This window comes from Nonomuraea sp. NPDC050643, from assembly GCF_040654715.1.
GTDB lineage: Bacteria > Actinomycetota > Actinomycetes > Streptosporangiales > Streptosporangiaceae > Nonomuraea.
The window spans coordinates 223,698-269,661 of sequence record NZ_JBFAIM010000011.1 but is presented as its reverse complement, the minus strand read 5'-3'; the positions used below and the strand labels follow the sequence as shown (position 1 = coordinate 269,661).

Here is a 45,964-nt window from a genome sequence, read left to right as displayed (position 1 = left end):
GTGCGGTTGCGAGGGTGTCCAGTTCGGTCGTCACAACCCGAGGATGGACATCCTCGCCCTATCTCCGCAGCTACGCCTTGGACTCAATCATCTAGAGGGTGTCGAGGAACGCGAGCAGGGTGTCGGGCGGGCGGTAGCGTCCGGGGCTGGTGCCCGGTTGCTGGACGCGGGCGAGGGCCTGTTCCTTGATGCTCATGTCGGCGTGGAGATAGACCTGGGTGGTTTGGGCGTCCTCGTGGCCGAGCCAGAGGGCGATGACCGAGGTATCGACTCCGGCCCGCAGGAGTGACATGGCGGCGGTGTGCCTGAGCGTGTGCGGGGTGACGTTCTTCTCCTTGATCGACGGGCACCTGTTCGCGGCTGCGGTTGCGTGCTTGGTGACGAGCCGCTCGACGGCGTCACGGGAGAGCTGTCCGCCTGCCCGGGTCGGGAAGAGCGGCATGCCGGGTCCTGGGCGGGGGCTGGGGCCGAGTTCGGCGAGCCAGGTTTTCAGCACCCTGACAACCTGGCTGGTCAGCGGGGTCGCCCTGTCTTTGCGTCCCTTGCCGTGGCAGCGGACGTGCGGGCCGACGCCCAGATGCGCGTCCTGGCAGGTGAGTGCGGTGAGCTCCGATACCCGTAGGCCGGTCTGGACGGCGAGCAGGAGCAGGGCGTGGTCGCGGCGGCCGTGCCAGGTCGTGCGGTCGGGGGCAGCGAGCAGGGCGTCGGTTTCCCCGGGGATGAGGTAGCTGACGATGGCGCGCTCGCGCCGGCGGGGCGGGATGGCCAGGACCTGGCTGATCACGGCGGCGTGCTCGGGTGCCCGCGGGGCCGCATAGCTGAACAGCGAGTGGATCGCGGCCAGCCGGGCGTTCCGGGTGGCACTGCCGTTGCCTCGGTCATCCTCCAAGTGCTGCAGGAACGCGCCGATCATCGTGGCGTCCAGGTCCGCGAGACTGAGCCTGCTGGGCGCCTTCCCGGTCTTGGCCTGCGCGAAGGACAGCAGGAGCCGGCACGTGTCGCGGTAGGCCGCGACCGTGTTCGGGCTGGCCTTCTTCTGCCGGGCCAGCCGGTCGATGAAGAACCCCTGCAGGATGGGGGCAAGGTCGGTCATCGGACCACCTGCCCGTCCGCCTGCTCGAGTCTTCCTGCTGTCAGCGCGAGGAGCTCGGGGACGGCCTGGAGATACCAGTAGGTCGATTTGGGGTCGACATGGCCAAGCCAGGTGGACAACAGCGGGAGCCGGGCCTGCACGTTCCCGCCATCGCGATACCAGTCCAGCATCGTCGCGACGGTGAACGTATGCCTCAAGTCATGCAGCCGGGGAGCACGCAGGCCGGGCGGCGCCTGGATACCCGCCGCCGCGATCAGCACGGCGAATGTGTGCTGGATGTTGTGCCCGTCTAGCGGCCCGCCGCGGCTGTTGACCAGGAAGGTGTCACCTTTCGGTTCCGGGAACAGCCGGTCGCGGGCCCGCTCATAGGCGCGCAGCGCGGCGACCGCGGTCGGGTGGAGGAACACCAGCCGGGACTTGCCGAACTTGGAGTCGGCGATCGCGAGCATCCCGGACTCCAGGTTCACCTCGTCCCGTTCGAGACGGCACGCCTCACCTTGGCGCATGCCGGTCACGGCCAGCAGCCCGATCAGCGTCCGCCAGGTTGCCGCCCGCAGCGCCGCCGCGAGCCCGCCGGCTGCGCCCATGAGCGCGGCGACCTCCTGCGGGGAGTAGAGATAAGGCGGGATCCGCCGGTAACGGCGTGACAGCACGTCCTCGGGCGGGACCTCGGTGGCCGGGTCCAGCGCCTGCAGGTGCCGGGCGAAGATCCGCACGACGTCGAGCCGCCGGGCCTGGTAGACCTCGTCGCCGCTGCCCCGCGTGGTCCGGGTCGCCCACTCGATCGCCAGGTCCGCTGTCACGTGATCGGCGGAGTGCTCCTCGCAGAAGTGGACGAAGCTCATCAGGTGCCGGCCCTGGGTCGTCAGCCTGAAGCCGAGCGCGCGGCGCATCGCCAGGTACTCCTCGGCCCTGGCCCGCAGCGCGCTCACCGGCCGACCCCGGGCCACGGACGCGCCAGCGGGCGCAAGGCGTCCTGGTCGACCTTGGCATAGAGCGACGTGGACAGATGGCTGCGGTGCCGCAGCACCTGCCCGACCTCGGGCAGCGACGCGCCGGCGCGCAGCATCTCGGTCGCCAGCGCGTGACGGAGCCGGTGCGCACCGCGGCGCTCGAGCCCGGCCCGGTCGCAGGCCCGGCCCATGACCGCGCGGACCGCCTCCGGCGTCAGCTGCCGGTAAGGCCGCCGCACCGTCACGAACACCGCCCGCGACTCGCAGGCGGGACGGCCGCCGCAGAGCCAGGCGGCCAGCGCCTCCCCGGCCGGGGCCGGCAGGGGAAGCCGCTCGATGCGGCTGCCCTTACCCGTGACCGCGATCTCGCCAGCCCGCCAGTCGATGTCGCGGAGCTGCAGGCCAGCGGCCTCGGCGCCGCGCAGCCCGAGCCGGGCCAGCAGCGATAGAACTGCGTAATCGCGCAGGCCGGCCGCCGTGTCCCGGTCGCAGCCCGCCAGCAGCAGCTCGATCTCGGCCGCCGGCACCCCGCGCGGCAGCGCGGACAGTCGCCATGACGCGACCGCCGGAACCGCCCCATCAAGCGGAACGGCGGTCCGCCCCGTCGCGTGCGCGAACCGCAGGAACGTCCGCAGCGACGTCACCATCGCCTTCGCCGACCAGGTGTTGCGGTCCCGGGAGTGGTCCACCATGAACGCGGTGACCTTGGCCGCGTCCAGGCCGCTCACCGCTTCCGGCCCGCCTATCGCGGCCAGGAAGGCCTTCGCCTGCTTGGAATAGCAGCGCACCGACACCGGCGCCAGGCCCCGCTCCCGATCCAGCCACGTGCAGAACTCCGCCAGCAGCCCCGCGCTGTCCCCACCTGTCGGCGCGCAGCTGGCATCCACGTCCGTCTCCATGATCATCTCCCATCCGGAGAAACCACTGACACGAACCAGACAGGCAGATCACCAGCGAACGTGCAGGATTATGCCGACAACGAGACCCCGCCCACCGCCCTGACCAGGCGTCCTTCGGGCCAGGTCGGCATAACCCGGGCCTCGGCATAAGCCGATGACTTCGTTGTCTTGGTCAATGGTGACCACGACGACGTCCTGGCGTTGCGCGAAGACATCGCCGCCGTGCTCGCCCCGATGGGATTACGCCTCTCGGAGGCCAAAACCCAGGTGGTGCACATGGCGGACGGGTTCGACTTCGTCGGGTTCCACATCCAGTGGCGCCGCAAACGAGGCACTGACAAGTGGTACGTCTACACCTTCATCGCTGATCGCCCGATCCGGTCGCCGAAGGCCAAAATCCGTGCTCTGACCCGCAGGACGTCGCAACTACCCCTGGGATACGTGCTGAAAAGACTCAACCTGATCATGCACGGCTGGGCCAACGACCCTGTTGCCGAATTCTGATCAGGCGGTCAGCGCGAGTTCGAGGCGGGCGAGATGGCTGGTGCGGGTCCGATCGAGCACGTGGCCGTTCCACCAGGCGTCCAGGCGGATGAGGTTGAGCGCGACGGCGGAGTAGACGTGTTCGAGGTGGACCTTCTTGATGCCGCGGTAGCGGGCCTGGCGGATGCCGGTGACCGCGACCCCTGGTGGATGGTGCCCTCGACTCCGGCGCGGATGGCGTACCTGGCCTGCCAATCGGTGCTGTGTTGCTCGCGGCGGCCCTGGTCCAGGACCTCCTGCAGCGCGCGGGTGCGCAAGGTGAGCTGACCCCCGCCCTTCTTCGCCGAGGTGCATGCCGAGCGTGCGGGGCAGGCATGGCAGACCTCGCCGCCGAACGTGACCACGATCGCCTCCTGCCCGCGCTGGATGCAGGGGCTCCATGAGCTGCTGGTCTGTCCTTGCGGGCAGGTGACCTGCTGGTTGTCCCAGTCGACGGTGAACGCGCTGCGGTCGAAGCCCGTCTTGGCACGGGCTTGCGGGGAGTGGTCGCCCAGGACGGGGGTGACCAGTGCCAGTCCGTAGCGGCGGCGGGCGGCGACGATGAGATCCGCCGCGGCGTAGCCGGAATCGACGTAGTGCTCGGCGGGTACCAGAGCGCGGCGGCCCAGCGCGGCGTGGATCGGCTCGACCTGTTTGACGTCGGGGACGGTGGCGTCCGTGGTGGCCACATTCGTGATCACGTTGGGCGGGGTGGCGGGCGCGTTGTTGCCCGGCTGCGTACCGGGCGCGGTCTCCTCTGGCGCGGGAAGGTCGTGGCAGGTCTCGCTGATGTGCACCTTGAAGCCTGAAGGGTGTCAAAACTAGGCCCAAGGTGCTGACCTGCGCATTCTTGACAGCGCCTCGTTGGTCAGCCAGCCCGCTGGTATTCGTTGATCAGCCCGCCGAGGACTTGGCGGCGTTCGATCCGGCCGGTCGGCAGCGGGATCACGTCGGAGTCGTCCGTGGGAGCTCGAAGGCCGAGGGAGCGGTGCGGCCTGTGCCGATTGTAATGATCGCTATATTCGTCCAGCACGGTGCGAAGGTGCCGTTCGCCGAAGATCAGCAGCCTGTCGGTGCATTCCGTGCGTGCGGTGCGGACCCATCGCTCGGCGAACGCGTTCGCGCGAGGCGCCCGCGGCGGGATCTTCAGCACGTGGATGCCGTCGCTTGTGAACACCTCATCGAAGCTGCTGGTGAACTTCGTGTCCCGATCCCGAATCAGGAACCGGAACGTCCTGGCCCGGTCCGTCAGATCGGCGAGAAGATTACGGGCTTGCTGGGCAACCCAAGCGCCATCAGGGTGCGCGGTCACGTCGAGCACGTGCACGAACCGGGTGCCGACCTCCACCACGAAGAAGACGTACAACCGGCGCAGCGTGACGGTGTCCACCGTGAAGAAATCACACGCCGGCGTGCTCGCGGCGTGGGCGCGGAGGAAATCACGCCAGCGGTCATCGGCCCGTCGCGGCGCCGGACCCAAGCGCTCCCGTTTCAGGACCCGACGGATGGTCGCACCGCTCACCTGATGGCCCAGATGCCGCAGTTCGCCACGGATACGCTCGTAACCCCAGCGAGGATTCTCCCGCGCCAGCCTCTGGATCAACGCCACGACCGCCGGATCGGTTGCGGGCCGTCCGATTCTCCGGTGCAGGTAGGTCCAGTGGCGTGCGATCAGACGCCGGTGCCAGCGCAGCAGCGTTCCTGGTGTCACTAGTCGGTGGGCGCGCAGCACCGCCGGCAGCCCTCTGGCCAGCGCGGACAGCACTGCTCGATCCGCCCATGACAGCCTTGGACGGCGAACCTGACGGCGCAGCACGGTGACCTCGTGCCGCAGGACGAGGATCTCCAGGTTCTTGGACGCGTCGCTACGGGGCAGCAGCGTCAGCCAACCCACGATGCGGCAGAAGATCATATAGAAGAGACGGAGCGTCACGAGCCTCGAGCATGCCTGACCCAGGCCACTGCTTAGGCCAGGAAGCCGAGACAAACCCGCAGCTCACGACCGTGAACGGAGTATTGACACCCTTCACGGCTTCAATCCAGTTCCCCGGCGCGGTGGTCCGACCTGGGCTCAGTTCCTCAAGGCTCAGGCGTCCGGGATTCTTGCCTGTGACTTCTTTCGCCGCGAGTTATTCGACCGGATCCTCATCACGAACGAACGCCACCTGAGCAAAGTCCTCGCCGAGTACGAGACCCACTTCAATGGGCATCGTCCGCACCGGGCCCTGCAGCAGGCCAGCCCGCTGCAGGCGCTACGCGATCCGGTTGACGCCGACATCGAGGTCTCTCGACGAGATCGGCTCGGCGGTCTCCTGCATGAGTACGCCCAGGTCGCATGAGGAGACACAGTATTCGGCACCCACATGGTTCGTGGCGCACCCGCGGGACCTGACGGCGTAGGACCGCGTTCTGATGCCGAAGCGCCAGCAGTTCCGCCTCCTTGGAGACGCTCCTCCGTAGCAGCAGCGCGGGCAAAGACAATAAACGCCGGGTGACGGCGTACACCGTACACAAGATCACGCAACATGATCCCAGCGATTCGGACCAGCCATTCGGCGCCCCTGAGCCCTTGAGCCCCACAGGCAGGTACGGGCATGACGCCGTCGCATCAGATCGCGATTCCAGCGCAGCACGGTATCCGGTTGGATGAGCGGCCGCAGCCGATGCAGGACCTCCCGGGGCAGTGAGGTCAGGAGCGCGGCCAGGAAGGCTCGGTCCTCGGGTGCGAATCTCACTCGGGTGTCGACGCCGAGTTGGCGTTCCAGGACGGTGATCTGGTGACGCAGGGCGAGGATCTCCACGTTTTGTCTCGGTCGCCCATGGGGAGCAATCGCAGCGCGGCGAATGCGTTCGTGACGGTCAGATAGGCCAGGCGCAGGAGCACAGCCGATCATCCCGCCGTACGCGCTCTCGTCTCCCGAAAGAGCGGAGCTCGCGTATTCCACACCAAGCTCTTGCAGGGCCACGACCTGGGCGGATGTAATTATCGGCAGGCGCATATCTCACCCTGCAGCCGCATGCCCGCAGTTGCAGCGCCACCGATCATGGCCACCCGGGCCCCATCACATGGGCTGACGACAATCGATATGAGCCGCGGGCGATCATGCGGACGCTAATCGCGGATCCGGGTCGGAGCGGTCGCTGAGTCACGGATCACCAGTTCGGGTTCGGGGTCGGTGATGACACCGCCTGCGCTTGGCCGCCCCGCGATCAGGTCGTAAAGCGCCTCGACGCCGGCCCTGCCAAGTTGGTACATGGGCATCCGGACTGCGGTGACGGCCGGACGCAGGTGTTGCATCAGGTCGACGTCGTGGATGCCGACGACTGACAGTTGGTCGGGGATGGCGATGCCGAGGTCGCGTGCGGCGGCCAGGACCCCGACCGCGCTCATGATGTTGTTGACGACGATGGCGGTCGGCGCGGTTGCCGCCTGCATGGCCTGCCGGAGCCCGTCGGCGCCCGCCTGCTCACCGAACCCCGTGGCCAGGTGCGGAGCCGGTGTCAGGCCGGCGGCGTCCATCGCCTGCTGGTAGCCCAGGTAGCGCTGCTGGGAAAGGTATCCCGAACCCCCGACGAAGACGATGTGGCGGTGGCTGAGGTTGACCAGGAACCGCGTCGCGATCTCGCCCGCGCGGCGATCGTCTACGTCGATCCAAGGATGGTCCAGTGCATGTTCCAGGATGAGGATCGGCTTGGGGTGGGAGCGGAGTTCAGCCATCACGTCGTCGTCCAGCAGCCCTTCGCCGCGGATCAAGATACCGTCGACCGTGCCCTGGCTGAGCAGCCGGGTCAGGAACTGGCTGCCGGAGCGCATTGTCTCGGCATCGCCCAGCAGGACCGTCGCGCCGTGCTCCGCCGCCGCCTCGTAGACCCCATGCCGCAGCGGTCCGTAGACCGGGTTGTCGAGCTTGTTGAGGATCATCGCGATCATGTCGGTTTGGTTGAGCCGCAGCGAGCGCGCCGTCTGGTTCGGCTGGTAACCCAATTCCTGCATCGCCCGGAGCACCCGGGTGCGGGTGGATTCCTTCATCCGGGTGTGGCTCGTGCCGTTGACCACCGCCGAAACCACGGCGAGTGACACTCCGGCGGCCCGTGCGACGTCACGTTGCGTTGCCATGGTGCAAGCCTACTCCGTTCTTGACGTAACGTCTCACCATCTCTATTTTGAATTAACGTTACGTCAACAAGGAGTACATATGACATCGACACGTCGCACCGTCCTCCTGCGGTCCTCCTGGGCGACGGTGAACATCGGCGACGTGGCTCACTCCCCTGGCGTGGTGCGGGCGTTTCAGCGGTTCGCCCCCGAGGTCGAGGTCATCCTCTGGCCGGTGCGGCTGGAGGAGCGCGAACGATCCATGCTGCGGCACGCGTTTCCCGACGTGCGCGTCGTCGATGGCACTCTCGGCGGGGACGGGCCGAGCGCCCCGGAGTTGGCCGCCGCCATCGACGGCGCGGACGTCCTGATGCACGGATCGGGCGCCGACGCCTTCCAGAGCACCGAGATCGATTGGTGGCGCGAGCACGTGGGCCGCCCATATGGGTACTTCGGGGTCACCGTGGATCCGCTGTGCCCACCGACCATGGCGACGCTGCCGGAGCTGGCACAGATGGTCGATCTGCTCCCACCGTCCTATCTCGAGGACGACGTCAAGGAGCGTTTCGACAGCGCCGACTTCGTGTACTGCCGCGAAACGCTGACCCTGGCCACCCTGCGCGGCCAGAAGATAACCGGGCCCGACCTCGCCTTCGGGCCGGATGGCACGTTCGCGTTCGACCACACTGACGCCGTCGCTGCCGCTCGCCTGCTGGAGGGTTTCGGCCTGCAGCCCGGTCGGTTCGCCTGCTTCGTTCCGCGGCTGCGCTACGCCCCCTATGCGAAGATCTACGGCACGGAACCGACCCGCGAGCAGATGCGGCGCGACGCGGTCAACCGGGCCACCGTGACGCACGACCTGGCGGTGCTGGCGGCGGCAATCGAGACGTGGGTACGCGTCAGCGGCCTGCCGGCCGTCGTGGTGCCCGAGATGAGCTATGCCGTCGAGCTCGCTCACGAGCAGCTTCCCAGCCTGCTCAGTCCGCAGACGCTCGGTCAGGTCCGGCTCCTGGACCGGTACTGGCCGCTGGAGGAGGCGACCGGGGTCTACGCCGCCTCGTCGCTGGTGGTCAGCATGGAGTGTCATTCGCCGATCCTGGCCGCACGACATGCGATCCCGACCGTCTACCTTCGGCAGCCGACCGAGACCACGAAATCTCAGATGTTCGCCGACCTCGGCGCCCCAGACCTGGTGATCGAGCTCGACCATCGTGCCGCGGCGACGGTCGTCGCGGCGGTCACCGACATCGCCACCGACCCGGCGCCCGCGGTCGCCCGGAGCAGGAGGGTCGCGGCCAATGCCGACGACCGGCTGCGGGCGGCGGTGCAAGCCTGCGTCGCGGGCCGGCCCATCGGCCTGCCTGCACCAGGGGAGACCGGCGATGCGTAACCTGCGCGACCGCTGGCGGCGCGACCGGGTCCTGCTGCTGCTGGCGCTTCCCGGGGTCACGGCGCTGCTGCTGTTCCACTATCTGCCGCTCGGCGGGAACATCATCGCGTTCCAGGACTTCCAGCCGTTCCTCGGAATCTGGCACAGCCCGTACGTCGGGCTGGACAACTTCGAGCCGGTGCTCACCGGCGACCCGGTGTTCCTCAACGCACTCGTCAACACACTGATCATCACGCTGATCCAGGTGGTCTTGGTGTTCCCGCTGCCGATCTGCCTCGCGTTGATCCTGAACGCGACCATCAGCGAACGGCTCAAGCGCCTCACCCAGTCGATCCTCTACATGCCGCACTTCCTGTCCTGGGTCATCGTGGTCGCCCTGTTCCAGCAGATGTTCGGCAACGGCGGGATGCTCAACGCCTGGCTGCGCTCGGCCGACCTGTCCACGTTCCACATCGTCGGCGTACCCGAGTTGTTCAAACTCATGATCACATCACAGGTGATCTGGAAGGACACCGGCTGGTCGACGATCATCTTCCTCGCCGCACTGTCCAGAGTGGATCCGGCGCAGATGGAGGCCGCGGTGGTGGACGGCGCCTCGGCGGCTCGCCGCCTGTGGCACGTGACCCTGCCCTACATCCGCCCGGTGATCGTCCTGCTGCTGATTCTGCGGCTCGGTGACACGCTGTCCGTCGGGTTCGAGCAGATCATCCTGCAGCAGGCACAGGTCGGCGCCGGTGCCAGCGAAGTACTCGACACCTACGTCTACAACCACGGGATCGTCGGCGGCGACTGGGGCACCGCGGCCGCGGTTGGGCTGATCAAAGGCATGGTCGGTGTCGCGCTCGTGCTCGGCGCCAACCGGTTGGCCCACGCCCTGGGCGAGCAGGGGGTGTACGCCAAGTGACGAGCCGACCTGTGCCGACGGCGGTGTCCGTGGCGCGCCCCGCCGCGGGCACAGGGCCGCGGCGGCCACGCTCGGGCCGCAGCCGGCGTCCGGTCTGGATGGGCGAGCCCAGCAAGCTGGGGTTCGGTGCGCGGGGACTCGTGCTCGGCCTGGGCTGCCTGGCGGTTTTGGTTCCGTTCTGGGCGGTGCTCATGACCAGCATCGCCTCCCCGGAGGAGATCAACAGGGCGGGCGGCTTCGTGCTGTGGACGAACGAACCGACGCTGGACTCCTACCGGGCCGTCCTGTCCGGAGGAATCGTCACCCGAGCGCTGCTGGTGAGCGCCGGCATCACCGCGGTCGGCACGGCACTCAGCCTCGTCAGCACGATCGCTCTGGCGTACGCGCTGTCGCGGCCAGGTTCGTTGCTGCAAAAGCCGATCCTGCTGATGACGGTGTTCACCCTGCTGTTCAACCCGGGCATCATCCCGATGTACCTGACGGTCAAACAGCTTGGCCTGCTGGACAGTTACCTGGCACTGATCCTTCCGGTGCTGGTGAACGCGTTCAACGTCATCGTCATGCGCGCGTTCTTCCAGGAAATCCCACGCGAGCTGCGGGAAAGCGCCTATATGGACGGTGCCGGGGAGATGCGCATCCTGCTGCGGATCGTCCTGCCACTGTCGAAGGCGGTCGTCTCCGTGATCGGGCTGTTCTACGCAGTGGCGTACTGGAACGCCTTCTTCTCCGCGATGTTGTACCTCCAGTCGTCGGAAAAGTGGCCGCTGCAACTGGTGCTGCGCACCTACGTCGTCAACAACACCCCGATCGGGTCCGACCAGCTCAGCTCGAACCTGGAGAACCTGCCACCACAAATCTCCGTCCAGATGGCGATTCTTGTCATCTCCGTCCTGCCCATCCTGTTCATCTACCCCTTCATCCAAAAGCACTTCGCCAAGGGACTCATGGTCGGCGCCGTCAAGGGCTGACCGGTCGTCCACGCAATGTGGCAAGGAGACGTCATGGCACCCACCTTCAGCCGCCGCCACGTCCTGGCACTCGGCGCGGCGACGGGGCTGGCACCGCTGCTCGGGGCCTGCGGCGACGGCAGCCCGAGTTCGCCGAACAGCTCGACCGGGTCGGTCAAGCTGCCCACCTACAAGCCCGTCACCGCGGCCACGCCCGACCTGGCCGCCAAGCCGGCCGGGGTGTCGCCGGGATACTTCACCTACCCGACCGCCTCCAGCGCCGCATCACAACCGGTGCAGGGCGAAGCCGTCACGGCACTGACGTACACCTACGACCCGATCGCCCCCGCGCTCGGCTCGAACCTCTACTGGCAGAACCTCAACAGCAAACTCGGCACCGAACTGAAGATCACGTACGTCCCCTCGACTGACTACAAGAGCAAGGTCGCCACGACCATTGCCGGTGGCGATCTGCCCGACATGGTGGCCATCCAGGGCGTTGTCCAGCAGATGCCGGCCATGCTGAAGGCGACATTCACCGACCTCACCGAGTACCTGTCCGGGGACGCGGTCCTCGCCTACCCGAACCTCGCCGCCCTGCCCACCGATGCCTGGCGCAGCACCGTCTACGACCAGCGGATCTGGGGCATCCCCGTGCCGCGGGCCCGGATCGGCACCGTGCTGTACACCCGGGCCGACCTGCTGGCCAGGGCAGGGCTCAGCCTCCAGCCCCATTCGTGGGCCGAGTTCAAGGAGATGGCGGCCGCGCTGACCGACGAGCGGGCTGGTCGGTGGGCGTTCGGACAGATCCCGTTCAACACGGTCCTTGAGATGAGCGGGATCACCGGCAACTGGCCCGGCGGCGCCGGCGCCTGGCAGGCCGAAGGTGGCGTCTTCACCCACTCCGGGACGACACCGCAGTTCATGCAGGCCCTCGAGGACACCGTCGAGCTGGTGAAGTCGGGGGTGATACATCCCGACCACGCGGGCGCGCCCAACACGAAGCGCAACGCGTGGATGCTGGCTGGCACGATCGCGTTCACCATCGGCGGGTACGCCGGGTGGGGCAAGTTCTACGGTCAGGCGGAAGACGTGCCCGGCTTCCGCCTGACCGGCATGCTCTCGCCCACCCGCGACGGCACAGGGACGCAGCTACGCACGCCCGGCCCGACCCTGTCCAGCTTCACCGCTGTAGCCAAGACCGACAACGCCAACCGGATCAAGCAGATCCTCAAGGTCCTCGACTGGTTGTGCTCACCCTTCGGCAGCAGCGAGTACCTGGCCCTCCGGTACGGCGTCGAGGGCCAGACGTTCAACCGCAACGGCTCCGACCCGACCCTCACCGAGGGCGGGCGCAGCCAGATATTCCTGCCGGTGCGGTACCTCGCCGAAGCATCACCCGTCATCTACGAGCCGGGCAACCGCCAGGCCGTACAGGACCAGCACGACCACCAGGTCGCCGGCGTCCCGCTCGCCGTCGCGGACCCGACCCTCGGGCTGTACTCGGAGACCGCCGCCAGCAAGGCCGCCAGCGAGCAGCAGGAACTGGACTCGGTGCTGCTGGAGATCCAGCTGGGGAACAAGCCCGTCTCGGCGTGGCAGCCGGCCATCACGAACTTCATGAACCGGGTGGGCAACAAGATCAAGGCCGAGTACGAGGAGCAGGCGGGTGGTTGACGCGCTGGACTCAGCCAACACTTTCACGGGGTTAGGGAGGAGACAGTGGTGAGACGGAGCAAGTTACGTTGGTACACGCGTGGTCGGGCCCGTGCGGCGGTCGTGCTGGTTCTGGTGGCGGCGGTTCTGTCGCCGGGCAGTGCCGCCGCCGCCGACATGTCGGATCTCGGCGGGCTGATCGACCTGACGCGCCCGGGGCTCGGCGCGGTGGCGGCCAAGCTGGCCGCCGGTGATGAAGTGGGCGCCGCGAGCGAGCTCAAGGTTTACTACGCGGGCCGCGCCGACGTCCAGTACCCGGCTCCGGCCGAGGGCCTGGGCGGTGGCGACTCGGGCCCCGACGAGCTCGCGGCGGGGATCTTCCGGTTCGGCGCCGAGACCCGCAACTTCTACAACAGCGCCGAGCAGCGGATCGACATCGACTGGCAGGACCTGTGGGGTGGGACGAAGACCACCCCGGGCAGCGCGCAGACTTTGATGAGCGACTTCACGTTCATGCCCAAACTGGCATTCGCTTACGTGTCCGAGAGTGACCCGGCAAAGCGTGCGGCGTACGCGGCGGCGTGGATGGACATCTCGCTGGACTTCTTCGCCGACAATCAGAGCTGGCCGCAGGGCCGCAACCTGTCGGCGGCCAAGCGGCTCGCCCAGCTGGTCAGCGCGTTTTCGGTGTTCCGGACCGATCCTGGCATCGACGCGAGCGATCTCGTGGCGTACCTGTCCGGCCTGCACGCCACGACGGACTTCCTCGCCGGCGTGATGCAGATACATGTCGGAAACAACTGGTACGTGTCGATGGCCCGCTCCGTCCACGCGGCAGCCGTGTTCCTGCCCGAGTTCTCGTCATCGCCTGGCTGGGAGTGGTTCGCGGTGCGCTCGGTCGAGCGGTTCCTGCGCGCGTACTTGAAGGGCGACGGTGTGTACCGCGAGCCGGCGTTCAACTATCAGGCATATGTGGCGGATATGCTCAACTCCGTCATAGCAGTCGCGAATGCCAACGGGCGAACCGCTCCTGATTCCCTCGTCCAGGGGGCGGACTGGATCGCGGATTCGCTGTTCGCGACCCGTCAGCCGAATCTCGAACCCGCGGCGATCGGCGACACGCCGAACAACTACGCGGGTACGTCGGCCATTCGCAGGAGTGGTGTACGCAACTCCTGGCCCGATTTCACCTGGGTCGCCTCCGGCCGAACGGAGGGGACCGCCCCGACGCTGTCGTCCACGGTGTTTCCGATCAGCTTCGCGGTTCAGCGTTCCGGGTGGGACGCCGATGCCCGGTACATGCTGATCAACAACCAGAATTCCAGTTACACCGCCTCGCATCGGCATCCGGACGACCTCAGCCTGGTGATGGCGGCGTACGGGCGTCCGCTGATCGTCGACTCCGGGGTGGGGGACTACAGCGCGACTCCGACGAACGACTGGATGCGCCGTACCACCGAGGCGCACAACACCATCGAGGTCGACGGACTCCCGCAGACCGCCGGCGTCCCCCGCACAACGTCGCTGTGGCGCTCGAACGCGGGCCTCGACATCTACCGCGGTGCGGCGATGGGCTACCGGCCGGTCGCGCACGATCGCGCGGTCTACTTCGTCAAGCCCGGCTTCTGGGTGGTCTCCGACGACCTCACCGGCGACACCGCCGCGCACAACTACCGGCAGCTCTGGCACTTCCCCGGGGATCCGGTGACCGTCAATCCGACCACGAAGGTCGCCACGGTCGGGTTCGGCACCGTGCCCGGAGCCGCACCCGTTGCCGGCGTGCAGCTCATCCCGGTGGCAACGGCCGGCGCCGCGGTAACCCCCAGAGTCCACGAGGATGGCGCCGTACGCGTCGGCGAGCAGGTACTCACCAACGTCGACTACCTGTCGTACGACTGGTCCTCCACCGGGCCGACGGGACTGGACACGGTCGTGGTTCCCGGCAAGGCCGGCGCGGCGCCCTCGGTGAGGGCGAAGCGCATCGCCATGCCCGGGGTGAGTCACTCCGTGGCGACGGCGATGGAGATCGCCCTGCCGGACGCGACCGGACGCTTTTACCTTTCGCGCGAGGCGACTCCCTCGTCGAGGGCGTTCGGGGCCGCCACGACCAACGCCGAGACCGCGTACCTTGAGCGTGCTTCAGGCGGCGGGCTTACCAGGTACGCGCTGACCCGAGGGTCGTCGCTGATCGACCAGGACAACACCGTGATCAGCGCTTCCGCACCGGTGTCCGATATCAGTGTGGAACTGCGCGGCGCGACCGCCCGGATCTCGCTTGGGGACCCGTTCACCGGCACGCTCTCCATCAACGCGCCGAAAGCGAACGCGGTGACGGTGAACGACACCCCGATCGCGTTCACCCGTGCGGGCGGCCTCATTACCGTGTCACTCGAGGAACACTTTGCCCCGGCACCCGTGCTCAACGACGAGTTCGACGATGCCAGCCTGGACCGCACCGTCTATGACTTCAACGGATCCTTTGGCGGCTGGACGCCGGTCCAGGGGACCTGGGCGCTAACCGGCGCACAGCCGGACACGCGGCTGGCACAGACCTCGACTGCGGACATGGTGTCGTTCGCGGCGCTGCAGGACGTACCCGATGACGTGGTCATGGCCGCGGACATCGTTCCCGGGGTACGCGGCCAGACGACGGCCCGTACCGGTCTCGCGTTCCGCTACCACGATTCCCGCAACTACTACCGGGCCGAAGTGCTCAACTCCACGTCGGGAGCGACGCTGCGGCTCGTGAAGATATACAACTCGACGACCACGGTTCTCGCGGAGACCGCACTTCCGATCGGCGCCAACGTCCCGCACAAGCTGGTCGTATCCGCGATCGGGAGGCATCTGAGCGCCACAGTCGGCGATACGTCGATCTCCGCGGACGACGGCCAGTTGCCGACGGGTGGTGCCGCCGCCTTTACGCATCGGCGGGCCGCGACCTTCGACAACATCGTGATCAGGGAAGGGCTCGATCAGGCCGGTTGGCGAGGAATGACAGGGTCTGTGTCCGTCGCCTCGGGCAAGTTGCACCTCACGCCGCCTGCCGGTGGCCGGGCGCACGTACTGGCCGACTCGACACTGCCGACGCGCTTCTCCGAGGCGTGCGACTATGTCGTGGAGACCACGGTCACGATCGACGGATCCGTCGGTAACGCAGGAATCTCGCTGCGAGACACCACGGACGCGTACGGGTATCGGATCCACGTCGGCAAGACGAGCAACGGAACCCAGTACGCGAGCATCATTCGCGAGGCTCACGCGTCGGGTCCCGTCACAGTGGCCACGGCATCCATCAGCAACCCGTTGACAGGTCCCGTGCGGCTGGGTGCGGCGATTCACGGCGACCGCATCACCGTGACGTTGAACGGCGTTCAGATCCTGAAGGGCCGCGACACCGTTGTCCGCAGCGGCGGCGTCGGGCTTTACGCATCTACGGCGAGTTCGTTCGAGAACGTCACTGTCGCTCAGTCCTGCGGGCGGGAGCGCCTCCGGCCAATTGCTCCTGGCGCCGGCCACCGCCCGAACCACAACGACGGAACTGGCGTATAGCGGCAAAGCATGAGGGTTGGTGGGCCGCCGTATGTATGGGCGGCCCACCAACCCCATCGCCGGCCCGGCGAGGCCTTCCCACTCAGCCCGATTACGAAGGAGCTGTGCGTTGTTCCCACCATCCGGAGCCTGGAGGGTGTCAAAACCAGGCCCATGGCGCTGACCTGCTTATTCGTGACGACGCCTCGTTGATCAGCCAGTTCTCTGGTACTCGTTGATCAGCCCGCCGAGAACTACGCGACGCTCGCCGAAGATCAGCAGTCGATCGGTGCAGTCGTGCGTGCGGTGGTGTCCAACTCGCCGGCCACGACGATCACGGTGACTCCGGGCAGGTGCTGATGCGTCAGCGTCAGCGGTGTCATCGCCTGCCTTTCGGTCTCGCCTCGCCCAGGCGGCAGGCCGAGCAGGATGCTGTTCGTGCAGGCCTGAGCACGATCGATCTGGTCCCTCGATGGCGGCGTCCGAGCGTGTGGCGCGAACAGGCGCGATCCGTATACGCGGATCGCGTATGTTCGCCGCGCGGCCCTCCGGTGCTCTGGCTGGTCTCCTCAAGGTGCTGCTGGGAGCTTCTGCTTCTCGGCCTTCGCCCGCCACGTGCTGCTGCCAGCGGGAGAAAGGTCGGCAGAGCGAAGGAGTTGATCACCGTGTTGTGATCTTCTTGGGTTCGAGTGTGCGCGGGCCGGCCTCTGGTCCTGTTCTCGACTACCTGGCCGGCCTGGACTTTGTCATTCGACGAGAAGGCGAACGGGTCCTTCGTCCTCGGATGCCCGGTCGCGCACCACATAGGGGGCAAGGCGTGTGAAGAACCGGTCGGGGTCGATGCCTGCCTCGGGCGCGAACGCTCCCGTTCGAGTTATTTCGCCCTCGGCGAGCATCGTCAGCGCGATCGTGGTGGGGATGCAGGTGATGGCGCCGAGGCCTCCGGGGATGTAGCCGTTGAGGAGTGCAGCCCTGGTCTCACGCCGACCTGCGCGCTTTCCGGTCACCAGGGCGAAGATCTGCGGAAGGTAGTTCCTTTTGGTGACCCGATCGCGCGCTGCGGCAGCACCCGCACGGACGGCGCTCCAGATGCCGCCCGGCCCCAACTCGCCTCCGTACAGTGCTCCGGTGAGCATGCGTGAGGCTTCATGCACCGCGAGGCGACCTGAGGTGATGGCCCGAACGGTCTCTTCGAGCAGGACCAGGACCGCGTTCGGCACATCGAAGACGTTGATCGAATGGCGGATCGCGGGGAAGTAGTGGGGCAAGGTCACAGGTTCGGGGTGCCCGACGGTGTAGGCGGTGAGGGGAGCGGAGCCAGGAAGGCGTATCTGAATGGGTTGCATGGGTTTGCCTTGCACCTGCTGGCCGCGGTCGTGAATCGGGATGGTGCCGACCAGTTGAGCGACCCAATGCTCGATCGCGGCCGACGCCCCGTTGTGGGCATGTTCTGTCGGTTCTTCTTTGCCGCCGGTGCCCCAGCCGGTGATGACGGAGTCGATCTCGTCCAGGCCTTGCATGGCCTTGAGCGCAAGCAGGTTGCTGATTCCGGGGCTGGCTCCGGCACCCACGATGGCCGACACGTTGGCTTGTCGCGCGGTGGCGTCGCGTGAGAGAAGTTCCATAGTGGGGGCGGGGTCATCGCAGATGTCCACGTAGTGGCATCCCTGATTCAGGGCGGCATCGAGAACGGTGCTGCCGAGCCGGAAGAACGGGCCTACGGTCGACACCACGGCGTCGGCGTCGGCCATCGCGGCGGCGAGCTGCTCAGGGTCGGTGACGTCGACGCGAGCCGCTCTGGCCTTCTTGCCAACGATCTCGGCGAGCTTCCTGGCACCGTCCATGTCACGGTCGCCGATCACCAGGTCCTGGACGAAGGGCAGGGTGGCCAGGTGCCTGACGGCATGGCTGCCCATGTGCCCGGCGCCGCCGAGGACGACAATGTTCATGAAAGGGGCTCCTTGGACTCTGGGGGACAGGGCACGTGTTGTAACCGATGCTCGGCGGGCGTGTCGGGGCAGCCGATGTCATCGAGGATGCTGTTGAGGTGTTTGACGGACCGGTTGGCCTCGGCCGCCCCATAGGAGCGGGTATCGACCTTGGCGATGGAGCGGTAGCCGAGAACGATGTGCGCGAAACGGATCGATCTGTGGCGGTCGATGGCGGTGGTGATGGGGATCGGGTTGCGCGCCTCGTAGGCGGCCATGCGTGCCACGAGCTAACCCGCCTCCTGAAAGAGAAAGCCGCCTCCGGTGCGTGCCTGGCCCAGACCGCTGAGGAACAGACCGCGGACGGTGGGGGCGATGAGCTGGGAGTGCACGATGGGCACGTTGTCCGCCCAGTTCAGGAGAGCGTCGTCGGGGTGCAGCATCGGAAGCGATATTCGGTACCCGACGGCGTAGACGATGAGGTCGTATTGCGCGGTCGTGCCGTCAAGGAAATGGACGAGCGTCCGGTTCAGGCGGGCGATGTCGGGACGTGGTGTGATCCGCCCCTGACGTATCAGCGCGGGTAACTCGTCGTTGACGACAGGGTGTTTGTCCAGGATGCGGAAGCGCGGCATCGGCATGCCGTACCGGGCTTCGTTCCCCATCGCGCATCGGTGGATGATACGAGCGATCGAACGATCCACCCAGGCGCCTTTGAAGGGGAGCCGCCGACCCAGTTCGGCTGTGGGAACTCCGAGGAACACCTTGGGAAAGATGTAGGCTCCGGCCCGCATGCTGATATCGGCGGTGCCATTGACAGCGGCCGCGGCGACTGCGATGTCACAGCCGGTGTTGCCGTTGCCTACCACCAGCACACGACGACCAGCGAGTTGAGAGGTGTTCTGATGGTCGTTGGAACGCAGAATCTCTCCGGCCCAGGTGCCTGGATGAGTCACTTCTTTGGGCACGGAATGGTGACCGTTGGCAATGGTGACGGTGTCTGCTTCGACGGGATCCCCTCGTCGCACTCGATGAGCCAGCGACGGCGGCCGCCCGGCCGGACTCGGGTGACCGTGGTCGAGAAGCGGCAGTGCGGGTCGAGGCCGGATACGGTCGCGTAGGAGGCCAGGTAGTCGGCCAGTTGCCGCCTGGAGGGGAAGTCCGGATAGGTGTCGGGCATGGGATGGTCGGGCAATTCTGTCGTACGACGGCTTGAGATGATGGAGGCGTGGTCGTACGCGCCGGTGTGCCATAGTCCGCCGGGACCGTCGTTGCGATCGATGATGACGACGTCGTCGCCGAGTTCGAGCATCTCCTTCGCCACGGGTAGACCGGAAAAGCCCGCCCCTATGACGCAGTGTCTGTACATGGCGTCGGCTCCTGTTCCAGGCTCAGGTCGATCGAGCGGCTTTGATCTGGGAGGCTGCGCGCAGCCCACTGACGATCGCGCCCTCGACCGAAGGGATGGACAAGTAGTCGCCGCAGAACACGATGTTGCCGAGGGGGGCGGCGAGCTCTGACAAGAGCGCCAGATGGCCGGGTTCCCAGGCCGGATAGCCCGGATCCCAGCGATGGACGTGGGCGCCACAAAGGGCTTCGGGAAGCTGGGGGAACACGTGCGCGATGTCGGCCGTGAACCTCTCGACCACCTGGGTGTCACCCAGATCCCAGACCTCGCGGCAGCCGTCTTCGCTGGCGTAGGAGGACAGCACGTGCGCGACGCCGGACCCCGTCAGCACGGCAGGATTGAGCAGGGTCGAGACCACCGGCAAATCGCAGGAGATGGCCCATCCCCCTTCCCAGATGGGCTTGCGCAGGAAAAGGGCGACGGCGAGGAACCGGCCGTAGCGCACGCGCGCCAGCGCCTCGCGACGCGCGGCCGGGAGAGCGGCCACGATCCGCAAGACCTCCGGCGCCGGCACCGCCACCACGCACGCCCGTGCCCTTAGGCGGTGGTTCTCGTTGCCTTGCCGGTAGACAACCTCGATCCCCGAACTGCGGGTTTCGATGCCGGTCACCTGGACTTGCAGCCGGATGCGCCCGTCCAGTGCCCGGGTGAAGGCTTCCAGCACATCCCGCATCCCGTGGCGCGCCCGAAAGGCGCCCCCGATCCCCTCCTTCTTCTCCGAGCCGAGCATCGCGTAGGCGTACAGGGCCGAAAGGTCCGCGGGGTCCTTACACGCTAGTGAACGGATCAAGGTGGAGTAGAACGCCCGCACTTGCGGGCGGCGCTGTGCGATCGCCTCCGCAAAGGAGCGTTCGTCCAGCAGCGCCGCTTCTGCAGGCAGGTCATCTGGCGCTACCGATGGGCTCGCCAAACTCGTGACAAGGTGCGAAACGTGAGCAGAGTCGCGGTCGACCGCCGCGATATCGGCCAGGCCGCCCGCACCCACGCGCAGCGCGCGCATGAGTGAGGTAGCGGTGCCGCGCCTGACCCGGCCGCGAAGGAACAGCCCGTTGTCCTTCGGCAGGCTGACCCGCTCCACACCGAGCTGCTCGAAAAGCCGGGCGCTGGTCGCCCCTGCGAGGTATTGAGCCCCGAGGTGGTAGGGAACGCCGTCGCGCTCGCCCGTGCGCACACGCCCGCCGATGCGCTCGGCGGCCTCCAGCACCACCACCCGGCGGCCGCGCAACTCGCACGCGGCGGCCAATCCCGCGACGCCGCCGCCCACGACGACGACATCCACCTGCTCAGACGTCATCAGCGTGGTTCTCCTGCTCGGCGTGGGCCGCGTCCGGCGGACCTGCGGCCGTTGATCGCTCGCCGCCACCGCCGAGCAAGTCGGCCGCAGTAGTGACGTATCGAGCCGTGTCGAAGCCGGGATCAAACAACCGTCGGATGATCAGGCCTTCGGCAAGCGCATGGAGGATGTCGGCCAGAGCCTCGCGAGAGTGACGCCGGGTGTCGATCTCTCCTCGTTGGCCGGCCGTTTCCACCACGAGGCGTACGTAGTCGATGAAGGACAGCGTCAGCTGTGTCAGTGTCTCTGCGGCGGACTCCGATCGTGGAGCCAGATACAGGACCCGGTAGACGTCTTCCTGCTGGATCACATCAGCGACCACGCCCGTCAAGAACCTGGACACGATGGGCCCGTCTCCCTCGATGCCGCCCATGCCCGCATCGAACGTCGCCCGGAAGCGTGCCGCGCAGTGCTCGAGCACCGCGTTGTAGAGCGCGTCCTTGGAGTCGAAGTACCAGTACAGGCTGCCTCGGCTGAGGCCGGACTCGCGGACGACGTCTTCGAAGGTGGTTTCGAAGAAGCCCTTCCTGCCGAAGCAGATCGCGCCGGCCCGCAGGACGCGGGCGACCCGGTCTTGAGGCGTCCCATGCTTACTAGATCTCACAGTCCAATAGCTTAATGAACTTAGGAATCCAGTTACAATGACGTACGTCCGCGGATCGTGAATCGCCTGGCCGGCGAGCGACAGGTAGGGCTGGTATCGAGGACAGCGGTGGCTTCTGCCGGGCGGCTCGACGGTGGCACCGGCCGGGGATCTCTGGCTTGCTTGCATCTGCAGCTCACCCTCCTGGGTGGGATTTCACCTGTTGACGTCGGTCGTCTCTGGTCAAGGACCGATCACGCTGGTCACCGCGTCCAAAAGGATGCGGTGACGCGCGTCGTCCAAGGCGTTGGCGGGCATGCCCCGTGGCAGGAAGGCCAACGCCAGCTCTCGGCGAGGATCGCCGAGGCCGAGCGCGCCGCCGATTCCGGGATGCCCGAAAGCGGTGGGGGAGCCCAGCCGCCAGGCGCGGCTGGGCAGGGCGAACCCGCAGCCGTAGGTGGCGGGAAGGCCGAGGACCCGATCCCGGCCGGTGGCGCGCGGGCTCACAGCGGCGCGCCAGGTACGCGCGCTCGCCAGCTCACCCACCATGAGCAGCGCATACAGCCTGGCCAGGGATGGGGCCGTGGCGACGCCGTTGGCGGCGGGAAGATGTGCGGCGAGGGTCTCCGGCCGGTCCATCCACCGGTCGGCAGGCTCGGTGAGAGCTCCGCGCACGGTCATCGCCTCCCACAGCGGCGTACCGGCCCGCGCGAACACGGCGGCGGTCATCCTGGCCGGGAACGGGATCCGGGTGGCGGCGTGCACCGGCGCGGGCGGCGGGCCCGCTGGCCGGCCGCCGATGCTGATCGCCAGGGCGTGCGGCCGGCACACCAGATCGTCGAGCACCTCGCCGAACCGGCCGCCGGTGATGCGGCGCACGAGCTCGTCGGCGAGCGTGCCCCAGGTGACCGCGTGGTACCCGGGCCGCCCCGTGGGCCAGCGCGGAGGCTGGCCGGCCAGGACGTCGGCGAGTGGGCGCCCATCGAGCACCTCGGCAACGGTGGCGCGATGGCGGGGAGCGATCAGCCCGGCCTGATGGCTGAGCATCTGCGCGACGGTGATCTGGGACTTGCCGCAGCGGCCGAACTCGGGCCAGTACCTGGTCACGCGCGCCTCGAAGTCGAGCTCGCCGCGGTCGACGAGCACGGCCAGGCAGACGGAGGCGATGCCCTTGGAGGCGGAGAAGACCACCTGGCGGGTGTCCGGCCCGTGGCTGCCGCCATAGAGGTCGACGACGGGCGTGCCCCGGTGCAGGATGTGCAGCCCCGCGCCGCGTTCGCCCGGACCGCCCGTGATCTTGAAGAAGGCGGCGTGGACCGGCTCCCAGCCCGGGACGACGTCACCGCGGATCATGGGACCGCCCCCCGGTGGTGGGAGCGTGCTCGATCCTGCGCCGCCGAGGGCGATGACGTGCTTCGCGTCACCCATCGAAGATCATTCCCTTGCGGACGTTGAGGAAGGCGAATCGCATCCGGTCGATCACGTAGTTCTGGGTGACCACCCACGGGTCGCGATCGCCCTGCTGGGGGAACAAATGCGCGGCGCGTTGGACGTAGGTGGAGGTCAGGCCGAGCAGCGGGCGCCGGGCGCTCTCGCGTGGGAAGGCGGGCATCGCGGTCGCGAGGCCGCGCCGCCTCAGGTGGCGAAGCAGCCGGACGACATAGCGGGAGGACAGGTCGGCCCGCAGTGTCCATGACGCGTTGGTGTAGCCGGCGCAGAAGGCCAGGTTGGGTACGCCGCTGAGCATCAGCCCGCGGTAGGCGGTGGTGTCGGCGAGGTCGATCGGCTCGCCGCCGACCGACAGCTTGATCCCGCCGAGAGGAATCAGCGACAGTCCTGTGGCGGAGATGACCACGTCCGCCTTCAGTTCTTTGCCGGACTCCAGCGTGATCCCGTGCTTGACGAATCGGGCGATACGGTCGGTGACCACCGATGCCCGCCCGGCGGCCACATCCCGGAAGAAGTCGCCGTTGGGTACGACGCACAACCGCTGGTCCCATGGCTGGTAACGAGGTGCGAAGTGCTGGTCCACGTAGGCCGCGTCCGGCAGGAACCGGAGGAGGGCGCTGCGCAGATGCCGCTTGGTCTGCTCGGGGTAGCGCCTGCTCAGCCAGTACGTCAGCTGGCTGAGCAGGACGTTCTTGGCCCGCACGAGGATGTGCGCGAGCCGCGAGGGAAGCACGCGGCGCAGCGCGTCGGCCGCCCGGTCGATGTCGGATTGCGAGCTCATATAGGTCGGCGAGCGCTGGAGCATCGTGACGTGCCCCGCCGTCTTGGCAAGCGCGGGAATGAGCGTGACCGCGGTGGCGCCGCTGCCGATCACCACAACCCGCTTGCCGGTGACGTCGAGGTCATGCGGCCAGAACTGTGGGTGCGCGAACCGGCCGCCGAAGCGCTCGATGTCTTCGAAGTCCGGCTGATGGCCTTGCTTGTAGTCGTAGTAGCCGGCGCAGATGTAGAGGAACGAGCACGTCCACGTGCGACAGAGCCCGCCCTCCTCGATCTCGACCAACCAGCGGCCCTGTGCCCAGGACCAATCGGCGGCCGTCACCGTGCAGCCGTAGTGGACGTGCTGGTCGATGCCGTGCTCGCGAGCGGTGTCCTCGATATAGCGGCGGATGCTGTCGCCGTCGGCCAGCGACTTTTCGCCCCGCCACGGCTGGAAGGGGTAACTGAGGGTGAACATGTCGGAGTCCGAGCGGACGCCGGGGTAGCGGAACAGGTCCCACGTGCCGCCGGCGCGCTTCCGGGCTTCGATCACCGCGTACGTCCATCCGGGTTCGCGGTGCAGGCGCCAGGCCGCTCCGACCCCGGACAGACCCGCCCCGATGATCAACACGTCGACGTGCCGTGGCGAACTCCACGCTGGAACGTCCGAATTAGATACGGTCGTCATAATGACGACCGTATCACTCCTGAACGATTGTGAGTCCGGTTGCCGGTTGCCGGTCGCCCATCGGAAGCGGCCCCACGCCCAACACCACCCCTCCGAACCCCTGGCCGGACAGGGGATCCACGTTTCGGGGACGGCGCCACTGTAACTAGAATCACAAATCTAGTAAGTTATTGGACTGTGAGATCTATTAAGCGTGGAACGCTTCAAGAGCTGCTCGCCCGCGTCCTGCGGGCCGGCGCAACCTGTTTCGGCAGGAAAGACGTCTTCGAAACCACCTTCGAAGACGTCATCCGAGACCCTGGCCTCAGCCGAGGCAGCCTGTCCTGGTTCTTCGGTCAGGAGGATGCCCAGGCCCGCGGCCAGCCGCCGCTCTCACGATCGGCACTGTCGCACCTTCCGATCGGAGGCGCAGGTATCGGCTTGGCCCGGGGCTCTCGATCGCGCCTCGCGTGCCGAAGATCGGAACGCACTGGAGAACCTCATGAACAGACCTAGCGACCACACCGAGATCGTCGGCCTTGTCGCGCGAATGGAGCATCTCGTCGGGCATATGCGCGCCCGGCATCGGCAGTTCGTCACCGATGCCTCGCACGAACTCGGCACTCCGTTGGCAGGACTTCGGCTCCAACTGGAGGAGGCCCAACTGCATCCCGGCCAGACCGACCTCGGCGAACTCATCCACCACACCTTGCGGCAGGTGGATCGGACGACGACGATGGGCCGGGCATCCCTCGTGAAGAACGCGAGCGTGTCTTCGAACACTTCACCCGGCTCGACAGCGCACGCAGCCGTGAACACGGCGGGACCGGCCTCGGCCTGCCCATCGCCCTGGCCATCGCTCAAGGCCACGGCGGCACGTTGACGGTCCAGGGGTCGGATGACCTGGGAGGCGCCCGGCTTGTTCTGCGACTGCCGTTGCTGCAGTTCAACGCCGCTGGTCACGGGATCTGCCGTTGCAGCCGTCGAGCGTGACGGTCATCAAGGACACCGCCGGGCGATACTTCGCCTCATTCGTGGTCGGCGTGGATGAGGTCATCCTGCCCGAGGCAGACGCAGAGACCGGGATCGACCTGGGCTTGGCCCACTTCGTGGTCCTGTCGGCGGCCGGAAGATCGGCTCGCCGTAGTTTCTGCGGGGCTCGCTTGCACCGGGCAGGGCTGGATGTCAACGCCGCGATCAACATTCTCGCCGCCGGACGGGCGGAGCGGCTAAACGCATGTGGAGGTCAGACAAGACCACCGTGTGCGGTGGTGCAGGCCAACGAAGCAGAAAGCCGTGGAAGCGCCGCCGCGTGAACAGCGGCACAGGCCAGAATCCTCAGGTTCCAGCCCGAGGAGCGTGTCAACTGCTGTGGCCGGCGGGCAGACCCGCATCCGCTCGGTCGTCCCAGACGCCGGGGCGACCGACCACAGTACCTCTACCAGACCGGGGACATCTGGGCCCCTGCCGTCGACATTGCCGGCCGGCGCCATGGAGGCCGGCATGTCCGCGCACATAGGCGCCAGCCGCGCGGCGTGTGATCACGCGGTGGCCGCTGCCAGGTGGCCCCAACGCCTCAAGATCGCGAAGTGTCACAGGATTATGAAGTGTCACAGGATTATCAGGAGACCTTTTCCAGGTAGTCGCGCTGATCATGCAGAAAGCCGTCGGAGAACAGCGAGCGTGGCGCCGCCACGGCAAAAAGGAACATCTTCAGCTCCGAGTCCTTGAGGTCCTTGCGGATCAGGTCGTGGGTGGCGTCGGGATAGTGCCGGACCTGCAACATGCCAGGCGCGCGCAGATGTTTGCGGTAGCCGGCCTCAGTGTCGGCGACGTCGACGTTGCGGTCGTGCCCGGCCAGGAGCAGCAGCACCGGCACCCGCATGGCCGCGAGATCCGACGCGGCGTCGCTGGTGTAGTTCTTGGAGATGAAGGTCCAGCGTTTCGCGGTCATGCCCCTGGTGTCCCCGACGGCGGCCTTGTAGTGCTCGTAGGGGGCTCCCGCGCGCAGCCGTTCCAGCATCATTTCCTGCCGGGCCAGCTCGGCCTGCACCCGGTCGGGCGTGGCGTGCTCGTCCTGTAGTTTGCGCTGCAAGTAGTAGTGGCCCTGCTGCTGCCAGTTGACGGCGGGCGAGAGGGCGATGACGAAGCGTAGCTCGGGCAGGCGGATGGCCACCTTGGGCATGACCCAGCCCGCTTGACTTCCTCCCCACAGCCCGATGCGGTTCGCGTCGAGGCCCGGCCTTCCTTTCGCCCAGGTGATGGCCGCGACGGTCTCCGCGGCCCGGTCGGCCATGCTCTGGTCCAGCCAGTTGCCGGCTGCTCCGCCCACTCCGGGCTTGTTCCAGGACAAGGAGGCATAGCCGGCCTGGGCGAACGTCTCCCATAGCGGTAGGTAGAAATCCTTGTGGGTGGCGTCGGCCGGCCCGTCCCCGTGCACGAACACCACCAGCCCGTACGGGCCTTTGCCCGCGGTCGGCCAGGCAAGCACCCCCTTCAGGGGCTGCTTGCCGCCGGTGATCGTCACGTGCTCCTCCCGTATCTCGTAGGTGTCCTGGTAGGCCACCCAGGCGCCGCAGCCGGCGACCAGGACGGCCACGGCCAGCATGGTACGCAGAATCCAGTGCGCCCGGCGGTATTCGATCACAGTCGCCACCCCTCCTTGGTTCGTTCTGAAAACGATCGTATATGAATCGACCGTACTATAGTTGTGCCGCAGGAGGTGAGGGCATGCCGCCCACGCAAGACGATCACGTGGAAATCTCCACCCGGGTGCTGGTGGAGAGCCTGATCCACGAGGATCAAACGGTGGACGCCGGCGAGCTGTATGCGGTCGCCCGGATCCTCGACATGACCGACCTGCAGGTACGGCTGTGCATCAAACGGTTGGTCACCGAAGGCCAATTCGTTCAGTCGGGCCGCGGCCGGCGCGCGGTGCTGCATGCCACGGCTGAAGCCCGCCGCGCCCTTGACCCCAATGTGGAGTTCGTGCGCTTCATGTACGCCCAGGACCGGGGAGAGGCGCCCTGGGACGGCATCTGGCACATGGTGGCCTTCGCCGTACCGGAATCGGCGCGGGCCGCCCGCGACGCGTTGCGCGAGCACATCGTCCACCTGGGCGGCGCACCCCTCCAAGGCGGTCTCTACGTCACCGCCAATCCCTGGGAGGATCTGGTCGAAGCCGAGGTCGCCCGGCTCGGCATCGGCGACTGTGTCACCTACCTCACCAGCGCTGACCTGCGAGTGGGCGGCATCGACGATCCCCAGCGGTTGGCCGCCCGGCTATGGCCACTCGACGACCTCGCGCACACCCATCAGCGACTTGCCCGCATCACCCGAATCCGCCTGGAACGGCTACGCGGCCCGGCCTCGATCGACCAACCGCAGCTGCTGACCATCGCCATCGAATTGGCCTCCGAATTCGCCCGGGTCATGGAGGCCGACCCACTGCTGCCTCCCGAACTGCTGCCGCAGCCCTGGCCGGGCACCCAAGCCCGCCGGCTGGTCGCGCAATGTTGGCAGCATCTCCTCCAGCACGCCGCCCCCGCTCCCGCACCACGCCTGTTTCGGCTCTACGCAGACGTCGTCCACGAAGTGGCCGCTCCCGCTCAAAAGCCAGCTCCCGGTGATCAGGGGTAGCGAAGCGAGGGATAGCGAAGCGGGCACGAGATCGCTACGACGGCGGTCCGCCCGCCGACCGAACCCAACAGAAGCCCGGCCAATTCGATGAGCATGCCCGCCGCCCCGCCACAGTGGACCTCGGCACCCGCCATTCAGGGGCATCGCCGGTCGCGCCGCGATCCTGCTCACCGATGAAGGACGATCGATCGCGACGCGCCGAGCGCGGCCACCGCACTCACGGTCCGAGTCCGGCCATACTTGCCGATGTCCCCGTTCAGCCTTCAGGACGGGTGACATGGCCCGGTACTCGCAACGAGGATCGCCGAGGACAAGACGAAGCGGACCTTCACCCGCGCACCCCACCATCCGCAGGCGAGCCCACCTGTTCCTTGTCGCTCAACCTCTAACCTCGCCGACCGCAGCAACGTCATCACCACCTCCACCTACGCTCCTGAGAACGCAATCGAGTTGTAGGTCCACGAGGACGGCGGCCTGCGTCTCTTCTTCAGCCGACTCTCGGAACAGCGAGGTCAAGGTTCTGTGCCCGAACAGCAGGTGATCTTCGAAGGCGCCGCCGTCAGTGGCACCCGGCGATTGCTCGGCTCAGTCGTCGAAGCTGGCGAGCGAGCAGGCTACTTCGGCAACTGGGCGCCGGCGTTCGGAGCCACCGGCCTTCGAGGACTCCGGGCGGCCCCAAGCCGAAACTCCTGGAGCGACGACGGCCCCTCTACGAGCGGGACAACTACATCTCCACCACAGCAACCACTTGGGCCGAACTCAGCCAGAGCCCCGGAGCGATCACCCGCCGCCTCATCGGCCCTTTTCTTCGAGCCCTCGCGACCGAGAGCTACTACCCGTCAGCTCTCACCGTCCCGGACTGAGATGGCGGCCTGGACGGCCGGCCGGTAGTACAGGGAGTACATCCACACGCTGATGTGGCAGGACGCCCTCGCCAATCTGCAGTGGGCCAAGCTGCTCAAGGTCACCAACCAGCGCGGACCCGGCTCCCCTGTTCCGACAGCACATCCAGTCCTGCGGCGAGTCATGGCGAGACGTCGCCGAGCGCCTGCCGCGGGACAGAGCGCCGAAGCCTGTCTCATGGCTACTGTCCTACGGCGGAACGACGCCACGTTCAGCCGGGCAAGGCCTGCCAGCGCATGGGCCGGGATGGCTGGAGAGCAGTGCCTGTTGTTCCGCCCATGCGGCGAGGTGCCGGATGGCGGCGTGGTCTGGGCCGCTGGGTGGCGTGGTGATGAGCACGATGGCTTGTTCGTGGTCGTCGACGCTGGTCAGGACCTGCCAGTCGAGGTCGAAGGTGCCGGCGATGGGGTGCCGGACGGTGTTGTGGCCGAACGGGTGCACCGTGATGAGGTGCTGGCTCCACCACGTGCGGAAGTCGTCGTCGTGCACGGACAGTTCGCCGACGAGTTCGTGCAGGCGGGGCTGGTCGGGGTAGGCGCCGGCGGCCATGCGCAGGCTGGAGACGGCTTCGCGGGCGCGGGCGGGCCAGTCGGTTTGCAGGGCGCGGACGTGTGTGTCGAGGAAGATCATGCGGACGTAGTTGCGATGCCGGGGCGGCATGGCGGCGAGGTCGCCGAGCAGGGCGGCGGCGAGCCGGTTCCAGGCCAGGATGTCCAGGTAGCGGCCGAGCACCAGGGCGGGGGTGTCGATGAGGTTGGCCAGCAGCCGCTGCGTTTGCGGGGAGACCTGCTGTTCGGCTCCGTCCGGCCGGTCCGCCAGGGCGGGCTGGGCGAGCTGGAACAGGTGCCGCCGCTGGTCGTCGTTCAGCAGCAGGGCCTGGGCGATGGCGTTCAGGACGGCGCGGGAGGCGGTGCGGACCCTGCCTTGCTCCAGCCGGCTGTAGTAGTCGGTGCTGATGCCGGCGAGCTGGGCGACCTCTTCCCGCCGCAGCCCGGGGACCCGGCGAGGGTAGGCCGGTTCGGGCAGGGCGTGCTCGGCCGCGGTGACGGCGGCGCGCCGGGCGGTCAGGAAGTCGGCCAGCACCCCTTTCGGTGACGCCAGAACCGTGCCGTCCGCGTTGCCTGGGCCGACCGGGCCGACCGGGCTGTTCATGTCGGCTAATGATGGCATCCGGCCGGTCAAATATCCGGGGAAAGCCGTTCCGCGGAACAACCCGCTCTTCCAGCCCGGCCCGCGTTCAGCAACGGTAGACAGCACGGGCGGCCGACCCTGCAGAGTCGGGAGGGGGGCTGTGGGGCCGGCCGTCCGTTGCGGCACTCGAGGCCGCCCCCTCATCAGGCCGAACGCTTCGGCCCGCACGTCCTTTCTCCACCATTCGCTGCCCTGCTCATTCGCGCCTGTCACAAGCCCCATCCTTGCGGTCGAGGTTTTCAGTCGCGGCCGGCTCGACACCACCGGCCGCCACGCTCGGCCAACTGAACCCGGCAAGGGTCGACGCCCTCAACATCTTCGAAGGGGCCCCGACCAGGCGAAGACGTCACAGGTTGCGCGCGCTGACTCCTGCACGCTGCCCCAGGCGGTGATTGCCGGCGGTGAGCTCATGGTGGTGGGCAGTGCCGGCGCCTGATCTTATCCAGTCAGATTCGCTCATCTGCCCAGCCGGCGCCTGGCGCTGGGCGGCATCAGGATCGGAAGGTGTATTCGTGCCGATCGAAGTCCAGCGTCCAGGCGTACTCGGCGAGGAACGCCTGTGAGAGCATCCCGTCGATCGTGACGCCGCCGAACCGGGACCAGGGCGCGGTCCTGCCGGGAGCGACGGACATGAGGTGCCCCGGCTGCTCCAGCGCCCCCAACCGGAGGGGATGAGCCGCCTTCAGGTGGGTGGCGGCGAGGTCGGCGCGTGGAATTCCCCATGAGCGGTACTGGGATCTGGTGGCCAGCACGGCCGCTTGCCGGGTCGTGCCGTCCTCGTCCTCCAGCACGTAGACCAGGCCTGAGTCGACGAAGAAGGTCAGGTCGCGGTGGTGGCCGTAACCGCCCCTGGCGAACATGAAGTGGTCCCCCCACAGGTAGAAGGGCATGCGAGTTCCCTCGGGCGGGGAGTGGTGCCCAGCCGGTGCGAGGAGCAGGTGCCCGGCTGGGGTGTCGATGGTGGGCAGGAAACGCCGCAACAGGCAGGTGCCCATGATCACGAGGTCTTGGGGGCCGGCCAGGGTGGGGACGACATCCACGGGCACGTTCGTCAGCATCGCGCCGCCGAGGGCCAGCTCGTGGGCGATGCCGGTGCGGACCGGCGTACGGGTGATGCCATGGAAGCGGCGCCCGTTCGGCACGGTCTCGATGCCCATCGCCGTCGCCCGCTCGGTGCCCATCACGAGGAACGTGCCCCCGGTGTCCAGGTGGAGCAGGGTCCGGTGGCCGTTCAGCGTGCCTTCGACGGCAGGCAGGTACTCGGCCAGCGGGTGGTCGCCGAACGGGAGCCGGACGGGCTCGGTCGCCTTCACCATCATCGGGTGATCGCGCCGCAGCGCCAGATCGGGCGGGATACGGCGGCCCCGGCGGCGTAAATGCTCACAGGCCCGGTCCACCCGATCCAGGTGCAGCCAGGCGTGTGCCACCGGCTCGTCGAGCGCGCGGAGCCAGAGCCCGCCCGCGAGTGACTCGTAGCGGGCCAGCGCCCGCTCGAACCGGCCGCGTACCAGGTCGACCAGAACCAGCAGACGCTCGTCCCCTCCCTCGGCCGCCAGCCGCGCCGCCTCCTCGACATCCCCCGACATCCATGCCCGCCGTGCCGCGGAGGGTCGTGACGGCCTCATGCCGGCTCCTGTCCCGGCTCGTCTGCGAGCGTGCCCGGGCTGATGTCGAGCGCGGCGGCGAGAATGGCGAGCAGCGGGATGACAGCCCGCGCGACGACCTCGTACGCGCCCCGCCGCCGCTGCGTGATCAGTCCGGCCCGCTGCAGCTCGCGCAGGTGGTGGTACAGGTGGCCGGTCGAGCTCTCGCCGCCCAGCGCCTCCTGCAACTCGGTCCGGCTGCGGGGGCCGCCGACGAGCGCCGCGAGCAGCGCCAGTCGGGGCGGGCTGCCCACTGACTCCAGAACCCCGGCGGCGGCCGTCCAGTCGGCAGCCATCAGATCGGCGACAGGGTGCTCGCCGGCCCACACGTATTCATGGCCGGCAAGGAACGCAGCCCCGACATACGCCACCGTGCCGGCCGTCTCGCCGGGCGGATGGCCCTCCGCGGCCCGTTCCCGGAAGTGCCCTACCAGCTCCAGCGAGGACGACGCCGCAGCCTTAAGCCCGGAGGCAGGTGCCCCTGTCTGCCGTTCCTCCAGCCGGTCCATCCGCCGTTCCAGCGCCGCCAGACGATCTTCCACGCGACCTCTTCCGTTTTTCCGTAATTTCGGAAAAGTGTACGTAGGCGGTTATATGCCGTCAAGCAGCGGGTGAGCGCGAGGGCCCTGTACGGAGCTGAGGTCAGAGGGCTTCGGCGCGCTGTGGTCTGCGATCCTGATATGCCTTCGCCGTGGCGCGTGGAGACCGCACCGTTGATCGAGCCTCTTCTGCCGTCGGGTGAGCGAGGCCCGATCCCGAGCCTGCGGCAGCAGTTCAACGCGATGGACGTGGCGCTTTCGGGCCGGCAGTCAGTGGCGGGACCTGCCCACCGAGTACGGGCCCTGGTCCACCGTCTACGACCGGTTCCGGTCGTGGGCGAGGACCGGCGTCTTCGAGCAGCTCCTACGATCGCCACTGCATGGCTGGTCGCCGGACATGGTTGGGGGCGATCGAAGGTCCGGGGCTTCGTTCTTCAGCCCCGGACCACCGGATTACGTGTGTCTCTCTGCGTGGCCCGAGCCTAGGCGGATCGCTGGTAGATGATCAGGCTTGCACGTCCCCACAGGGGTTATCGCTGAAGGCGGGCGGTCAGGCCGTTGTGATGGTGGATCATGAGTGGTGTGAACGGGAACGGCGGAGAACTGGGCGTCGACCTTCTCCGTTTGGCGATCGCGCCCGGGTCCAACAGGCCAGGCAGCGAATCATTCCAGCTGCAGGTCTACGTCAACGGAGCGGAGATGACCTCCGCCGGGGCGGGGCAGGGGATGGATCCGTACGACGTCCTGGTCCCGGCCGATCGACTGCTGGCCGATTCCCGGCCGCACACTGTCGCGATCGCTCGCTGCGGCGCATGCGGCGTCTACGACTGCGGGGGCACGGACGTCACCATCACCCGTAATGGGGACCTGGTGCGCTGGGAATGGTCGAGAGAGGCGCCCGCGGACCGAGGCGCCTGCTTCTCGGCCACTCAGTATGAGCTGGAGGTCGCGCGGGTCGCCGCGGATCATTCGTGGGAGACCCCGATGCGCACCGCGGGGCGGCTGGTCCTGACAAGCATTGACCATGACCGACTGCTGACTTACGGCCTCAGCGCCAAGAGAGCCGTCCCCCGAGATCCTGATCTGTTCGAGGTCTGGCTTGAGATCGAGGATGACTGCCAGATCTTCGTCGCCACTCCCTGGCGCGGCCGTAGCCCGACCGAACTGGCGCGCGAGGTCTGCGCGATCCTGGCGCGTCCTCCTCATGAGTGGCCCGCCACTTGGCATTCCGTCAAGGGCTCGATGACTACGCCGCCGAACATTGCGGGGCCGTCCTGGGAACGCGAGCAGCTCTGACGTCGCAGCGGCTACCAATCCCCGAAGGATCGTCCCACCTAGAACCCAGCTGCGAGCCCGGGATGATCAGACGGGAAGGGTACGCGCGTCGCGCGAGAAACCCCAGGTCGCTGGCTGATCGTCGTACATTGGCGTGCGATTGGACAGGGTGACGAGGGTGCAATCACGGTCACTCACGACCGGCCAGTACCTGGTTCTCGCGACGGAGCACCAGCAGTTCAACGTTATTGGGCAGATCTGATCGGACCAGCACTGTCAGCAGGCCGAACAAGCACCTCTTAGACCAGTGACAACAACACTTCATGACGGTCGCTGCCGCCGTCCTGATCGCGTAGCGAAACCCCGGCTCGTAGCACGAAAACCGTGTTTCCGAGCGGGACGCCCTCACAGTGGGCTCATGGACGCGATTCTCGCCGAGGCCGGCATCAAGACGGACAATCGGTGAAGCCCCGAACGGGCCGATTGGTGGAGCAGGCCCTCGTAGATGTACGGCAAAGCCCCGGAGCGAACACTGGTGCTCGGTGCAGACGGGACCGGGCAGAAGCGCTCCCGCGTCGGCAGCGCCCCAGCGGCCAGGAAGGCTTCAGCGGTGAAGACCTCCCGAAAGGCAGAGGCGAAGAGCGGATCTCGATCGCGGAGTAAGAACCGCCGCCCCGGCGATGCGGTCACCCAGGTCCATGACGAGGTCGCGGGCCTGCTGCACGATCCATGCTCCGGTTGGGTGTGCGGTCACTCCGGCCAGGGGCAGTTTCCGGGTGCCGTGCTCGATGGAGACCAGCACGTACAGCCGTTTGAGCATTATCGTCTCGGCCACGAGGAAGTCGCACGCGCGGCAGGTACTCCCAAGCGATCCCGGTCCCGGCGCGCGTACATGATGGCATTGACGATTTCTCGCAGGTCATGAATCCGGGCTGCCGTACCCGGCCCGCGCCGGGCCGCCCGCCATGCCGTCAGGGTCGGTTCGATCAGTGCCCACCGGGCGTCGGACAGGTCGCTGCGGCAGGCGCGCCGGGAGGTCATGTGATGATCCAGGCAAGCGTCAGCATCAGCGCGGCCAGGCCACGCGCACGGTTCGACGGTAGGGAGAACGCCATGGTGAGCCGGGTGTCGCCGCGATTTCCGTACAAGTCCGTACGCGGTGTGTAACCAATCCGCTGCTCACACCGACATGCAGATGTGCCCGAGCCCGATGAGCCCGATGAGCCACTGCCGCGCAGGATCAGGACCCGCCGCGACTTCGCCGACGAGCTGACCCTGCTGCGTGAGCGCGCCGGCCTGACCGTCCGCCAGGTGGCGGCGAAGGTCGGCGTGCAGGGCGCACACAGCACGATCGGCGACTGGTTCGCCGGGCGGGGGCTACCGTCCACCGCCTCCCGCGAGCTGCTGGTCAAGGTGCTGCACGCGTGTGGCGAGGACGACCCGGCGCGGATCGAGGAGTGGCTCGCCGTCTGGCGGCGGGCCCGGCAGCGGCGCGGCTCGTCCCGGTCGGGGCCGCCGCCGTACCGCGGCCTGGCCGCCTACCAGCCCGACAACGCCGGCTGGTTCTTCGGCCGGGCCGGGCCGACCGAGCTGCTGATCGGCAAGGTGGAGCTGCTGGGCGAGCGCGGCGGCGGTCTGCAACTGCTGGTCGGCCCCTCGGGGTCGGGGAAGTCCTCCCTGATCGGCGCGGGCCTGATCGCCACTCTGGAGATGGGAACGGTCCATACCCCCGGAGCCAGGCCGATGGAGACGCTCAAGGGGCTGGAGGGGCCGCTGATCGTGCTCGACCAGTTCGAGGAGCTGTTCACCCTGTGCGAGGACGAGGAGGAGCGGCGCGCCTTCGTCGCCGGCGTCCACGCCCTCGCGCGCGACAGCGTCGTCGTGCTCGGCCTGCGCTCGGACTTCTACACGCAGGCATTGAACCACCCGGAGCTGGTGGCCGCCACCAGGGACCAGCTCGCGCTCGGCCCGATGGACGAGGACGGGCTGAGGGCGGCCATCGCAGAGCCGGCCCGCAAGGCCGGCCTCGCCCTCGAACCCGGGCTGACCGACCTGATCCTGCGCGACCTCACGCTGCGCGACGGGGCCCCGGCGGCGGGCGCGCTGCCGCTGCTGTCCCACGCACTGTACGCCACCTGGCGGCACGGCAACGGCACCACGATCACCATCGCCGACTACGAGGCGATCGGCGGCATCGCCGGCGCGATCGCGGTCAGCGCGGACACCGCCTGCGCCGAGCTGACCGAGCCGCAGCGCGCGCTGGCCCGGCGGCTGCTGCTGCAACTGGTGCACGTCGCCGACGACACCGCCGACGCCCGACGCCGCGTGGCCAGGCATCACCTGCCGGAGGGCGCCGAGGAGGTCCTGGACCGCTTCATCGCCCAGCGCCTGCTCACCGCCGACCAGGAGACCGTCGAGATCAGCCACGAGGCGCTGCTCACCGCCTGGCCGCTGCTGGTCTCGTGGCTGAAGGAAGACCGGGCCGCGGTGCTGGCCGGCCGCAGGCTGGCCGCGGACGCCGCCGCCTGGGATCGCGAGGGCCGCGACCCCGCCTCGCTCTACCAGGGCACCCGCCTGGCTGCCGCCCAGGAGTGGAGTACGGTCACGACGCATCCGCCCGGCGCGCTCGCCACCGAGTTCCTCGACGCGTCGACGGAGCTGGCGCTGCGGCAGGCGCTGGCCGCCCGCGCCGGAGCGCGGCGGCTGCGGCGGCTGGTCGCCGGACTGGGGGTGCTGCTGGTGCTGGCCTGCCTCAGCGGCGTCGCCGCGCTCAACGAGGCCGCGACCGCGAGTGAGCAGCGCGACATCGCCCTGTCCCGCCAGGTCGCCCACCAGGCGTCCGCCGTCCGCGCCGCCGATCCGGCGCTGGCCGCCCGGCTCGCCCAGGCCGCGTACGCGCTCGCGCCCACCACGGAGGCGCGTGGCGGGCTGCTCAGCGCCTTCGGCGTGCCGTTCAATCTCCGGCTCAGCGGCCACACCGACTACGTGCACGACGTCGAGTACGCGCCCAGCGGAAGAATCCTGGCCAGCGCGAGCAAGGACGGGACCGTGCGGCTGTGGGATGTGGGCACGCCGCACCAGCCGCGTCCACTCGCCGTCCTGACCGGGCACATCGGCGAGGTCGGCGCGCTCGCCTTCACGCCCGACGGGCGGAGGCTCGCCAGCGGCGGCGACGACGGGACCGTCCGCTTGTGGGACGTGGCCACCGCCCGGCCCCTGCTGACTCTGCCCGCCGCCGGTGGCGCGGTCTACGCAGTGGCGTTCACTCCGGACGGGCGGCTCTTGGCCTCCGGTGGCACCAAGGGCGAGATCGTCCTGAGCGACGCGGCCACGGGCCGGCCGCTGACCACGCTGCGCGGGCACCAGGGCACGCTGCACGACCTGGCCGTGCACGGTCACCTGGTGGCCGGCGCCGGCGACGACGGCACGGTGCGCCTGTGGGACCTGACAAGGGGACTCCCTCTCCCGGCACCGGCCGGGTCGCGGGCATCTGCGGCGCCGGCCGGGTCGCGTCCGCTTCCGGCGCGCGCCGGCCTCCGCCCGATCGCGACACTGACTGGACACACCGGCCGAGTTATGTCGGTCGCGTTCGGTCCCGACAGGAAGCGCCTGGTCACGGCAGGCGAAGACAGCACGCCGCGGGTGTGGGACCTCGCCCGGCCGAGCCACCCCCGCCTCCGGTCCACGCTCCCCGGCCACCGCTGGATCGTCTACAGCGCCGTCTTCTCCCCGGACGGAGGCACCATCGCCACTGCGGGCGACGACAACACCGCCCGCCTCTGGGACGCCTCCGACGGTCGGCTCCTCCAGACGCTCACCCCGCGCCCCGGCGCGCCGATCGACACCGGATCGATGTCGGACGTCGCCTTCAGCCCGGACGGCCACACCCTCGCGACCGCCTCGTACGACCACCTGCTCCGCCTGTGGGACCTGCCAGGTCCCGCCCTGACCGGCGGCGGGCGCATGCGGCCGGTCTGGGCCACCCCCGACGGCCGTACGGTGATCACGGGTAACGGCGACCGCGCGCTGCGCTGGGACGTCAGCGACCCGCACCGCCCGGTGAGCCGGTTGCAGGCCCGCACCGAGGGGCTGGTCAAGCTGTCCGCGGACGGATCGCTCATGGTCACCGCGGGCCTTGGTGGAACGATTCGACTGTGGAGCCTCACTGGCCCCGCCCCCACTCTGCTGGCGACCATGAGTGTCGGGGCGACACCACCGGACAGCGCCGAGTTCAGCGCTGACCGCCGGGTGCTCGCGGTAACCGCCACCCGCGACTTCGTGATCCGGATCTGGAACATCAGCGACCCCGCCCACCCGCGCGAAACCCGGCCGCTCGCCGGTCACACCGGCTTCGTGAACTCCCTCGCTTTCGCCCCGTCCGGCCGTCTGCTCGCCACCTTCGGCTACGACAGGACCGCCCGCTTGTGGGATCTTACCGAGCTGGGCCGTCCCGTCCCCGTGGCGGTGTTGCGGGGGCACACCAACGCCGTCTACCACGGCGCGTTCAGCCCTGACGGGCGGACGTTGGCCACAAGCAGCCAGGACACCACCGTCTGGCTGTGGGACGTCACCCGCCCCGGCCGCCCGTCGGTGTCGGCGGTCCTGCACGGCCACGGCACCTACGTGGACTCGGTGGCCTTCAGCGGCGACGGTCGTCTGCTCGCGACCGGCGGCGGTGAGCCCACCGTGCATCTGTGGGACCTCTCCGATCCCTACGCCCCCGCCCGCTGGGCGACCCTGACCGGCGGCGAGGGACCCGTGGTCGGCCTGCTGTTCGCCGGCCGCCTGCTGGTCAGCGGCGGAGCCGACCATCCGGCCCGGCTGTGGGGCGTAGATCCCGTACTCGCGAATCGGGCCGTCTGCGCCAGGGCGTACCCGGCCCTCAGGGCCGGGCAGTGGGCGAGCTACTTCCCCGGTATCGCCCAGCAGCAGCCATGTCGCTAGTGGGCCGGTTTGGGAAATTCGTGATCATTGAGGTCGGACAGGAAGTCACGGAAGTCGGCCGCGGTGCGCAGGGCAGTGACCTTGCCCATCACTTCGCCGGTGGCGATGTCGAGGGCGGCGAGCAGGTCGACGGTGCCGGCGCTTGGATCTGCGGTTCTCGTACACGCCGAACACCACCACGTCGGCGGGGCCAGGTAGGGGCCGACGACATCACGGACCATGTCGATCAGTAGCGGATCCGGCCGCGGTGGCGGCCATGGAGGTGGCGCGGTGACATCGCCGATGTCACCGCGGTGGCCGTTTCCATCGTTCGCCGCGGCAACCACCACTGCCCCGATGTCCGGTGCCAAGGCCATCACGGGATCGACACCGGACAGCCGGGTGCGGCCTGCGCCGAGATCGCGGCTGACGTCGTCCACCGACGTGCTGAAGCCTCAAGGTGCACGCGCTTTGCCACCGCGACCCCGGAGAGCCGGTCGACGCCGAGCGGGGCCGCGACAAGGTGAACGGGTGACCACTCAGGCCGTATCCCGTTCCGCGGAATACGCAGGCGGACTGGCTGATGCCGGTGCGTTCGGCGGCCTGGTTGACCGGCAGTTCGGTGCTGAAGGCGGTGGCCGACCCGGTTCGGCTGCGGGGGATGCTTGCAGAGAATCAGGCGGTCTTGGGGGTGGCGCGCATGCCGACGTAACAGACCTGGGAGCCGTCGGTCAGGGTGGCGAAGACGACGGGCATGTAGTCCTCGCTGAAGGACGGTCCCGCGCCGGAGGCGGCGAACACGGTCTCGGTGACCGGCTCCAGCTCCATTTCCAGCGGCGGTGACATGTCCTTCATGCCGTCCACGAACTCGTAGCGCATGCGCGCCTTCCCGCCGCCGTCCCGGCTGACCGTGATGACCACGCCCTCGCGCTTGTACGTCCCCAGCAGCGGCGCGAGATCGACCACGGGCGCGGGGTCCGCCGGGGCGAAGGGCTCGGGCATCCGCACTCCGGCCAGTTCCGCCAGCAGTTCGCGGAACAGGTCGGCGTACAGCAGGCGGGCGCTGCCGCCGTTGGTCATCAGGGCGACGGCCACCCCGGCCCGCGGGACGACGCGCAGGTAGGCGTACTGGCCGATGGCCGCGCCGTCGTGGCCGTAGCCGGGGATGCCGTCCCAGTCGTACAGGGTCCAGCCGAGGCCCCAGCCGTCGGCGCTGACCGTCCACTTGTCGGGTACGTCCGCCTCGCGGCGCTGCATCGCGGCGACCGCCTCCGCCGACAGGACGCGGGTGCCGTCGGGCGCGAGGCCGTGGTCGAGGTGCATGCCGGCGAGGCGGGCCAGGTCGCCGGCCGAGACGATGACCCGGCCGGCAGGTCCTGCCGATCGCGGCATGAGGTCCCAGGCCGGCGCGGGGTCGGGGTCGGCGCCGGCCTCGCCGAGGTGGCTCATGGCGGTCTGGAAGCGCAGGGCCTCTTCTGGCAGGGTCATCGAGCGTTCCAGGCCGAGCGGGGTGAAGAGCAGGTCCTTCAGCGCCTGGTCCCAGGTGCGGCCGGTGAGCACTTCGATGACGCGGCCGAGCACCACGTAGCCGAGGCCGCCGTAAGAGACGGCCGTGCCCGGCGGGCAGTCCAGTGCCACGTCGCGGGCGGCTTCGACGTATTTGGCCAGGCACTCGTCGCCCCGGCCGCTGTCGTGGTTGAAGTCGTTGGTGACGCCGCCGGTGTGCGACAGCAGCCGGCGGATGGTGATCGCCCGGGTGACTTCGGGGTCGGGGGTGGCGAACTCCGGCAGTACGTCGATCACCCGGGTGTCCAGGTCCAGCCGGCCCTCGTCGATCAGCCGCATCACCAGGGTGGCGGTGTAGACCTTGGCGATCGAGCCGGACAGGAACACCGAGTCCGTCGTCACGGGCACGCCGGTGCCACGATGCAGCACCCCGCTGGCCAGCTCGTGCACCTGCCCGTCCACCACGACGGCCAGCGACGCCCCCGGCACGTGGTGCGCGGCGCGCAGCTCGTCCAGGCGGGCCTGCCAGCGCGCGCGGTCGAAGGTACGGCTTGCCGAAACGTTCATGATGTCCTTCCTCGATACGTCGTTCTCTCAATGCGAACACCGTACCCAGTGCGCACACTGTGCGCAAGTCGTCAAAACATCCGCCCTCCGTGGCCGAGGTGTCATGAAACCCCAGCCCCGATAACTTATCGTCGCATTTCAACCACATATAGTAATCAAGAATGCTCCTTGGCCGATGGTGTCGTCCCGCAGTTCAGCGACAAAGACGCCTCCTACGCCCCAGCCAGAGACAGCCCAACGGGCGCACGCTCGCCCTCCGCGGGGCCCCGGCGCCAACCGGCACTGCGCCTGCGAAAATTCCTGTGGGGGCTCAAATACTCGATTCGCATGGTGACCTGCGGCTATTGGCAGGCGTGTCGATCTTGAGCGTCACTGTTTGAGTGGTCACCCAAAACAACTTGAGCAGTCGCTCAAATCGAAGTGACGGGGTTTCAGCTGGTCCAGCGAACCCACAGGTCAGACGCGGGGCTGAATATTCGAACCCCACATGAGCGGTGCCGAGATGTCCTAATCTGGCCGATACGTTAACCGCACTCTCTTCAGTTCAGGACACGTAATACAATTTTCGAGCGGGACACGATCGTCGAGAGTTTGCACCTCCGGTAAAGTGCAACAAGCTCTCACCTTTCTCGGAAGCCTTTGGAGAAGACCCGGCTCGCAGTGGGCCAGACGAACTCGATCAAGCCGAATGCCGGACGTGACCGCAACCGCGGTCGCCAGATCCGGAGTGCACGCGGTCCACGCCTTTTCTCCACATTGAGGCGCGGGGTCTCCGCCACCTTTGCTGGACGTTCGAAGAGCGCGCTCGCGCTATAGCCCGGATACAGGTGCTCAAAGTTGCCGAGTCCGGTGAAGCCCAGGCTCTTGTAATAGCGATGCAACTCCTCATTGAAGGTCCATACATCGAGACGGATGTAGTCGCGGCGTCGCCGTGCCGCAGTCGATCCGGCCCATGTCAGAAGCTCTGCTCCTATCTTCTGGCCTTGGTACGCAGGGTCCCGTTTCACCATGAGGCGATGCACATACAGTGCCGAACCCGCGGATCTACTCGTCTTTTCCTGCTCAGTCCAGATCTTGGGCGCCTCGGTGTCCAAGGTGATCGTCGCCACCGGCGTGTCACCGTGCCAGGCAATCCAGGTGTGGCCCGACCGGACACCTTTTCTGATCCTCTTCTTGCGTCCCCTTTCGTCCGTAGACCACTGGTCAGTACGCTTGATATCGCGTAGCCACGTCACTGCACCGGCCAGGATGCCGTAGATGTGGCTCACGTCCCGGCGTCGCGCCTTACGGAGCGTGAGCTGCAGTTCTGGAGATCCCTCGCCTGCGTTGCAGTGCGTTGTTGATGATTCCATTTCGACTCCCCTATCGATTATCGATATCTCCGCGACGAGCATCCGCGTGAGCTTTCAACGGAGACCTAGGTTGGAATCACCTGGGCGTGACAGGCTGAAAGAGGCAAAAGTGCACTGCCACGTGGAGCCGTTAGACAGAACGTATCTACGCGGAAATCCGATGTACTCGTCTATAATTGTTTTGGGAACTTTGCGGGCGGTACGACGCCCGTTTCGTAGGATATGAGATGCCTGGCCGCGTCGAAAACGGTCTGCGTCAGGCGAAGCGGTCGGCCTTCCCTCGTGTAGGCGATTCTGCGCACCTCCGTAACGGGCTGGAGCCCGCTCATGTCGAAGAATGCCGCCTCGTCCGGTGTGGCGTTCCGAGAATCAACGATATCGCGGTAACCCTCCTGCACTAAGTTGCAGCTCGTGAGGTAACGAATGGTACCCTCGGCTATGTCTTTGACAGATTGCAGCCGAGGGGCCTCTTCGGTGAGGGTGTCGGGATAAAAGGTGCGCTGCAGCGAACCGGGCTCTTTCGTGCGAACGTCGTACTGGTCCGGCGCGCCCTCGGAGTCTATGAATATCGGCTCTGTGTTCGCGTCAGGTTTTCTTGCGAAGTATCGCTTGACCTCTCTGCGCACGAGTTGCTCATCGGGCTGGAGGTTCAGCTCAAGCTCATCGGTCGCTGACGGGGCGGCCATGCTCACGGTGAGCTCGAGGGTGATCGGGATGAGCCCCTGGTGCAGCACCGCCGCCCTGTAGGCGTCGAGTTCGACCGGGCGGTCGCCAGACGGGTCCGGCTCCAGCCCACCTTCCTCTTTGGAGAGGTTGATAATCAGTCTCCGCTTGATCGGAAAAGCCCGCAGCCCACTGACCCGATAACGATCAGTCTTGCCCGTCTTTTCGATCAGGCCGGCTTTGGCCAGCTCGTCATAAGCCCGTCTGACGGTGCTGGCTGCCATCTTTCGTTCCTGGACGAGATCGTTGACGCTGGGCAACTGATCACCGGGCGCGAGATGGTCATCTCTGTCGGGATTGTTCATTCGATCCTGAAGATAGCGTTCAATGATTTGCCATTTTGTGATCTCCACTGCCACGCATCTCACCTCCTTCTCCTATTAATACGTAGAAGCGGCTTCTATGTCCAGGGCTTCCGTCGTACAAGGCTTTGCCTTGACTGGCTTGTGCCGGTACTTTGAGGGTAAGTAGCAGAACGAGGCGTTCGCTAAAGATAGGAAGGAGCTTAAGGGATAGTAGCCAGTCAAGCGAGCCGATCGTTTCGATCCGGTGGGCGCCGTTACGAGAGGGTCGGCTCGCGCAGGTCGAAACGGCCAGCCCAATCTACAAAGACGACCAAGCGGACAAATCGGATAAAATAGAATTAACTGCAACTAATGGGGGCAGGCGGCGGGGGAGCGACAGGTTTTGCCCTAACCGGGGGATAGCGGCTTGATGCTGCATCAATCGGTCACATGGCAGGAAGTGACCGTAACCGGAGGAAAGTGGAGGATTGCACAATGGTCCCAAGCGATTCGTTAGGGGTACGACCAGCCGAAGGAAGTGGACCTGACGGTAAGGCGTGGAGGCGGATCCTCAAGCGTGCGGGCGGCTTCTTCGGTGGCGTCGGCAGCGCTGGTCTGGCGATATTCATCGGAACCGTCTCCGCGCAAGCGATCAACGCGAGGTTGTCCACGCCGGACATTCTCGTCATCAAGCCGGAGCGCGGTAGTCACGCGAAGGCGGCGCCCTGTCTGGAGGTAAGCGGACACGGCCATGTTCCTAGCGATAAAAGGCTGGTGCTGGCCACGCAGGAAATCAGTCCGAAGGGCGCGCGGATGCACTTCACGGCTGTCGTTCAAACTGTGGGTGGAGAATGGGACGCCATAGTGCGGCTGACGGGCACGGAGGGCAACTGGTTCAGAGTCCGGGCGCTCCTGGTCGACTCTGAATGGGTCGGATATCTTCCCTCTGTGACGGGCACTGCAGGCGCGTCCACTTGGACGTCGCCCGCAGTGCCTCCCGGCGCCGTAATGGCCGACTCCGTAGACGTGCAGCGCGGTCCTGGTCAGATCTTCTGCTGATGCGTCCACAAAGCTCAACCGGTTCGGGGTGGCGATGTTACACCTATCGCCACCCTCTTCCTATCATTCCTGATTATGCGGCCAGGTCAACGGCCAGATTCATCCTGATGTAGCTCGCGAGGAGCGGCAGAATCAGGCGGTAGGTTTGGCTTTGGTACAGCTCGATGGCCTGTAGATCAGACGCGTTCATGTACGCCTCGAGGTGCAAGTCGAGGCCATCGCCGTAGTCGAAGTGGGAGCGGTAAGGCTGGGGCGCGCGAGCAGACATGTCGTCCGCTTCGAGCAGTCGGGCGACGGTCCGGGGCTGGGGCAGTACTTCGTCCCCGAGGTAGCGCGTCTTGCTCGCGACCAGTTCGGTGCGCATTGTCCGCCGGCCTGACACGAAGGGCCCGTGCCTCCAGCCGGAAGCCTCGTCCCAGACGAGGGCGAAGGATCGCGGGCCTGCCAGTTTGATGGTGGCGTCCCGCGGATCGCTGGGGTCCACCCATAGATCTGCGATGGGAATGCCCTGCTCGATCAGCGCTACGGCGACACATGCCGTGTAAGCGGCCGGGAGATCTACCCAGAACTGAGGATGTTTCTGAGGCAGAATTGCAGAGGCCATGACTGTGTCCCTTCCGGTGGGCTATGTAGGAGTATCGCCAAAGAAAAGACAGAAGTCTCTATCCGATTGAGGAATATCTGATATGTCCGCGGGATATCTGTGGTTTTCCTTGTCCAAACAGGGCCGAATCGCGCTTTTTGGGCGGCGCGGACACTAGGGATCACGCGTACCCGAAAACTCGTCCGGTTCTGTCAATCGTTCAGATATATTAATGGCGTGTGTGGCTCAAGCCGGGGGAACCGCAGGTCAACGCATGCCCCGAATCTTCGTGCCCTACAAGGTCGTGGGTGCGCCGGATCCCTTCGCCGGTCATCGCCGGCGGGCGTCCCAGGCGCTGCCCGCGAGCGCGGGCGGCGGCCGGACCCTCGTGACGGTTTTCCACGATGAGTTCGACCACGATGGAGATGAAGTCCCGCAGGGAGCGGCTCAGTCGGCGGCTGTGGCCGTTCGGGCAGCGCTTGAGAGCGCGTTGCTCGCGGAGGGTGGTGTCCTCGGTTCATTCGCGTCCGGCGAGGGCGTGGCCTTGGTCAAGCGCAGTTCTCCCCATCCTTGGTGGCCTCCGTCAGTTGCCCTGTCCGCTCGCCCAGCGCGAGGGGCGGAAGAGCGATGTCCCGCAGATTGATGGCCTCCTCTGGCTGGAGAGCGGCGTCGTACATGAGCGCGGAGAACGTCACGAGTCGTTCTTTAAAGCGGCGCCCGGGGTCTGGCGCGTCAAGCGCAGGTCTTCGCCTGTGGCCGGCAGAAGGTGATCTCGGTGTAGCTCGCCGAAGGCTTGTTCAGCAGAGGCTGGGGCTTGTTGCGCAGGTGCTGGTCGAAGAAGGCCGTTACGTACCTGCGGGTGATGGCCATGGCCCGGGTGCCGGCTATGTCGGCGCCGTCCTCGATGTCGAGTTGGTCGACCAGTACGCCCAAGTCGGTGAACGACATGTGCACGGCTCCGGTCATCAGCAGCCAGCGTTTCCAGCCGGTCAGTCCCGTCCAGACGCGCTCCCACGACGCGGCGGTCTCGCCCTTGCCCGGCGTGTAGGTCGCGGGCTTGCCCAGAAAGAGGAACGGTCGGGACAGTCCGGATGCGGGGACCGTGCTTTCCACGGTTCCGTCGACGTCGATGCCGGCGCGCAGCCGGGAGTCGTCCAGCATGGCCGTGACGGTGCTCGCGCCGCCGGCCGAATGACCTGCCATGGCGATCTTCGACGTGTCGATCAGGCCGGCGCTTCGCCACGTCGGGTGTGCGCCGGTCAGCCGGTCGAGCACGAAGGACACGTCGGCGGCCCGGCTCTTCTCCAGCTTCACCCACCAGCCCCTCTCCTTCGAGATCTCGCAGGTGACGCAGGTGGTGACTCGTCCGTCGGGGAAGGTCGTGGCGACGTTCTCGTAGGTGTGGTCGATGGCGGCCACCACGTAGCCCCGGCTCGCCAGTTCCTCGGCCAGCCCCGTGAGCTCGCTGCGGGGCTTGCTGTGCCCGGGGGAGAGCACCACGAGGGGCAGGCTGCGCTTACGGCCGGCGGGACGGGCGTCGGTGAAGGCGTTGGTGCGGGTCTTGCTCAGCGTGTCGGACGGGATGCTGGTGATCTCTCCGTCCTTCAGGAGCAGCTCGGACTCCTTCGCCGTCATGTACTGCGCCCGCTTGCGGCCTGG

36 protein-coding genes and 3 pseudogenes (1 of these 39 running past the window's edge) are annotated in these 45,964 nt (G+C 67.4%); 13 read left to right on the top strand and 26 right to left on the bottom strand.

What is annotated here, in order from left to right; genetic code table 11:
- Positions 1–91: 91 nt before the first annotated feature.
- The 3 genes from AB0I15_RS17320 to AB0I15_RS17310 are packed head-to-tail and all read right to left on the bottom strand — an operon-like array spanning position 92 to position 2,933.
- Positions 92–1,093, bottom strand: coding sequence for a tyrosine-type recombinase/integrase (locus AB0I15_RS17320; RefSeq protein ID WP_358095783.1), 1,002 nt, complete (start codon positions 1,091–1,093; stop codon positions 92–94).
- Complete coding sequence (locus AB0I15_RS17315) at positions 1,090–2,025, bottom strand: tyrosine-type recombinase/integrase (RefSeq protein ID WP_358095781.1); 936 nt, start codon at positions 2,023–2,025, stop codon at positions 1,090–1,092. Before AB0I15_RS17315 ends, AB0I15_RS17320 begins: the two co-directional genes overlap by 4 nt.
- Positions 2,022–2,933 carry a site-specific integrase gene (locus tag AB0I15_RS17310; RefSeq protein ID WP_358095779.1) on the bottom strand — a complete coding sequence of 304 codons (912 nt, stop codon included), beginning with the start codon at positions 2,931–2,933 and terminating at the stop codon, positions 2,022–2,024. Before AB0I15_RS17310 ends, AB0I15_RS17315 begins: the two co-directional genes overlap by 4 nt.
- 180 nt (positions 2,934–3,113) lie before the next feature.
- Between AB0I15_RS17310 and AB0I15_RS17305 the strand changes: the two genes are divergently transcribed.
- Positions 3,114–3,449, top strand: a complete 336-nt coding sequence (locus AB0I15_RS17305; RefSeq protein WP_358095777.1) for a group II intron maturase-specific domain-containing protein — start codon at positions 3,114–3,116, stop codon at positions 3,447–3,449.
- A gap of 8 nt (positions 3,450–3,457) precedes the next feature.
- Here the strand turns inward: AB0I15_RS17305 and AB0I15_RS17300 are convergent, their stop codons facing one another.
- The 3 genes from AB0I15_RS17300 to AB0I15_RS17290 all read right to left on the bottom strand — a co-directional run bounded on the left by AB0I15_RS17300 (position 3,458) and on the right by AB0I15_RS17290 (position 7,584).
- On the bottom strand, positions 3,458–4,264 hold the full coding sequence (locus tag AB0I15_RS17300; RefSeq protein WP_358095775.1) for a transposase: 807 nt from the start codon (positions 4,262–4,264) through the stop codon (positions 3,458–3,460).
- 71 nt (positions 4,265–4,335) lie between these two features.
- Positions 4,336–5,400 (bottom strand): integrase core domain-containing protein, encoded by a 1,065-nt coding sequence (locus tag AB0I15_RS17295; protein WP_358095773.1) that lies wholly within the window; start codon positions 5,398–5,400, stop codon positions 4,336–4,338.
- 1,179 nt (positions 5,401–6,579) lie between these two features.
- Positions 6,580–7,584, bottom strand: coding sequence for a LacI family DNA-binding transcriptional regulator (locus AB0I15_RS17290; RefSeq protein ID WP_358095771.1), 1,005 nt, complete (start codon positions 7,582–7,584; stop codon positions 6,580–6,582).
- A 79-nt stretch (positions 7,585–7,663) separates the two neighbouring features.
- On the opposite strand from AB0I15_RS17290, the gene AB0I15_RS17285 reads away from it, so the two are divergent.
- The 5 genes from AB0I15_RS17285 (at position 7,664) to AB0I15_RS17265 (ending at position 16,012) form a co-directional block, all read left to right on the top strand.
- Positions 7,664–8,953: a polysaccharide pyruvyl transferase family protein gene (locus tag AB0I15_RS17285; RefSeq protein WP_358095769.1), complete on the top strand. Its 1,290-nt coding sequence runs from the start codon at positions 7,664–7,666 to the stop codon at positions 8,951–8,953.
- A complete protein-coding gene (locus tag AB0I15_RS17280) occupies positions 8,946–9,857 on the top strand; it encodes an ABC transporter permease subunit (protein WP_358095767.1) in 912 nt (303 codons plus the stop codon). The genes AB0I15_RS17285 and AB0I15_RS17280 overlap by 8 nt, the downstream gene beginning before the upstream one ends.
- 11 nt (positions 9,858–9,868) lie before the next feature.
- Positions 9,869–10,825, top strand: coding sequence for a carbohydrate ABC transporter permease (locus tag AB0I15_RS17275; protein WP_358095765.1), 957 nt, complete (start codon positions 9,869–9,871; stop codon positions 10,823–10,825).
- Positions 10,826–10,858: 33 nt separating this feature from the next.
- Entirely contained in the window at positions 10,859–12,481 is a 1,623-nt protein-coding gene (locus tag AB0I15_RS17270) for an extracellular solute-binding protein (protein WP_358095763.1), read from the top strand.
- A gap of 102 nt (positions 12,482–12,583) precedes the next feature.
- A complete protein-coding gene (locus tag AB0I15_RS17265) occupies positions 12,584–16,012 on the top strand; it encodes an alginate lyase family protein (RefSeq protein WP_358095761.1) in 3,429 nt (1,142 codons plus the stop codon).
- Positions 16,013–16,737: 725 nt separating this feature from the next.
- Here the strand turns inward: AB0I15_RS17265 and AB0I15_RS17260 are convergent.
- The 8 genes from AB0I15_RS17260 to AB0I15_RS17225 all read right to left on the bottom strand — a co-directional run bounded on the left by AB0I15_RS17260 (position 16,738) and on the right by AB0I15_RS17225 (position 24,082).
- A complete protein-coding gene (locus AB0I15_RS17260) occupies positions 16,738–17,940 on the bottom strand; it encodes a saccharopine dehydrogenase NADP-binding domain-containing protein (RefSeq protein WP_358095759.1) in 1,203 nt (400 codons plus the stop codon).
- Entirely contained in the window at positions 17,937–18,197 is a 261-nt protein-coding gene (locus tag AB0I15_RS17255; RefSeq protein WP_358095757.1) for a hypothetical protein, read from the bottom strand. Before AB0I15_RS17255 ends, AB0I15_RS17260 begins: the two co-directional genes overlap by 4 nt.
- Positions 18,198–18,209: 12 nt before the next feature.
- Positions 18,210–18,887, bottom strand: coding sequence for a hypothetical protein (locus AB0I15_RS17250; RefSeq protein ID WP_358095755.1), 678 nt, complete (start codon positions 18,885–18,887; stop codon positions 18,210–18,212).
- The gene (locus tag AB0I15_RS17245) at positions 18,872–19,288 is read right to left on the bottom strand and encodes an NAD(P)-binding protein (RefSeq protein WP_358095753.1); all 417 of its coding nucleotides are present in this window, start codon (positions 19,286–19,288) and stop codon (positions 18,872–18,874) included. Before AB0I15_RS17245 ends, AB0I15_RS17250 begins: the two co-directional genes overlap by 16 nt.
- A 22-nt stretch (positions 19,289–19,310) precedes the next feature.
- Entirely contained in the window at positions 19,311–20,621 is a 1,311-nt protein-coding gene (locus tag AB0I15_RS17240; protein WP_358095751.1) for an NAD(P)/FAD-dependent oxidoreductase, read from the bottom strand.
- Positions 20,611–21,264, bottom strand: a complete 654-nt coding sequence (locus AB0I15_RS17235; protein WP_358095749.1) for a TetR/AcrR family transcriptional regulator — start codon at positions 21,262–21,264, stop codon at positions 20,611–20,613. Before AB0I15_RS17235 ends, AB0I15_RS17240 begins: the two co-directional genes overlap by 11 nt.
- Before the next feature lie 222 nt (positions 21,265–21,486).
- Entirely contained in the window at positions 21,487–22,671 is a 1,185-nt protein-coding gene (locus tag AB0I15_RS17230; RefSeq protein WP_358095748.1) for a serine hydrolase domain-containing protein, read from the bottom strand.
- Positions 22,664–24,082, bottom strand: a complete 1,419-nt coding sequence (locus AB0I15_RS17225; RefSeq protein ID WP_358095746.1) for an NAD(P)/FAD-dependent oxidoreductase — start codon at positions 24,080–24,082, stop codon at positions 22,664–22,666. The genes AB0I15_RS17230 and AB0I15_RS17225 overlap by 8 nt, the downstream gene beginning before the upstream one ends.
- Before the next feature lie 400 nt (positions 24,083–24,482).
- On the opposite strand from AB0I15_RS17225, the pseudogene AB0I15_RS17220 reads away from it, so the two are divergent.
- The 3 genes and pseudogenes from AB0I15_RS17220 to AB0I15_RS17210 all read left to right on the top strand — a co-directional run.
- Positions 24,483–24,788, top strand: a pseudogene (locus AB0I15_RS17220) (hypothetical protein); the annotation flags it as partial.
- 77 nt (positions 24,789–24,865) lie between these two features.
- Positions 24,866–25,111: an ATP-binding protein gene (locus AB0I15_RS17215; RefSeq protein ID WP_358095791.1), complete on the top strand. Its 246-nt coding sequence runs from the start codon at positions 24,866–24,868 to the stop codon at positions 25,109–25,111.
- Positions 25,108–25,434 (top strand): hypothetical protein, encoded by a 327-nt coding sequence (locus AB0I15_RS17210; RefSeq protein WP_358095744.1) that lies wholly within the window; start codon positions 25,108–25,110, stop codon positions 25,432–25,434. The genes AB0I15_RS17215 and AB0I15_RS17210 overlap by 4 nt, the downstream gene beginning before the upstream one ends.
- A gap of 305 nt (positions 25,435–25,739) precedes the next feature.
- On the opposite strand, the gene AB0I15_RS17205 is transcribed toward AB0I15_RS17210, so the two are convergent.
- Positions 25,740–26,774, bottom strand: a complete 1,035-nt coding sequence (locus AB0I15_RS17205) for an alpha/beta hydrolase (protein ID WP_358095743.1) — start codon at positions 26,772–26,774, stop codon at positions 25,740–25,742.
- 74 nt (positions 26,775–26,848) lie between these two features.
- Here AB0I15_RS17205 and AB0I15_RS17200 point away from each other — a divergent pair, with 74 nt between their 5' ends.
- Complete coding sequence (locus AB0I15_RS17200; RefSeq protein ID WP_358095741.1) at positions 26,849–27,757, top strand: PaaX family transcriptional regulator C-terminal domain-containing protein; 909 nt, start codon at positions 26,849–26,851, stop codon at positions 27,755–27,757.
- Positions 27,758–28,849: 1,092 nt separating this feature from the next.
- Here AB0I15_RS17200 and AB0I15_RS17195 read toward each other — a convergent pair.
- From AB0I15_RS17195 to AB0I15_RS17185, 3 genes are all read right to left on the bottom strand, one after another.
- Positions 28,850–29,812, bottom strand: coding sequence for a helix-turn-helix transcriptional regulator (locus AB0I15_RS17195; RefSeq protein ID WP_358095740.1), 963 nt, complete (start codon positions 29,810–29,812; stop codon positions 28,850–28,852).
- Between the two features lie 530 nt (positions 29,813–30,342).
- Positions 30,343–31,476: a retropepsin-like aspartic protease gene (locus AB0I15_RS17190; RefSeq protein ID WP_358095738.1), complete on the bottom strand. Its 1,134-nt coding sequence runs from the start codon at positions 31,474–31,476 to the stop codon at positions 30,343–30,345.
- Complete coding sequence (locus AB0I15_RS17185; RefSeq protein WP_358095736.1) at positions 31,473–32,036, bottom strand: winged helix-turn-helix domain-containing protein; 564 nt, start codon at positions 32,034–32,036, stop codon at positions 31,473–31,475. Before AB0I15_RS17185 ends, AB0I15_RS17190 begins: the two co-directional genes overlap by 4 nt.
- A 256-nt stretch (positions 32,037–32,292) precedes the next feature.
- Here AB0I15_RS17185 and AB0I15_RS17180 point away from each other — a divergent pair.
- Together AB0I15_RS17180 and AB0I15_RS17175 are read left to right on the top strand one after the other, a co-directional pair.
- A pseudogene (locus AB0I15_RS17180) lies at positions 32,293–32,397 on the top strand (transposase); the annotation flags it as partial.
- Positions 32,398–32,606: 209 nt separating this feature from the next.
- The gene (locus AB0I15_RS17175) at positions 32,607–33,329 is read left to right on the top strand and encodes a hypothetical protein (protein ID WP_358095734.1); all 723 of its coding nucleotides are present in this window, start codon (positions 32,607–32,609) and stop codon (positions 33,327–33,329) included.
- An 830-nt stretch (positions 33,330–34,159) separates the two neighbouring features.
- On the opposite strand, the pseudogene AB0I15_RS17170 reads toward AB0I15_RS17175, so the two are convergent.
- Positions 34,160–34,349, bottom strand: a pseudogene (locus tag AB0I15_RS17170) (transposase); the annotation flags it as partial.
- A gap of 156 nt (positions 34,350–34,505) precedes the next feature.
- On the opposite strand from AB0I15_RS17170, the gene AB0I15_RS17165 reads away from it, so the two are divergent.
- Positions 34,506–38,252, top strand: a complete 3,747-nt coding sequence (locus tag AB0I15_RS17165) for a helix-turn-helix domain-containing protein (protein WP_358095732.1) — start codon at positions 34,506–34,508, stop codon at positions 38,250–38,252.
- Here the strand turns inward: AB0I15_RS17165 and AB0I15_RS17160 are convergent.
- The 7 genes from AB0I15_RS17160 to AB0I15_RS17130 form a co-directional block, all read right to left on the bottom strand.
- Positions 38,249–38,671 (bottom strand): hypothetical protein, encoded by a 423-nt coding sequence (locus tag AB0I15_RS17160; RefSeq protein WP_358095730.1) that lies wholly within the window; start codon positions 38,669–38,671, stop codon positions 38,249–38,251. The two genes, AB0I15_RS17165 and AB0I15_RS17160, sit on opposite strands and share 4 nt — an antisense overlap.
- Positions 38,672–38,906: 235 nt before the next feature.
- Positions 38,907–40,304 carry a serine hydrolase domain-containing protein gene (locus AB0I15_RS17155; RefSeq protein ID WP_358095728.1) on the bottom strand — a complete coding sequence of 466 codons (1,398 nt, stop codon included), beginning with the start codon at positions 40,302–40,304 and terminating at the stop codon, positions 38,907–38,909.
- Positions 40,305–40,924: 620 nt separating this feature from the next.
- Entirely contained in the window at positions 40,925–41,572 is a 648-nt protein-coding gene (locus AB0I15_RS17150) for a GNAT family N-acetyltransferase (RefSeq protein WP_358095726.1), read from the bottom strand.
- Between the two features lie 254 nt (positions 41,573–41,826).
- On the bottom strand, positions 41,827–42,738 hold the full coding sequence (locus AB0I15_RS17145; protein ID WP_358095725.1) for a GntR family transcriptional regulator: 912 nt from the start codon (positions 42,736–42,738) through the stop codon (positions 41,827–41,829).
- A gap of 1,057 nt (positions 42,739–43,795) precedes the next feature.
- Complete coding sequence (locus AB0I15_RS17140; RefSeq protein WP_358095723.1) at positions 43,796–44,326, bottom strand: DUF6292 family protein; 531 nt, start codon at positions 44,324–44,326, stop codon at positions 43,796–43,798.
- Positions 44,327–44,853: 527 nt separating this feature from the next.
- The gene (locus AB0I15_RS17135; protein WP_358095721.1) at positions 44,854–45,000 is read right to left on the bottom strand and encodes a hypothetical protein; all 147 of its coding nucleotides are present in this window, start codon (positions 44,998–45,000) and stop codon (positions 44,854–44,856) included.
- Between the two features lie 37 nt (positions 45,001–45,037).
- Positions 45,038–45,964 carry the 3' portion of an alpha/beta hydrolase gene (locus AB0I15_RS17130; RefSeq protein WP_358095719.1) on the bottom strand. It continues 303 nt past the right edge of the window, so only the last 927 of its 1,230 coding nucleotides appear in the window; its start codon lies beyond the right edge, outside the window; the stop codon is at positions 45,038–45,040.

What these genes read in the sequence shown, in the direction of transcription:
- AB0I15_RS17320 (WP_358095783.1), bottom strand. Translation starts at nt 1,093, where the DNA reads ATGACCGACCTTGCCCCCATCCTGCAGGGGTTCTTCATCGACCGGCTG.
- AB0I15_RS17290 (WP_358095771.1), bottom strand. Translation starts at nt 7,584, where the DNA reads ATGGCAACGCAACGTGACGTCGCACGGGCCGCCGGAGTGTCACTCGCC.
- AB0I15_RS17285 (WP_358095769.1), top strand. Translation starts at nt 7,664, where the DNA reads ATGACATCGACACGTCGCACCGTCCTCCTGCGGTCCTCCTGGGCGACG.
- AB0I15_RS17280 (WP_358095767.1), top strand. Translation starts at nt 8,946, where the DNA reads ATGCGTAACCTGCGCGACCGCTGGCGGCGCGACCGGGTCCTGCTGCTG.
- AB0I15_RS17270 (WP_358095763.1), top strand. Translation starts at nt 10,859, where the DNA reads ATGGCACCCACCTTCAGCCGCCGCCACGTCCTGGCACTCGGCGCGGCG.
- AB0I15_RS17260 (WP_358095759.1), bottom strand. Translation starts at nt 17,940, where the DNA reads ATGAACATTGTCGTCCTCGGCGGCGCCGGGCACATGGGCAGCCATGCC.
- AB0I15_RS17255 (WP_358095757.1), bottom strand. Translation starts at nt 18,197, where the DNA reads ATGGCCGCCTACGAGGCGCGCAACCCGATCCCCATCACCACCGCCATC.
- AB0I15_RS17245 (WP_358095753.1), bottom strand. Translation starts at nt 19,288, where the DNA reads ATGTACAGACACTGCGTCATAGGGGCGGGCTTTTCCGGTCTACCCGTG.
- AB0I15_RS17240 (WP_358095751.1), bottom strand. Translation starts at nt 20,621, where the DNA reads ATGACGTCTGAGCAGGTGGATGTCGTCGTCGTGGGCGGCGGCGTCGCG.
- AB0I15_RS17230 (WP_358095748.1), bottom strand. Translation starts at nt 22,671, where the DNA reads ATGGGTGACGCGAAGCACGTCATCGCCCTCGGCGGCGCAGGATCGAGC.
- AB0I15_RS17200 (WP_358095741.1), top strand. Translation starts at nt 26,849, where the DNA reads ATGCCGCCCACGCAAGACGATCACGTGGAAATCTCCACCCGGGTGCTG.
- AB0I15_RS17195 (WP_358095740.1), bottom strand. Translation starts at nt 29,812, where the DNA reads ATGAACAGCCCGGTCGGCCCGGTCGGCCCAGGCAACGCGGACGGCACG.
- AB0I15_RS17190 (WP_358095738.1), bottom strand. Translation starts at nt 31,476, where the DNA reads ATGAGGCCGTCACGACCCTCCGCGGCACGGCGGGCATGGATGTCGGGG.
- AB0I15_RS17175 (WP_358095734.1), top strand. Translation starts at nt 32,607, where the DNA reads ATGAGTGGTGTGAACGGGAACGGCGGAGAACTGGGCGTCGACCTTCTC.
- AB0I15_RS17155 (WP_358095728.1), bottom strand. Translation starts at nt 40,304, where the DNA reads ATGAACGTTTCGGCAAGCCGTACCTTCGACCGCGCGCGCTGGCAGGCC.
- AB0I15_RS17140 (WP_358095723.1), bottom strand. Translation starts at nt 44,326, where the DNA reads ATGGCCTCTGCAATTCTGCCTCAGAAACATCCTCAGTTCTGGGTAGAT.